Origin of the sequence: Reichenbachiella versicolor (assembly GCF_003171675.1) — a bacterium.
GTDB classification, from domain to species: Bacteria; Bacteroidota; Bacteroidia; order Cytophagales; family Cyclobacteriaceae; genus Reichenbachiella; species Reichenbachiella versicolor.
Window position 1 is genome coordinate 1 of sequence record NZ_QFZQ01000004.1, and the last position, 57,671, is coordinate 57,671.

Consider the following 57,671-nt stretch of genomic DNA (forward strand, 5'->3'; position numbering starts at 1 on the left):
CAATTAGGTTAACAATTAGGTTAACAATTAGGTTAACAATTAGGTTAACAATTAGGTTAACAATTAGGTTAACAATTAGGTTAACAATTAGGTTAACAATTAGGTTAACAATTAGGTTAACAATTAGATGTGGTATAGGTCAATTAGATAGACGAATAAATTGGTCAGGTTAATTAGATATTAGGTAGGTAGATTAGGTCAACTAGATACATGGTTGGTCCTCTTAGATTAATTAGAATTCTCTTAAAGATCTCTGGAACTATGTCCCAGAGCCAGCAGCATTCGAGAATTATTATGATTCAAAGATGAGGAGGGCAGGATTTCGAATCCTGCCAAAATACTTACGAACTCTGCCAACCGCCGAAAAAAGCCAAAAAAGCAGGTTTTTTTGAGAAATTATTTTTCGTTCACACGAAGATTTAATCCAGCTGCAATAAAAAAGACACAGCCGCTTAACATTAGAGCATAGATGGGGTTGCCGTTATAGAGGTGTTTTATCATCGGTCCGCCGATAATGGCATTAATGATTTGAGGGATAACAATGAAAAAGTTAAAGATTCCCATATAGACTCCGGTCTTATTATTGGGAATGGATCCTGCTAACATGGCGTAAGGCATAGCGAGTATGCTTGCCCATGAAATACCTATACAAATCATAGAAAAAACGAGTTGATTCGCAGTTTCTACAAAGTATATGGACAAAAGACCAACACCTCCAATGATTAGAGATATGGAGTGAGTTAGCTTTCTTGTGATCTTTTTGGCTATAGACGGAAGGAAAAATGCATAGACAGCGGAGGTAGCGTTGTAAATACCAAATAAGATACCCACCCAATCCCCGGAGTTTTGATATTGTTGAGAAGATGTATCAGTAAGAGGGAGTTTGAATATGTGATGAGCAACTGCTGGCGTAGTATATACCCACATGCCAAATAGGCCAAACCAACTGAAAAATTGTACCCAACTCAACTGCCTCATTGTCTTAGGCATTCTTTGAAAGTCGGAGATGATATTTAATAGACTATCGTTGTTTTCTGATTCGGTTGATACTCCATGATCCTGTTCATTTAAAAGTTTTAATTCTTCAGGGTTGTATTCTTTTGTAGTGACAATTGTTATTAAAATACTACCTATCAAAATAGCAGCTCCTATTATGAAAGAAAGGGTAAGGTTTAATGGGACAAAACCAGCTTCAGACTGATTGGATATACCTAAGAAATTAGTCAATACATAAGGAAGCCAAGATCCTATGACGGCACCGATTCCTATAAGTACGGTTTGGATACTAAACCCAAGAGTTCTTTGGTCAGCAGGCATCATATCAGCTACTAGGGCTCGAAATGGTTCCATGGCTATGTTAAATGATGCATCCATTATCATGAGCATACCTGCTCCGATCCACAGAGAAGGCAAGATGGCGGTAAATGCACCAGCTTGTGGCATTAAAACTAAACCGACCGCAGCTAAAACTGCACCTACTAAAAAGAAAGGTTTTCTCCTTCCAAGTTTAGTCCATGTCCTGTCGCTGTAGTGTCCTACGATGGGTTGGACAATGAACCCCATGAGAGGAGCTACAACCCAAAACCATGAAAGTTCATGAACATCTGCCCCGAAAATTTGAAGGATTCGACTTGCATTGGCATTTTGCAAGGCGAATCCCATTTGAATACCTAGGAAGCCGAAACTTAGGTTCCAAACTTCCCAGAAACGTAGGTGTCTTTTTTGCATAATCTTATCTTATTGTAAGAGCACTCGGATAGCGAATCCGCCTCCAGGTGCCATCTTTAAAGATAAGGTGCTTTCATTGTTTACATCATAGTCTTTGATGTCATATGCAGTAGGATTGTCAATATAATGAGTATCATCTGCATCAGAGAATACAGTGGCTTTGTAACTTTTACCAGCCTCTAAGAAATCGAATTTTATATCTATAGTTCTAGCTTCCTTATCCGTTACCCCACCGATGAACCAATCCGAACCTTGTCGTTCTTGTCGGGCGATGGTAACGTATTTACCGATTTCACCATTCAGTACCTTTGTTTGTTCCCAATCGGTAGGGACACTTTTGATGTACTCAAAAGCAGGATGCCCTTCATAATTTTCTGGAAGGTCGTTGGCCATCATCATAGGAGCATAGATGACAGTGTAAAGCGCCAGTTCTTTACCAATGGTCGTTTCTACCTGTTCTCCTTCGCGAGTTTTCAGTAATATGTCAAAGACGCCTGGGGTATAGTCAAACGGTCCAGCTAAGTTTCTAGTGAAAGGAATCACGGTTACGTGTTCCGTAGGGTTTCCACCCATAGCGTTGTACTCTTGTCCTTTAGCCCCTTCTCTAGAAACCATGTTGGGGTATGTTCTTCTTTTTCCCGTGTCCTTGATCGGTTCATGAGCGACAATCATAGTCTTGTGTCTGGCTCCGGTTTCGATTACCCTCTGGAAATGTTGTACAAAGTACTGACCATGGTGGTAGTACCCATTTGGAAGAGTGTCCCCATTTTCCACATAGCCTGTTTTTACCGCTTTCATTCCGTGGTCTTCTAAGAACTGAAATGATTGCTCTAGTTGACTCTCATAGTTTTCTATATCAGCTCCAGTTTCATGATGACCTATGATGTAAACATTTCTATCAGCAGCATATTTACTGAGCTCTTTTACATCAAAATCCGGATAAGGCTTAGTGAATTCAAACTTAGTACCGCCGCCCATCCAAGGACCATCCCAGCCATAGTTCCAGCCTTCGACTAATACACCATCAAAGCCATTAGCGGAAGCGAAATCAATATACTTCTTGACATTAGCTGTGTTTGCAGCATGTTTTGAACCTTGGTGCCATGTACCTACGCCGATAAACATTTCCCACCAGACCCCTATATACTTTCCTGGTTTGACAAAAGAAACATCACCAAGCTTGTTAGGCTCATTAAGGTTCAAGATCATGTAATTAGTAATCAAGTCACCGGGTTGTTCACCGATTTGAACGGTTCTCCATGGAGTCTTGAAAGGAGCAGTTAAATAAGATTTTGTAGGGTCTGATTTACTCAAAGGAACCAAATCACATTTCAATACATTGTTACCCGTATTTTTGATCACCATGCTAGAATAATCATATAAAGCAGCTTCATGAATATGAAAGAAAAGGCCATTGGTAGCTTCAACAGTGAATGGTGTATGAACCATGTCCAATTCACTAATAGGTTTATGATCATAAATATATTCGTATCTATTCCCATGGTATGCAGGGATAGACCATGATGGGTGGTCATCGGACATCTTGAACTCAGACACTTCATCGATCACTGAGAAGTTGAGCAGTTTTTCTTGTTTAGGGAATTCATATCTGAAGGCATATCCATCATCAAAAGCTCGGAAAACTACGTTGTATTTTATTCCCTCTCTGTTTTCAAACTGTACGATGAGTTCTTGACAATTATTTCTAATCATTCGCTCTTCACCCCAAGGCTGTTCCCATGTTTCGTCAAAAGTAGAAGTGCTTGACCCAATGATTTTTAGTCCGGACTGTAGATCTCCTTTGTCAAGTAGGAAACCAAGCTTTGAAGTATCAGCTACAGTTTTGCTTCCATACTGAGCTGTATAATATGGATTACCTTTTTCATCGAGACCGACGGATACATTGACAGTATTGGAAGGGGAGTTAAGTTGTAAATAATCCTGCTCTTGCTGAGAAGAGCAGGATATTTCAACTAATAACAATATGACTATAACTATTCTATTCATGTTTTATCTTTTTATTGGGTTTACCAGTTAATTCCGAATTCTTGATTTTTAAGATCTGTAATGATGTAGGGGAGGTCTTTAATCACAAAATCATGTTTGGTCATGGTCTCGATCGGATCAAAATTCGATAGAGGTTCGATGAACCTGTAGTCTTCAGATGGGAATCCATCAGTTTCTGTATCAGAAAAGCCGTGGAAGTAAACCTTTACTTTGCTAAAATGACTTTGGTAATCACCCTCTATATGTCCGAAGGTCAATGCGGAGTCTTTAGGAGAATAAGTGATCTCTCTTTTATAGTATTGGTCAAATTGGTACTCGTATGATTCGCCATCATCTTCATAATAAATAAAGGAGTTCTTTTTATCTCCTTTGTATAGATGAATTTCTAATGTCTCATTTGGTTTTTCTTGGTTGGATTGGACTTTTGATTGGATAGGAATAATGGATGACGCTTTTGCAAATACTGGAAGTTTTTCCGTAGGGCATTCAATTAAGTGTTCACTTTGGCCAGCGTATGACTGATCCGTAAAGAAGTCAAACCATGTTCCTTCAGGTAGATATATTTTTTCGATATCCTTTGTGCTTGGCGTTGGAGCTACTAATAATGATTGACCAAAGAGGAACTCATTTTCATATTGTTCCTGATAAATGACATCATCCTGAGGGTCTACCAATACCAAAGATCTATTGATAGGAGTTCCATCTGTACTAGATTCATAGAAAGTAGAATAGATATAAGGCATCATTCTATATCTCAATGAAATGTAGTTTCTAGAGATCTCCTCAGTATGTTCACCGTATGTCCAAGGTTCACTCGACTTAGTATTGACATTAGAATGTCCTCTGAAGAATGGAGTAAAAGCTGCCATGGAAACCCATCTGGCGAATAGGGCTTCTGAAGCATTGCCAATGAATCCTCCTGCGTCAAACCCAGCGAACGATACCCCTGAAAGCGCCATATTGGTCAGCATTCTCATGCCAAGCATCATGTGCTCATCCGAAGCTATATTGTCACCAGTCCATACAGCGGCATATTTTTGAATTCCAGCGAACCCAGATCTTGTTAGGTTAAAAGGTCTTTTACCATTGAGATTCTCTTGCGCACCCTCCATAGTGCTTTTGGCCATCATCATGCCGTAGACATTTCTGGCTTGGCGAGAAGTAGCCCCCTCTCCATCAAAATCGAAATCAATCATATCTGGAAGCATATTTCCCCAAGTAGCGATTTCGTTCATGTCATTCCAAAATCCTTCTATACCAATAGCCGTGTACTGTTTTAATTGATCAGCCCACCATCTTCTAGCCTCAGGTTTGGTGAAGTCAGGGAAGTGACACCATCCCGGCCAGACCTCGCCTTCGTAGTATTGTCCGTCAGGGTATTTGATGAAAACGTCCTTTTCAACCCCATCCTCATAGGTGTGATATCCAGATTCATTTTTAATGCCTGGGTCACACATCACCACGACCTTGAAGCCCATATTCTTTAAGTTTTTGATCATGACTTCAGGATTTGGAAATCTTTCCTTGTCCCAAGTGAAGATCTTGTACTTATCCATATAATGAATGTCAAGCACGATAGTATCGGCGGGGATTTCTTTATCTCTAAATGTCTGAGCGGTATTCAGAACTTCAGTATCCGGATAGTAACTATATCTGCATTGCTGGTAGCCAAGTGACCATTTTGGCGGCATTGTCATTTTACCAGTGATCCTACTGTAAGCTTGAACTATCTCAGTGACCGATTTTTGGTGAATAAAAAAATAGTCCATGTCACCAGAGTCAGCTGCGAAGCTCGAAAAACGATTGTTGGACGCACCAAAGTTGAAGTGTGTCTTATGAGAATTATTAAAAAAGATACCATATGCCCCCTGATCATGAATACCTATGTAAAATGGAATCGAACTATATATAGGGTCAGACTCCACACCATATCCAAAGTGATCAGTGTTCCAGTTTTGATATCCTCTACCACGTTTGTTGAGAGGTCCTGTCTTTTCACCTAGGCCTACGAATTTTTCATTAGGTTGGAGTTTTTTGTAAGTAGTAACCTGCTCACCTAGCCATGATGTACCGAAGGATGCGTCATCCTCGTTGAGGATTTTACCTTTTTCATCTCTGAATATGATACGGAAAGGATTCTTTAAAAGAGTAATCTCTAACAGGTCAGTAGAGATGACTATGCCGTCCTCTCTCTCAATAAAATCTATAGACTTCGGCTTGAGGGAGTCTTCTAGTGCATAGTGAAATGGGTCGAAAGTATCATTTCTACTTACCCTCACTCGCACGATACCATCTTCGTACAGTTCGATCTTGATGATTTCCTGATTAGTTTCAGCACTAAAAGACTGCGCATCTACTTGATAGGAAACCAGCTGCCCGACCGAATTATTGTTAGTACGAGAGGTTTTGGTTTGTGTCTTCTCTTCTACAATCATAAAGCAGTTTATATACTATATGCTAGCAGCTATGATGAAGCCTTTAAAGAGAATTGGATGTTTCAAAAAGCTATTCAAATGTACGAGACAAGTTGTCTTGAGGGCAAGACTTTTTAAGTGCAAAATATACGTTTATATGACGTCAATGCCGTTTAAAGCCGTTGTAAGGGGATTCAATCGATTGCGGAAGAGTTGCAAAATATTTTCGGATATAGTCCCAGTAGAGAGTTTTTATTCATAAGTAACTTGTTTTTTATATTCGATTACATCTTTGGTATTGTCTGATTGGATATACAATTAGATTATTCATGGCGTATTTTATTGATTTCACCTTTGATGGTCGTCATCCTAGAAATTACTAATGTCGATAGGTTGTGTAATTATCTGGGATCTCACGCTTACCAAATATATGAGCGGTGAGATCTTGGATAGCTTTTCTATGCTGAAGCTAGAAAACCTTCCGAGAAGACGGAGGTGCTACCGATAAATCATACCGCCCTAAAGAGTAATCTAACTTTTAAGAAACGCTAATCTGTTTCAAATAAATAGCGTAGTGACAGTGCGATTCTATATAAGTACTTTTTTAAAATAGATACCCAAGCCATTCTTAGAGAAATCAATAGCTCACTACATTGATTTGGGTATACCCCAAGATATTAATAAATCTCCCCTAGTAGAATTTAGTGTTTCCTACATAAATCTTTGGTCTTCCCACATCGTGGGAAGGATAATTTACCCTGTAGAGAGTGGTAAATAATACCGAGGGGAAGATTAAAAACTCCGAGGGGAATATAAAAATAACCGAGGGAAGTGCCTATTTAGTCGAGGGGATTGTTAAAAATCTCAATTGGATCAGTAAAAACACCGAGGGGGTAGTTACGTATTCCTATTGAGTACTAAAAAATTATCCACTAAACCACAGAATAGCCTTTGAGAAGGGTTATTTCTCCTTTCGGGTAGACTCTCTGATGATCAAATCAGTTTTTAAAACCTGAGTGGTAGGTTTAGGAGTCTCATTTTTAGCTTCTAGTTCCAAGATCAATCTTCTAGCAGCTGCTCGACCCATTTCTACCCCTGGTTGTGCGACGGTGGTAAGCTGAGGGTCTATCAATGAAGAAAACTGCCAATTGCTGAAACCAGTAATTCCAATGTCATTGGGTATGTTTAGACCTTCGTCCTTGATAGCCTTCATAGCACCATATGCAGCCATGTCATTGTTAGCAAAAACAGCGTCAGGTCTATTAGGAAGGTCAATGAGTCGTTTCATGGCATGATATCCTTCGTCCATTGTGCCTTTGAAACACGGGAGAATGTACTCAGGGGTGATACGAAGGTTATTTTTGCTCAGTGTCTCTTCATATCCACGTTTTCTTTCCGCACTTATGATCAAGTTTTCAGGACCAGCAAGGTGAGCGATTTTAGAATATCCCTGATCTATTAAGTGCTGAGTAGCGATAGCAGCACCATAGTAATCATCCACTATTACTTTACTCACATCGAGGTCATCAGTTTCTCTATCGAACAGGACAAGAGGGATTTTGTTAGCGACTTCTTTAAAATGATCAAAATTGGTAGTCTCCTTAGAGAATGAAGCGATCATTCCGTCTATTCTTTGATTGAGCAGAGCTTTAGTGTCTTTGACCTCACGTTCATAAGACTCACTCGTTTGACAAAACATCACCGTATAGCCTGCATTATAAGCGACCTCTTCGATACCAGAGATTACCGTAGAGAAGAAAAAGTGAACAATCTCAGGTATGATTACTCCTATAGTATGTGTTTTTTGACTGCGAAGGTTTTGAGCGACTACATTAGGTTCGTAGTTGAGACGCTTAGCCAAATCATTGACCTCTTTTTTAGTTTCTACACTAATGTCTGGATGATCATTTAGAGCTCTAGATACAGTAGATGGGGAGATGCCAAGCTCCTTGGCGAGATCTTTTATAGTGACCGCTGATTTTTTCATTAATAATTAAACCTACTAAAATTCACATTCATGGAAAATCCTTAATTCCTAAGTAAACAGGACGAAACGCTCGCTAATATAATAATAGGATAGTGTTTAGTTCTTTTTGAAATAAAAATAATGCAATCGTTTACGGAGGTTGTAAGCGTAAAATAGACTTTTATATCGATTTAATAAAGTTTTGAAAATTAATGTAAGTACGAATTGGAATTGCAATCGTTTGCGGGTTCGATTTCGATGACTTTTGCACTAAAAAAAGCTATCAAAGCCCTTGTTTATAAATAATTATCCTTTACCATTGGATTATCAGTCTGATTAATGATTTGTTAATCTTCTTCCAATTGAGGCATTAAGAAATCAAAAAAACAGTCTGAAAAGGTTAAGTGAATGTTAATTAATGGTTGGCATGTTTGAGATGAAGCTTTTTTAAGAGAACTGGATGTTCAAAAAGCAAAACTTAAAAAAGTACAATTTTAAACTTCGAATTAATTAAAACTTAGCGTTATGAAAAAGTATGATAAGATTCTGGCCTATTTCATGTCAGTATTGATGATTGTCTTCACTGTATCATGTGATGACTCAGACGATAGTAGTGATATAGGTGGAGGAGATGAAGGTATCAAAGTAGCTGATGGTTATTACATAGCCAAGGCTGGAGAGGATCCTGTTTCTGCATCTAAACTAGTAGTAGAGCAAGTAGAAGACGATGGGTTTGGAGCTCAAGAAAGAATTGGTTTTGCAGCCAACTATGTATACTTGACAGCTGGAGATTATAACATCGTTCAGATCTTCAATCAAGCTGTAGAACAAACATTTGGAGGTACAGCAGGTACTGGAGACAATGCTTCGGCAGACTGTCCAGATGCTACAGGCGAATACCCAGTGATAGCAGGTGAGTTGGATGGTGCAGCTTTCAACATTGCTTCAGAAGGTCTATACAAAGTGACTTTTGACCAAACTACTAAGGAGATTATTCCTTATAAAATCAATCAAGTAGGTGTAATAGGTAGTGCTACTCCAAATGGATGGGGTGGAAGTACAAACTTCGATGGTTCCGTAAGTGCAGATGGCGGAAAATGGACAGGTACTAATGTATTGATGGTCAAAGGAGAGTGGAAAATCAGATTTAACTGTAACTGGAATATCGATAGACGAATCGATGCAGAAGCTGGTTTCGGTGCTGACAACGGATACATGCTGTTTACCAACTTTGGTGGTGTAGATGGTGATTATACCAACTTAGCGCCAGGTAATGTAGGAGCAAATATGCCGGTAAATGCAGCTGGTGACGGAGGAGTAGAAGAAGCTTACTTTACTGTAGACATCACTTGGTCTGCTGAGGATGGGTTCAAAGTAGAATTGACTAAAACAGCCGATTATACGCCCGCAGCTTGGTCTCCAAATGACTACGCTTGGGCATTGACAGGTAGCGCTACTCCAAACGGATGGCCAACAGCTGACGCATCATTCGAAGATCATGACATGTTCTACGAAGCTGCGATGACAGAGCACACTTGGACGATGTTTGATGGCGTAAGTGCTGGCGGAGGAACTATCGAGTTGACTGCTGGTAATGCTTTCAAATTCAGAGCTAATGACAAATGGGATGATGCGCTAGGATATGACGATGTCACTGTCGCTGGAGATACTGGCAATATATCTAAAGATGGCGATGGCAACTTTGAAGTAGGAGTTACCAAAACATACGAAGTGAAGCTATTCACTGATGACGAAGGAGAAACTTATACTGCTACATTCACAGCAGTAGTTGAATAATCATACAGTTTTTAAGAGATCTGGGTGTATCAGGTCTCTTTTCTTAAACTCAATTAATTATAGGACTATAATCCGTTGGGTTTAATTTCTCAATTTTCGATTAAGAGCGAGCTTAAATAAAATTTTGAAGACATTTTCCCCAGAGTAGGGAGCTTCATTTTAAATTATCAACTTCATATCAAATGAGATCAGGGTTTATATATCTGTTATTTTTTATTTTGACCTTATCAGCAAGTGCTCAAAAGTTAGCGATATCGCCTACTGTAGATCCTGAGTTCTTTGCGGCTAACGATGAGATTACCATTACCTATGATGTCTCTTTCCAGTCACCCAGCAGTTGGTCTGAAGCATGGCTTTGGGCATGGTTGCCTACCAATACATCTATTAACCCACCGTCCAATGTGAATCCAGCTAGTAGTAATGCATCAATTACTAACGCAGCCAAATTCACCAAAAGATCTGAAGGTGGTAGAGTCTACTTTGACATTACTATTACTCCTTCTACATTTTTCAATACCTCAAAAGATAATATCACTTCCATAGGCTTCTTGCTGAAAGGAGATGATTGGGCTGATGGTCAGACAGAAGATTATGTCACAGAAGTGACGGATGGCTTTGTGATCAAGTTTATAGAGCCAGAGGGCAATTTCAAATTCTATACTTCAGGATTTGAAATACCGATCACCGTGAAGACTTCAGAGTCATCTACGATTACCCTATATCATGACGATGTAGCTCAAGGAAGTCCTGCGAACAATGCAACAGAACTAACCAGTTCATATATAGTAGCGGATGATGATGATGTTCATGTATTGAAGGCGGTAGCCAACAATGGCATCGAGTCAGTAGAAACTACTTTCAGCTATGCCGTTTCCCCCACACCACCTTCCAATCCGCTACCAGCAGGAGTTCAAGATGGTATCAACTATATAGATGACAATACAGTAACCCTAGTACTCACGGCCCCCAATAAAGAAAATGTATTTGTTATAGGAGATTTTAATGATTGGACACTGGACAATGACTATTTGATGAATAAAGATGGAGAACAGTTTTGGCTAACAGTTGGTGGGTTGACTAAAGGAGACAATTATAGATTTCAATATTTGATCGACGGTGAGATCAGAATCGCTGACCCATACTCTGAGAAAATAGGATCACCCTTTGACGATCCAGAGATAATCGCTCAAAACCGCTATCCAGATTTAGAAAACTACCCTAATGACAAGACTTCTGATGCCGTGACCTATATTCAGACTGGACAGACAGCCTATTCATGGGAGGTTGTCAATTTCGAAAGACCAGCCAAAGAAGATTTAATGATCTACGAATTATTAGTCAGAGACTTTACAGATCAGAGAGACTATGAATCGGTCATTTCTAGACTAGATTATTTAAAATCTCTTGGAATCAATGCCATTGAGTTACTTCCCATTACCGAGTTCGAGGGGAATAACAGCTGGGGGTACAATCCTTCTTTTATGCTGGCTACAGATAAGTACTACGGTACTGAAGATCAGCTCAAAAAACTGATTGATGAATCTCATAAAAGAGGTATAGCTGTAATTGCAGATATTGTCTTGAACCATGCCTTTGGTAGAAGTCCATTGGTGAGAATGGAAAACTCAGGAGGATATAATGCACCTACTAATGATAATGTTTATCTAAATAAAACAGCTAAACATGATTTTAATGTAGGTTATGACTTCAATCACGAAAGTGAGTACACCAAGACCTATTTAGATAGAGTGAATGAGTTTTGGCTTCAGGAATACAAATTTGATGGATTCAGATTTGACCTAAGTAAAGGTTTTACTCAAAAAAACACTTTGGGAAGTGTAGATGCATGGAGTGCATATGATGCATCGAGAATAGCACTACTGAAAAGAATGGCAGATCATATCTGGTCGATAGATGAAGATGCCTATGTCATCTTAGAGCACCTTGCAGTCAACCAAGAAGAGACAGAATTGTCAAACTATGGTATGATGCTATGGGGCAATCGAAATCCCGAATACAGAAGTTTAGCCAAGGGTAATTCTCGGTCATTGGACAATGTTTTTCATGAAGGTATGGGCTGGGACGACCCGCATCTAGTAGCCTATATGGAAAGCCATGACGAGGAGAGAGTAATGTGGGATCTAATGAAAACTAACACTAGAACACTTAGCGAATCAGTTGCCAGATGTCAATTGAACGCTGCGTTTTTCTTTACCATACCAGGTCCGAAAATGATCTGGCAGTTTGGGGAGATGGGATATGATGAAGAATTAAATGATGATAGATTGGCAATAAAACCGACACACTGGGAATACCTAGAGCAAGAAAAACGAGCAAAATTAGTAGATGTATATACTTCACTGATGAATTTGAAGACGAAAACAGAATATATAGATTCCAGATACTACGATATGAAAAGTTCTGGAGGTGTAAAGTGGATTACGATTGATCATCCAGATGTCACCATCACCGTTGTAGGAAACTTTAACAAAACTTCACAGTCTGTAAAAGTAGGCTTGACGCAAAATGGAACATGGTACAATTACCTCACCGAAGAAGTTATTTCAGTCTCTGACTACCAAAACTACCAAGAGGTATTGAGTGCAGGAGCCTTTAGAATTTATACTACTAAGAAGTTAGAGAATTATATAGATGGGGACCCTACCGTCCTTTTCGTGAATTCAGATGAGTTATCGGAGAATATAGTTCTAGTAGTTCCTAATCCAGCCGATTCATGGATCACCTTATCATCTGATTTGCCGATTAAAGCGTATGAAATATATGACGTGTCAGGTAAGGCAGTGCATAATGAGACTACTCACATGGATGATAATAGAGTCTATGTTGGAGGTTTGAGCGATGGGGTTTACCTTATCAAGGTATGGGTAAATGATGAATACCTAAGCCTAAGATGGGTGAAACGATAGATGAGAAATTGATATTGATAAAGACTAAGTTATAGATAAACTAGATGAATGATATGAAAATCCGATTTAGAACAGAGATAGTGCGGTATTTCTGGATCGTAATGATCGTAGCATTACCGCTCAGTGCAGCATGGGCACAGGATAGAACGGTACGAGGGGTAGTGACAGATGCTACAGATGGCGAGCCGATCCCTGGTGTGAGTATAATTAATAAATCTACTGGTGGCGGCACCGTTACCAATATCAACGGAGAGTATTCTCTGACTGTAGGAGAGGATGCAGTATTGGAGTTTAGCTTCATTGGTTTCAAAAAAGAAGAAATTATAGTAGGAGCTAGATCAGTAATTGATATTCCGCTCAAGCTAGATATTCAGGAGCTCTCGGAGGTAGTCGTAATTGGTTATGGTCAAGTAGAAAAGAAAGATGCGACAGGTGTAGTAGCAGAAGTGAATTCTGATGATTTCAACCAAGGAGTATTAGCTGGACCAGAGAATCTATTAGCTGGAAAAGTAGCAGGTGTTCAGATATCCAGTTCAGGAGGTCAGCCCGGAGCATCAGCCAAAATTAGAATAAGAGGAGGTACTTCTCTTAACTATTCCAATGAGCCTTTGATAGTAGTAGATGGTGTGCCAATTGAATCTGAAGGACACAATCCCGGCGATGCTCAAAGAGGAAGAGGCGCTTTGAATTTCATCAATCCAGCAGATATTGAAAGCATGACTGTATTGAAGGATGCATCAGCCGCAGCGATCTATGGATCTAGAGCAGCCAATGGTGTAATCATCATTACTACTAAGTCAGGTCAAAAAGGTAAGCTCAGAGCAACCTACGACGGAAGTTTTACCATTTCACAATTCGTAGGTGATGTAGAATTCTTCAAACCAGGAGAATACAGAGAGCTAGTAGCCTTTAAAGAACCAGATAAAGTCAATGAGCTAGGCGATGCAAGTACGGATTGGTTGGATGAAATTACACAAACAGCTACAGGTACCAGACACTTAGTTACAATAGGCAAGGCTGATGAGAAGAACAATTACTATGCGTCTGCCAGTTACATGAAGAGCCAAGGAGTATTAAAAACCTCTGAAACTCAAAATATAAACTTGGCAGCCAGATATGAAAGAAAGCTTTTAAGAGATGATTTGAAACTAAAGTTTAATGTAAAGTCAGGCTGGTCTGATGATGTCTACGCAGCAGAAGTTACGAATCAAGCTTTGATTTTTGACCCTACTCGTGCCCCATTCAATGAAGATGGAACCTATTTCGAGTGGAATGAAAAGCTAGCTACCAGAAATCCATTGGCACAAATCAATCAAACATCCGAAAAAGGAACTGTCAATAGATATCTATTCAATGGTCAAGCCAATTATGTTTTGCCATTCTTTAGAGATATTAATGTCAACTTAAATGCCTCATATGACTTTCAAGATGGGGATAGAATCAAATCACTATCCGCCGATAGATTTGATGCTAATGTGGGAGACTACACAGGAGAGTTCTATTTTCAAGAAGACTTCGAGCGAACGAGTAAAATGCTAGAAGCATATGTCAACTACAATAAGGAGTTTACAAGTCTAAAAAGCAAAGTGGACCTTATAGGAGGATATTCTTATCAGGACTTCGATTCTAGATTTGATTTCTTTGAATTGGACTCCGCAGATCTATCTAGGAATGCAGACGGCTCTTGGAATGAGATGATGTTTGACAAGAACGATAGCTCGATTCTTGAAAACAGACTGATCTCATTTTTTGGTAGAGTCAATTACACTTTCAATGACAAGTATCTGTTGACCGCTACTTTGAGGAGAGATGGTTCGACAAGGTTTGGTGAAGAAAACAGATGGGGGCTATTTCCATCTCTTGCTCTCGCATGGAGAGTTATAGACGAAGACTTCATGGCTGGTACAGATAATTGGCTTAGTGATTTGAAACTAAGATGGGGATATGGAGTCACTGGTAATCAGAATATTCCAGATTTCAAATATGTCTCTCTCTATGAATATGGTCAACCAGACGCGTCTTACCAGTTTGGAAATGAATATGTCCCTACTCTTAGACCCACTGGTGCCGATCCAGACATTAAATGGGAGGAAACAGTCAGCTACAACGCCGGAGTAGACTTCGGTTTTATCAATGGCAGGCTGTATGGTTCAGTTGACTTATATAGAAAAAACACGAACGATCTACTGAATACTGTGGCGATTGATGCAGGGTCAAATGTAAGAGACCGACTCATCAGAAATGTAGGTAGCGTAAGAAACGAAGGAATTGAAATTACACTGAATAGCACCGTGATTGACAATGAAGACTTCAGCTGGTCTCTTAGCTTAAACGCTTCCGCCAATAGAAATGAAGTATTGGCTCTAGATGGATCGGGAGGAAATGTAGTGTATGAGATCGGTAATATCGCAGGAGATGTCGGTCAGACTATTCAGGTATTGCAAGTAGGGAAACCAGCATATTCATTTAGAACCTTCAAACATAGGTATGATGAAGATGGTAACCCTCACAGGGACAATAAGAGATATCCTAATCAGGATGGAACTCCTGTTGATCCGAATTCGGCGATTTCTCTGATGGATATGTACGAAGATCTGAATGGTGATGGGAAGATTGATGACAATGATCTGTACGTGGGTAAAAATCCAGCTCCTAAATGGGTAGCAGGTCTTACTTCATCTATGAGATATAAAAAGTTTGACTTGAATTTTACCTTGAGAGGTAATTTTGGAAACTATGTCTACAACAACTTAGCGTCATCCAATAATGGTTACTCGCTTATAACAGACAAGCAGGTCTTAAACAATATTCACAAGGGAACGCTTGATACTGATTTTGGGCAAAAGCAATTGAGATCAGACTATTTCATTGAGAATGCTTCATTTGTGAGATTGGACAATATCTCGCTCGGTTACAGTTTCGACGAATTGAAATACGCTAAGATCAGAGTTTATGGAACCGTTCAAAACGTGTTTACCATCACTAACTATTCAGGAATAGACCCAGAAATATCCTTACTAGGAGATGGTATCAATAACAATGGTATTGACAATAATGTCTACCCGAGAGCTATCACAGCCATTCTAGGAGTAAATGTTACATTCTAAACTAAAGACAACGATGAAACGAGTTTTAATAATATTATTATCGATACTGGCCGTTGGATGTACAGATCTAGATGTCACACCACAAAATGGTTTGACAGAAGCAGTAGCATTTAGCGATCCAGATAGCTACAAGCAGTATCTAGCCAAACTCTATGCTAGTTTTATATTGACAGGACAAGATGGTCCAAACGGAGATGCTGATATCTCAATAGTCAATGACGAAGGGTTTACCAGTTATATTCGATCCTATTGGAAAGCCCAAGAATTAACTACTGATGAAGCTATTATAGCTTGGACAGATGCTGGTATCAGAGATATGCACGAACACAATTGGACGGCTAGTAATCAGTTTGTTAGAGTATTGTATTATAGAATATTCTATACTGTTTCCTTGTGCAATGACTTTATAGAACAATCAAGCGAAGGAAATCTTGATAGCTATGGTATACCTCAGGAAAATAGAGCTGAGATAGCTGCGTATCGCGAAGAAGCAAGGTTCTTAAGAGCATTGGCCTATACTCATGCTTTAGATTTATTTAGGTTCGTACCCATTTTTGAAGGGCTTGGTAGTACGCCATTGCAGTCCGAACCTGAAGAACTATTTGGTTGGTTGGAGACAGAGCTATCGGAGCTAGCCGAATCTCTTCCAGAGCCAAGAACTAATCAATACGGCCGGGCAGATAAAGCAGCAGTTTGGATGATGCAGGCAAGGCTATATTTGAATGCAGAGGTCTATATCGAACAAGCAAAGTATGAGGAAGTGATCACAGCAGTTGAAAAAGTCATAGCAGCAGGATACTCTCTAGAGCCATTTTACGCTGATCTTTTCAAAGCGGATAACCATTTATCTCCTGAGATGATTTTTCCAATCGTGTCTGATGGAACGAGTTCACAAAACTGGGGAGGAACGACATTCTTAGTCAGTGCTGCAATAGGTGAGAGGATGTCTGACAATGTAGTTGATGGTACAGAAGATAGCTCTGAAGATGAATTTGAGAAAGAAGCGTTGACAAATTATGGAGTCAGTGGCGGATGGGCAGGTATTCGTACGACTACAGCTATGCTGGATAAGTTTAACTATGGAGATGCTGACCAAGACCCAAGAGGTATTTTCTATAGTAATGGACAGAGTGAGACTATTCCTAGAAAATCTGATATTGGTGAGTTTACAGCGGGTATAGCAGTTCCAAAGTATATCAATAGAACTAAGGACGATATGGCAGGAAGCAATCAAGACCATGCAGATACTGATGTCCCTTACTTCCGACTAGGTGATGCCTATTTGATGTATGCTGAGGCTACAGCTAGAGGTGCATCTAATGGAAATAGCGCTACAGCGTTGGGATATATCAATGAGCTAAGAGATAGAGCAAGAGCTCCAGAGGATAAAGGTGATATCAACGCTGCTCCTGAGAACTTAACTACTCTTACACTGTCTGATGTGATGGACGAAAGAGTGAGAGAGATGTACTGGGAAGGAACTCGTCGTATGGACTTAATCAGGGATGGTAAATTTATATCTGGATATAACTGGTCTTGGAAAGCCGGAGTCGACCTTGGTCAAGACATAGACCCTTATAGAGTAGTTTTTCCTATTCCACAGTCTCAGATGGAGACTAATGCATCATTCAAACAATATTTCTCTGAATATGAATAAATTAATCAGTATAAAAAAGCTGTCAGTATTTCACTCGCTGCTTTTTTGCGTTTTTATTTACAGTTGTACACCTAAGTCTGAACAAAGACAAGAAACCATGCCAGCTACTGAACTTAAGAAAGACTACAGCGACGCTGTTTTTTACGAGATTTTCGTTCAGTCTTTTGCAGATTCTAATGGCGATGGAATCGGGGATATACCAGGTATGACTTCTAAGCTAGATTACTTAGTTGACTTGGGAATTGATGCGATATGGCTCATGCCAATCAATCCGTCTCCGAGTTATCATAAGTATGATGTGGTTGATTATAGAGGTATACATCCAGACTATGGCACCATAGAAGACTTTAAGAAATTTATCGAAGAAGCTCATCAAAGAGATATACAAGTGGTGATGGATTTTGTGATCAATCACAGTTCATCAGAGCATCCATGGTTTAAAGATGCAAAGTCTAGCAAAGATTCAGAGTATCGTGACTACTATGTGTGGGCCGACATTGATTCGATAGCCAATGAAATCGAAAAAAAGGAAACTGCTTTCGATTCGGATAATATCCGTCAATGGCACCCGATTGAGGAAGGAAATACAAAAGACGAACATTACTATGGGTACTTCTATGGAGGAATGCCCGACTTGAATTATGACAATCCCAAAGTTCGTGAAGAGTTTTACTCAATAGGACGATTTTGGTTAGAGGAAATAGGAGTGGACGGGTTTAGACTGGATGCTGCTAAGCATATTTATCCTGATGATAGAGCTGAAGATAGTCATGCATTTTGGAAAGAGTTTAAGGCGGAGATGCAGAAGGCTAACCCCGATGTCTACTTAATTGGGGAAGTTTGGTCAGACGCTAAGTCAGCTTCTCCTTATGCAGCAGGTTTTACAGCATTGTTCAACTTTGATAGAGCCTTTAGTATTCTAGAATCAGTAAATAATGGAAGAGCTACTGTAGCCAATATAGCGGGGCATGGATATCAAATAGATAGTACTGTTAGCATCGCATCTGTGATTAATGCGTCGTTGCCTTGGTTTAAGTCTTACAATCAAAACTTTTTAGAAGCAAGTTTTTTGAGCAATCATGATCAAAACAGAGTCGCTTCGGTATTTGATGGTGATCAATCAAAAATCAAACAAGCCGCGAACCTATTGTTTACTTTACCTGGAACTCCTTATATCTATTATGGAGAGGAGATAGGTATGTTGGGGATGAAGCCAGATGAATTCATACGTGAGCCGATGCTATGGGATCAGTCAGATTCAATGCAGTCAAAATGGATTGAAGCTCGACATTCTACCTTCGATAGTATAAAGTCAATGGAAGATCAAGCTGCTGACTCTAATTCAGTATTTAATCACTACAAGGACTTAATTCAGCTGCGAAAAGCTAATAAAGCACTTTCACTAGGAGATATTCAGGACTTACCTGTTAATAGTAATAGATTAATAGCCTATAGTCGTACCTATGAAAATCAGACATTAGGAGTACTTCATAATATCTCAGAGAAGAGCATTCCGGTCAGTTTGAATCAACTATCAGGGTATCAATCTATGCTTTGGTATGGAGGAGAGATAAGCATCAAAGACAATGTAATAGTCTTAGGGTCGAAGGCTAGTGTGGTGTATAGGAGATAAAAGAGACAGTAGTAGTTAAAAATGAAAAAGGCCTTTCGGAAGAGAGGCCTTTTTTACTGAATAAAAGTAATACCTTATAGTTTCATTCGTCTAAGTGACGCTACAATTACCTGAATTCGGGAATCAATATCAGCTTTTGCCGTATTAGTACATTGAGCTGCGGCTGCTTCACTCGCATCTTCAAGTGATTCATAGGTTATGTCACCTACTTGATATAATTCTTTTCCTTCACCATCTTCACATGAAGTTAAAAGAACCTCCACTTGACCAGGGTTGCAAACGTTTTGTGGCTCTGTGCAGACAGATTCATCTTCATCATCTGAGCATGAGTACAAGACAAAAAAGCACAAAGCAAAACTCAGTTTTATTAAATAATTCGTTTTCATATGTTGTAATCTAATATTCAAAAATCTAGTAGGATACGTTCGTATTAAAGCTAAATAGATTTGGATGAAATTTAACCTTTAAAAAATTTCTTCTTGCTCTTATCAGCTTTTCTTTTCTTTTAAAATCTTCTGAGGTAATAAAAACATTTTTATACTTACCGTCTTTTCCTTGAGACTTAAGCCATTTTAGTTTGTCCAAGTCTACATCATCAATGTCTATGTCAATTTGCTCTTCTTTAATTTTTTGTTTTTTCTTATTGTTAAAGAGAACCTCTTTGATGTTTATTCCTACTCTATAATCATAATTTTCACCAAAACTTTGTTCTCCCACTAGCTTAGCGTTTAGTTTGTTGGTGACGATTTTAGTTCCAGGAATATTAATTGCATTATTAAAAATAAATATATATGTATCTATAGTATTAAAAAGTAGTGTGTCTGGCTTATCTTTTGTACTGGGCATTTCTTTCAATGCTTCTGTAATTGCAGGATAGTTATAAAAACCTCCATCCTTGAAGAAAATATGTGATTTCATCATCATACTTTCTAAATCAGGGCCATATTCACCATCTATTTCCTTCATTGAAAATTGTAAATAGGACTCTTCGCTCGTGAGAAGGCCACTCATTTGCTCGTGAGATATGTATTCTTCGAAAATAGAAGGAAGTTCCCTAGCCATTCTAGCCATGTCTAAGTTATCAACCTGACCTTTCATATTTAAAAACATTTCTTCATCTTTTAATAAGGTTACTTTTAAGGATGCTATTCCGTCACCTCCAAAGCCATCAAAGTGAAGTTTGTCTATAGTGTAGATGGTGTCTTGTAGGTTGTATAAAGCGGTAATATCTTCCAGTAATGCGTTCTCATACTTCACACTTTCAATAAAAAACTTCCCTTTGGCTTCCATCTTCCATCTCTGTGGTTCAGAAGGTTCACTAGATTCAGGTTCTTTATTATTAGCTTCTCCTTCGGGAGAAGCTATCATAGCCATTAACTTGTCATAGTCCAGATGACCGAGATGAGTTATACTCTCTACTTTAAGAGTGTCTGCTTGGTTCTCGATTACGGTCTCCACCAAATTTCGGACAGTAGTTGTATCGATTTTGAATTTGATTTCACTGTACTCACCTTTGAAATTTTTAATTTGTAGTAGACGATTCGTAAAAACAACCTGACCATTTAGGTCTTTGACATTCATCATTTGATCAGTCATGTCAGTGTTGATGTTCTTCATTCGAATATCAAAAGAGCTTTGATCGAAAAGTATTGGTTGAATCTGTTGTTCTATTGAATCAAGGTGAATCTGTCCACGAGACTTGATGTCAGCCAATAGTTTTCCGTTCATGTCATTGACTAACGTATCAGAAGCGAACTGTTTTAAATATTCAAGATCAAGATTTAGTGCTGTAACGAGATCGAAATCTACTTCTTTCATATCACATACACTCACAGATCCTTTTAGGATGTTTTCAGTAGTAGATAAGTAAAACTTAGGAATTTCAATATCTAAGTATTCTGGTTTTAAGTATTGTCCCTTGAAGAGAACTTGAGCAGAGGTGTTTACTATTCTTTGTTGGTATTCTGGAACATTGACTGTAAAGTTTTTAAGTGATAGTTCATTGTGCTTGAAACGTAGATTGGCGGATAAGTCGCGAATCTCGGGTACCGAGTCCATAGCAACATTAAGCCCATTGAACTTTAGGTCGATCTTTGTTTTTCTAATAGCTGATTCTATGAAAGCATCATTGATTTCAGTAGGAAGAGTTCCGCTAGTGACTACTACTGCATTGACTATGCCACTAAGTTTTTTGAACGGGTCGTCAGGTATAAGCGATTTCGATTTGGCTAGATTCAAATCAATACTTGACTGAACAGAATAAGAGAGCTTGTCTAGATTGCTGAATTTTCCAGCCAACTGGATATGATTTCCACTACAGTCTACTTCAAAAAGTTTCAGGTTTACAGAAGTCGTACTGTTGTTGTTTTTACTTCCATTAGTGGCGTTACCTTTTAGGTTTATATTATATGCGGTAGGGTATTCTGCATACTTGATACTAGCATTAGCTAAGTTGAATGAAGTCTCATAATGAGGGATTGTTTCTTCACTTACATACCCTTTGATTTGTGTGTCAATATTGAAAGATCCAGATACCTGACCTATTCCTAAGGTGTCAAGCATTTCGTCTGAGGAAAATTTCATCAAAGAAGCAAGGTTTGGGATATTGATAGATGTATTGATATCTGTATATATATTCTCTCCAAGAATAATATCTCCACTCATTTCATAAGCTAGTTCGTCAGTTTTGAGTGAAATCGAACGTGCCTTGATCGAGTCTGACTTATAGTCTACATCAAAGGTTAGTTGAGCTTTGTTAAGTCTATTTGCATTGGAGTCATCGTATCGGATGTTTGAGAGAGTTAGTGCTCCAGCAGTTGTCGCCAGTGTTTTAAGACTATCTAGATCAGCGGTAGCGCTTAGCTCTGGAATATTTACATTGACACCTGCCCCCAATTGATCATCCGAATAAATCAGTTCTATTTCTTTAAGAGTCAAGGCATCTATACTAAGGTCCAGTGGAGCAGATGTTTCAACAGTATCTATTTCTGCAGTCGTACTGTCACTCACCAGTAAAAAATCATAACAAGACACTCCAGTTGTGTCTACCAGATACTTAATGTAGCCTTCGGAGACTTCTACTCTGTGAACGGTGAAGATATTGTTCATTAAATCTTCAACATTCAATGTCACGTGTAAATTGTCGATTTTGGCTAAAGTATCGATTTTAGAATCTTCTAATTCTCTGCCAATCCACATATTACCAAAGTCAAGACTGGCTTCAGGGAAGTCTTTTATAAGAGAGAATTTAACTTTTTCGATCTCCATGGGAGCGCCGATTGTCTCACTGGCTTTGTCGATCGCCATCTGGATAATACGATCTTGTAGAGCCCATCCAGCTACTATTAGTGTGATCAATAATCCAATAAATACAAGTGCAGATATCTTTAGAACCTTTAGGAATATCTTCATGGTATGTGTTAATTTCTTTAATCGCAGGGCTTTGGCCCATTGGGTTTAATTCTCTGATTCTTGAGTCGATCTTTAAATAAAATTATGAAGATACGCTACACCACTGAGGTGGATAACTTCATTAAGTATTCAAAGTCGGCTCAATTTAGTTCGATTTAAAGATAAGACGAATTGCACAGCGCGGAAAATGCAATTCTCTTTGAAGAAACAATAAAACTTGAAGAGAAAATATTATTGACTCTCTGTTTTAGCTTTTCTTTTTGCTTTGTAGTGTGTCTTGTCAGCGATGTAGATAACTTTATTAATCTTACAGAATACTTGAGACTTGGACTCGTCAGTTAAAAGAACCGTAATAGGGAAGTTGATTTCATTTTCTAAATCAATTCGTTTCTTAATATTTTCAATGTCCTTGGCCGTAAATTCAAACTGAGCATATAAATCTTGCTTTGCAGGTTTTCTAAATCTTATTTCCGAACTTTTATCCCAAACCACATAGTCTTCTCCTAGGATATAAATCAGCTGTATCATAGCGATCGGATCAGTGGCTGAAAACATGCTACCACCGAATATCGAGTTGACATAATTTCTGTTTTTGTAACTAATCGGAATTTTGATTTTGACTTGTAATAGGCTTTCAGAAACTTCGATGACTCTACCCGTACTTCTTCTATACATGGGAGAGAGGTTGAATGCGTATTTGAAGAAAGTACTCGGCTTTAGAAGTTTAGTGCCTATTCGAGTAAGTGTTTTGTATACGGACATGGAAGGTATTGATTGTTTATCAGTAAGATACCATGATTAAATGCTGGAGTCGCATAGTGATTTTATGTTTTAATAATACTGTGTCTTTAGTTCGATAATACTTACCTTTGCGCTCCCTTCGAGTGAAGGAGCTTTGTTGGAAAGAATTTCAATGAAGTAATTGTAAAACAAAATGGTACAGATTTCCCGCACTGTACTGTATTTCAAAGGGAACTGTTAAAGATGGCAGAAGAAAAAAACGAAGCAGCAGAACAAGCTGCTCAAACTCCTGAAGTAAACGAAACTCCAAAAACAGAAGCTCCTGTAGCTGCTCCAGTAGTCGAAGAAGAATTCGATTGGGATGCAATTGATACCAAAGGATTTGGTGAAGGATACTCTGACGCTCAAAGAGCTGAGATGGAGGCGTTGTACGCTGGTACTTTGAACACTGTAGAAGAAAAGAAAGTGTTGAAAGGTACTGTTGTAAGCATGACGTCTAGAGACGTAATTGTAAACATTGGATTCAAATCTGATGGTCTAGTTTCTGCTTCAGAATTTAGAGATACTCCTGACCTTAAAGCTGGTGATGAAGTAGAAGTATATCTAGAAGAGCAAGAAGACAACAACGGTCAGCTTATTCTTTCAAGAAGAAAAGCTAAGATCGTAAGTGCATGGGAGAATATCCAAAAGTCTTACGAGCAAGATCTAGTAATCGACGGTATGGTGAAGAGAAGAACCAAAGGTGGTTTGATCGTAGATATCTTCGGTGTAGAGGCGTTCTTGCCAGGTTCACAGATCGATGTGAAGCCTATCAGAGACTTCGATATTTTCGTAGATAAGAAGATGGAAGTGAAAGTTGTGAAAATCAACTACACTAACGACAACGTAGTCGTATCTCACAAAGTATTGATTGAGAAAGATCTTGAGAAGCAAAAAGCTCAAATCCTTGAGAACCTTGAGAAAGGTCAAGTACTAGAAGGTGTGATCAAGAACATGACTAACTTCGGTGTATTCATCGATCTAGGTGGTGTTGATGGTCTTCTTCACATTACCGATATCTCATGGGGTAGAGTTAACCACCCAGACGAAGTATTGTCTCTTGACGAGAAAGTTAATGTGGTTGTTCTTGACTTCGACGATGATAAGAAGAGAATTTCTTTGGGTATGAAGCAATTGTCAGAGCACCCATGGGATTCGCTAGCGGCTACTACTGATGTAGGAACTCAGGTGAAAGGTAAGATCGTAAACGTAGCTGATTACGGTGCATTCCTTGAAATCCAGCCAGGTGTAGAAGGATTGATTCACGTATCTGAAATGTCTTGGTCTCAGCACTTGAGAAATCCTCAAGATTTCATCAAGATCGGAGACGAGCTTGAGGCAGTGGTATTGACTATCGATAGAGAAGAGAGAAAAATGTCTCTTGGTATCAAGCAATTGACTGAAGATCCATGGACTAAGCAGGATGTATTGACTAAGTACGCAGTGGGAACTGACCACAAAGGAACAGTTAGAAACTTGACTAACTTCGGATTGTTCATCGAGCTTGAAGAAGGTATCGACGGTCTTGTTCACGTATCTGACTTGTCATGGACTAAGAAAGTGAAACACCCATCTGAATTCGTACAGGTAGGAGAGGAGCTTGAAGTCAAAGTTCTTGAGCTTGATATTGATAATAGAAGATTGGCATTAGGTCACAAACAATTGGAGGAGAATCCATGGGATGCATTCGAGGATACATTCGCTATCGGATCTACTCACAAGTGTACTGTGAACACTATGATCGACAAAGGTGCATTGCTTGAGCTTCCTTATGGATTAGAAGGATTCGCTTCAATGAGAAACTTGAAGAAAGAAGACGGTTCTAAGGCTGCTATCGGTGAAGCTCTCGATTTCGTAGTGATTGACTTCTCTAAAGACGAAAGAAGAATCGCTCTATCTCACGTAGCTACTTACTCTGATGAGATCGAGAAGCCATCTGGTAAAGGTGGTAATAAGAAGAAGGGTGGAAGAAATATCGCTATCGACAAAGTGAACGCAGAGGCTGAAAGGTCTACACTTGGAGATCTTGATGCACTATCTGCTTTGAAAGAGCAAATGGAAGGTGGAAAAAAATAAGTATTAGCTTATTTCCACTGTGGAATTATAAATTGAAAGGCACGTTGACCACGTGCCTTTTTCTTTTGCCTTAAGATCAATGGGTTAGTAATTAATGCTCGAAAAGCTTAATACAATCTTTGGTAGGTACAATAAAAATTCTAGATTTGCACCACCAAAAATTATCCTGCTTCGTAATAGAAGAAGGAAATAATAAATTGGTCCTGTGGCCGAGTGGCTAGGCAGAGGTCTGCAAAACCTCGTACAGCGGTTCGAATCCGCTCGGGACCTCATTAAAACCCTCACAGTGAAAGCTGTGAGGTTTTTTTGTTTTTATACCCTGCAATTACCTCAATAACAACATTGACATCATCTAGAATGCCAAGGGCGGAAAAGATCGATATACAGTATTGAGTGAAACTGTGTTGACAGGCCTACGGTACTATTATAAGGCTCACAGACCTTTAAAATATCTATTTGAAGGTAGAGATGGAAACAAATACAGCGACACGAGCCTTAGCAAAATAGTTGACAGAGCTGCTAGAAAAGCCAAAGTTACTCACAAGGTGACTCCTCATACTCTACGACATTCATTTGCCACGCATTTGTTGGAATCAGGCACAGATATTCGATATATACAGATATTACTAGGACACAACTCCACAAAAACCACCGAAATCTATACACATGTAGCGAACTCCAATTTCATTAATATCAAGAATCCATTAGATTTGACATAATCTGTATAATCACCATTATACACATTAACATTACAACTACGTTAGCAATTAATATTCACTATGAAAAAGTTGACCTTTACCTTTTTATTGTCAATCACTTTCAATTTGGTTTTTTCACAGAGTCTAAAACATCAGCTTTGGGAATTTGCTAGTGATTGTAATGACGCAATAGTTCAGGGGTATGAAGAAGCATTAGACAGAAAACCTGGAAACTTCAAGGATTATTGTAATACATGCATTGACGATACTGCGAATGGTTACTTATTCATTCAAGGCTCATGGCCAACTTGTGGATGTTCGTGCCATATGGCTATTGGTGGATATAAAAATGCAACTGGTGATTACACCTTGGTGAAGTACCAGTTATGGCCCTGTTCAAACTCTTTTGGAATATACTCCAACAAAAATGTCGTCGATTTAATGCCTGAATATTTTAGCCTTAAAGCCTTTGATCCCTCAGCCTCAATTGACACCATCAATTACTTTTATCTGTATTTGGAAGTTCCTAGAAAAGGAACAGAAACTAAAGTAAGTATTCACCCCTTTCCCTTGGGTCAAGTTGGAGTTGGAACCAAGGGCATCTCTTATAATACTGAAAATTCTGAAATTATTTACCCATCATTATATGATGTAGAAATGGATATTGTCGATCATATCCAAAATGAAGAACAACTTGAACTTTTAATGAACAACCGTATAGCGGATTTACCCGAAGAAGTTAAAGGCAAAATCCAAAAGGAAATCGGGGAAAAAAGACGATTCAAAAATGAAGAGGAATTGATTTCAAAACTGAACTATATTAAAGAGGTTTATGACAGATACAGCTCATTGAAATATACAGAAATTACTTTTACGTGGAACAGAGAAAAAGAAAGGTTTGAAGTGAAAGATCGAACAGGAAAACCTAAAAAACAAAGCTTCTTAGAATTTGTAAGAAGTGCCAACTACTTCAGCTATGCTTGTTAAAAAAATTGCTAACAATAGCTGATCTCGCCATGGCGCATTCTGCTAGTTTGGACAGCTCTGCTTTCTACATGCACCGGAAAATCTTCGATTTTCCTCACTGAACCAAAAAACCAAGCGATTAAAATCGAAGATTTTCCTACATTGTATCCGAAACAAACTACACGTCAAGCACCACAGCGGATAGCGGGGCGTTAGATGTAATTATGCCTAGTAAATGGATTTCTCATATCGTTTTTTTGATTCTCTGGCCAGTAAGCATGGTCTCAATTATTGACTTTTTCAAGAACAATACTCCGCTTAGTTTGATGCTTGCATTAATGAGCTACCTACTATTTATTGCATATCACCTAACCCCATATCTTAAACTGAACAACAAACTAAAAGCAAACGACTTAACCTTGATTAAAGCAAGGCATTCTAAAAGCAAGAGGATTAAAAATTATCTTATCATTCCAGCAATTCTGATCATGGTATTTCTAGTTATGCTATTTAGTGAAGAATACGGAATTGTAGGCTTTTTTGCCTTTCCAATGATTTTTTACTTGATATTATGGTTCATTTCTTTAGCTTATTACGACTTGTGGTACGGTATCATAATCACTGACAAACAAATAATTAGTGAAAAAGACGCATTTCAAATCAACTCAATCAATGAGATATTCATTAAAGACCGTTCTGAACTTATAGTCAACCACGCTTATAGGCTTGGTACTATAAAAATCAACATCGAAGATTTCCATAACCCAGATTTAAATTTACTTTCCAGTATTATTAAACAACGAGCTGATATAGATATCAAAAGTGCTTAAGAAAACACATCTAACAGAGCATATAGCGAATGCCCATAGCTGTGTGACTGAATCAATGCCATAACATGCTCCGCCGATTCACTCGGGAAGCGGTAGAATGCCGAGGAATGGTCATTCACATGCCGATAGGCGCCTGATGAGACTGAGCGACCAGACTGGCTTTGGCGGTTTGGAGTGTATCGGCTACCTTGCTGCTTTTAGATACCGCAGGGGCACATCGCCATATGCGGGCGTTAGCGGTAACAATAACTAAATATGGAAATCAGAAAATTTGTTGGCGTAGTTCCTCCTTTAGCTTTTGAGACGCTTTGGTATCCTAAGAGATTGATGCTAATGTTCGATGAGTTAGCACTTGATTTAAATAGGGATTTAACGGGATATGAAAACTATATCCTAAAAAAATCAGATCATGAAATTCAATGGTTAAGTGATGAAGGATTCCTAACAACCCTTTCTGGATTGTTTAAAAAAGAACGAAAAAAGCTCTTTAAAGAAGTAAGCCACGACGGATTATGGTTGCTTCCTAACTCGATTTCCAAAGAATTCGAGAAATACTTGGACTCAGTGGCAGTCCCGGAAATAAGCTCAACTCCATTGAGATTCACGGCTTCAGAATTAAGGAAATTAAAAAATATAGATGCTATAGCCATTTCAACACCTGAAGGCGAACAAGACATTGATGCTCCGATTACAAGATCCTCTACAATAAGAATTACTTTATCCGAATTTCCTATGCCTGCCGACAATGTACCATGGGAAAATATTTTTGACTTTAAGTCAGACAAAGCCAATACTTCAAAGTTTATAAGATTGAAATCATGGATGAACAGAATCAGTAAAACCGGACTCAAAGAATATGAATTACAGGATGAGCTTAGAGAACTTTTATACACCTACGAGGAAGGTCTGAAACTATGCAATATGAAATCTCAAAAGGGTGCATTAGAAGTAATTCTCACAACCTCCGCTGAAGTGGCTGAGAATATATTGAGAATAAAGCCATCTAAAGCCGTATCGTCATTATTTAGTGTTAGGGAACAAAAAATTAAATTGCTAGAAGAGGAAAAAAAACTCCTAGGTAGAGAAGTTGCTTATATCGTTAGTGCTAATAGTAAATTCACTAAAAACCGCTAACATATGCTATGAATGAATGGGGTTTTATCGGTCAGGATATTTTCGCGCGGATTGGAAAGTCCGCCACGAGTTATAAATTTAAATCAAGGCGTGTCTTATGTGCGAGACGAGAGGTTAATCCTTTCTAATCCCCACTCATCATAGCTAAGCGTTATGTACCACGATGACCATTATGAAGAATGAATAGAATGATCAAAATCTACATAGGTATAACATTGCTCCTTTTGATCGATTTAACTCTATATCTCACAATGAGCATTTCCCTTCCAGGAAGACTACTCGATCAAGGAGTATTTTGGGTATGGTTTCTTGGAACGATTTACTTGATTATTTCTCAATTCAAATTCAGATGGGCAAAGCGTTACGCATTCTTTCTATTCGCCCTCACAATCTTAGGTCTATTCCCAATGGGAATTCCAGTTTTATCAACCATCGCTTTTGCACTAACTAATGAACCTTCAATTCAAGTGAATTCTGATTACAGGGTGTTTAAAACTGTAAAAAGCGTTATAGGAATGCCATACATATCAATAACGCAGAATTTCTGGGTATTCGAAAAGGAGGTTGGGTCAACTGAATTCCACTTCGAATTGGCGGATGAATATTTGGAGATAGAAGATGTGACTCAAGTAAACCTTCTAGAATCCACAAACAATCAAATATTAAGGTTTGAGTTTGTATTTGAAGATGGGAAGATCATTAGGAATGTTCAAAAAGGTACATAACATGCTGTGATGAAATCATGCGTAGGTAGTGCCAGACGAAAGTTTTCTGCATTCTAGCAGCCCCGCCAATTCTGCGAATTGGCCTATCAAGAAAAAGAAATGTAATAGCCCACTTCGCAGAACTGGCTATTTAGTAGACGAAACATTATCTTCACCAAAACGCACGAATTCATACAGGATCGCTGTATGGAATGCTAGTTAAAATTACCAATTTTTGGTATGTTTGGATATGAGTAAGAATACATCCATATCATTAGGAAACTATTTTGACGAATTTGTTCAAAATAGCGTCTCAGAAGGTAGGTACAAAAACGCCAGTGAGGTTATACGTGCTGGTCTAAGATTGCTTGAAGAGGAAGAAAAGAAAGTAATTACCTTAAAGGCAGCTATCCAAAAAGGGTTGAACAGTCCGAGAGTCGAAAACTTTGATTTTGATCTACACTTAAAAAGTCTTAAAGCGGAAAGAGGTAAAAATGGCTAAACTCACTTTGAGGCAAGAAGCCATTGACGACCTTTCTGATATTTGGAAGTACACTTATGAAACTTGGTCTGAAAATCAAGCAGACAGGTACTATGAAGCTTTAAAATCAGCGTGCATTGAACTATCGACTAACTCAATTCTTGGAAAAGTGTATCCTGAAATTTCAACTTCCATCTTAGGGTACAATGTCAATAAGCATATCATTTTTTACCATGTCATTTCCGAGGAAGAAATTGAAGTAGTGAGAATACTGCATGAACGAATGGATTTGAAAACACATCTGAAATAAATCCATATAACAAAAGATAAATAAACATTGGACTTATCCGAGATCTGAAAGTTCATTGAATTCTAGAAAGTACACCAAGTAAAAAATAAATTTAAGAAACGGTCTTGGCTCGTAGGTCAGGGAAAGCAAGGTGCTATTCAACCATAGTTTTAAAAGGAAATCCAGTTAGATCGGTTTTTCCGTGTTGTTTTTGTACAACCAAATTTCAATTTGGTTTTTCGGTGTACAACGTTTGTACACTAAAATTTCAAAATGAAATCTCGGTGTACAAGTACATATGACTAACCTGTGTACACCCAATTTTCAATTTGGTTTTTCGGTGTACAATAAATCACTGAAGTCCTGTAGTTTTTAGATATGTGAAATATTGAAATTTAATCTCGAAAAGAAATAAAGTTCAGCCTTAGCAGAGAGCTTTTCTTTGCTATCATGAGTAAGACTTCTTGTATGACTATTGGAATGTGTTTGGGTATCTCAAGAGGTGTACCGTTTATTGCGAATGGAGTATCAAAACCCGAAAATTGAGTTGTAGGTCCAAAATATTCCAAGAAGTATAGAGGTAGCTCCAGCTATACCATTCATCCATTTGAATATTGATAAGTTCTTTTCGATAAATCGGCTTAGGACTGCTAACAAGGAGTAACTGTATACGCCCATCGCTACAATTATTCCAATTGATTCTACAGTCAAGATCAAAATTGAATCTATTAAAGTGTCAGCGCTTAAGATTAAAGCTGAGGTTAGGACACCTCCTGTACCAGATAGACCATATAGCATACCGATCCAAAATGAACGATTCATAGGGTTCATGGCGATTTCTTCACCAGACTTGCCATGTAGGTGAATAGGGTTAAACTCCTCATGATCATGCTCCTCGATTTTTTTATGGTCTTGCATCATGGCATTGATCTTATGGTTTCGTCGTATAGCAGTGACACCTAGCCATATCATGATTGGTCCAACAGCTACTTCTGCATAGAATGAAATATTATCAATCAGTATGCTAGCCATCGACTTGAAGACTAAAGCAAGTCCTCCAAAAAGTAAGAGTGTTACTGAATGTCCGAGAGCCCATTGAGAGGCTTTTAAAACTGTCAAGAAAGAGGTCTTCTCCTTTTTGATAGCATTCTCAGTAGCCAAAACTGAAACGGCCGTCACATGATCAGGTTCGAAAGAATGTAAAATGCCAGCCATTAGTGGCCTTACCAAATTAGTAATCGTCATGCTTTTTTCTCGTATTTAATGAACTTTCCCTCTTTATTGATAAGGTATATGTCAAGTAATATCTTTCGATTGAACACCTTACGAGATGTCTCTATACAATGTTTGAGTAAGGTTTGATAGAATATTTCATTTTGCTGATAGGCAAATACCTCAACTAATCGACCAGCCATGTTCAAAGACTTGATTTGTTCTTGAATGTCCAAGCTATAACCAGCGTCCGCAGCTAATTCGGCTATGAAATTCTTGTTCCAACTAGAGACACAGCTATGTGTGTCTGTGGTACCGAATGCAAGTTTAACAGCTTTGCCAAGCATAATACCTATTGACACTTTTCTGATAGGAGAGATTTGAATTTTTTTGAGTGTCTCACCGATCCAATTTCCATAATGGATGAAAGCTTGCTCAGCTAGATTGGGAAACAAACTGCGTAAATACTTTTCACTGCGAGCACCCGAATTGATAACTAGTTCGTCAATACCATTTGCAACAGCTACATCTATTCCTTGTTCAATACTAGCGATATATGAAGAGGCAGAATAGGGTTTGACTATACCAGTAGTACCTAAAATAGATAGTCCATTCATGATACCTACTCTTTCGTTGAGCGTTTTTTTGGCTATTTTTTCACCGTCGATCACAAAAACTGTAGCCTCAATGCCGCAATCCAAATCATAGTCGTGCAATAATTTTTGAATGGCGTTTGATATCATTTTTCGAGGGACAGGATTAATAGCAGGCTCGCCTACTGCAAGCTCTAGTCCGGGAAGAGTGACAGTTCCAACGCCTTCGCCACCTACCAGTTTGATATCTTTGTCTTGCGTCAAGCGAATTTCACACCCTATTTCAGCACCATTAGTCACGTCAGGATCATCACCAGCATCTTTGATTACCGAGCATTTAGCCCAGCTTTCGGTGAACTCATATTGGTAGATGTTTATATCTAGTGTTTTATCTATAGGAAGGTGAACAGTCACCTTTTCTTGTGCCTTTTGGTGGATAATACTTAATAATGCTGCTTTCGCTGCTGCAGTGGCGGATGTTCCAGTCGTAAACCCATCCTTTAGCGGTCTATTTGGTACTGGTCGCAAACTCATGTTTTTGATAGAGATTGAACTGAAACATGATTTTTAATTAACAGATGTAATTCATTCGTGCTTTTGGCTAAAATGAAACTTGTGGGTAGAAGTGGTTTAGAGATGATGAGAATCGGTACATTACATGCTATAGCTGCTTCTATTTTCGTAGACAAACCGCCACTTTCTCCACTTTCCTTGGTCAGGATAATACCAATGTTATGTTGGCGAATAGTGTTGATCTCATTTACTAATGCCCCGTTTGGAAGCCCCAGAATTAACTGTTCAAAGGGGAAGTCGTTGGAAGCTGCAAGTAGTTTTGATTCTTCTCTATCTAAAATTCTGAAGTAGCATCTAGTCTTCTTCCAATAAGCTTTAAGTTTTGAAATAGACTGTACGCCTGTTAAGGCCAACAAGGTTGGTTGATTGAATTGAGCTAGTTTAGATAGTGCTTTTGTATAGTTATCTATATAGTGTACTAGGGGATGAATAGTGCGTGTAGGGTAGATTCTTTCCATTCTGATGACGTCAATATTTAATCGTGAAGCTACAGCATGAATGGTGTCATGTAATCGTGAAGCAAATGGATGAGCACAATTGACAATCAAACGGATGTTTTGTTCCTGTATAAGGTCAGTCATACTTTGCTGATCCAGTGCTCCATAGCGATAGTTAATATCCTCTGATACTGATACCTTGGTTTTGGTAGAGTATACAAAAGAGCACCGAAGCGCTGTCAGCACTTTGATGGCTTGCTTTCCTTCTGTCGTACCTCCAAAGAGTAGTATCATTTTTGTATTGGGATTTGGATAATATTCTTTCTATTCTTTAACTACGAATTTCTTATTTGTTCTGAAAATGTGCTTCCATTCAGGACTATAGAGTTGAGATCGGTTTTTTCTAGCCCCGATCGCATGTCCCACGATGATAAGAACAGTTCTAGTTTTTTTACTGTCTTTGACGATTTTGGCAAGGTTTTCTAGTTTACCCTGATAGATGGCTTCGTCTTTCCAAGTCAATCTATACATGACTGCTACTGGCGTATCCTTATCGAAATGCTCTAGCAATTGATTTTGAACCTTTTCTGCGATACCAGCACTGAGGTAGATGCACATCGTAGCATTGGTCTTAGCGAAGTTCGAAATGCTTTCGTTATTGGGCATTGGAGTTTTTCCTTCTCCTCTTGTCAGCACAATTGATTGTACTACCTCTGGAATGGTAAATTCAGACCTTAGTGCTGCTGCTCCTGCACTGAATGCGGATAAACCAGGAACAATGAAATAGTCCATTCCTAGCTCGTCGAAAATGGTCATTTGTTCCTGAATGGCACCATAGAGAGAAGGGTCGCCTGAATGCAGTCTTACGATAAAAGCACCTTTTTGATACTGTTCTTGCATCAGATTGACCTGTTCTTCAAGAGTCATCATTGCAGAGTTCCTTACGACCGCACCCTCTTTGCACCAGCTGGTCATTTCTTCAGGAATCAGACTGCCTGCATAGAGTACACAGTCAGCTTCTTCCAAGTACTTTTTCCCTTTTAGAGTGATCAACTCTTCATCGCCAGGACCAGCACCTACGATAGCAATACTGGCCTTGCGTTCCATAGAAGTATCCAGTGCAATGGCGTAAGTATATTTATCATCATTGCTTAGATGGATTTTTTGTTTTTCTACCAATAGGTTTTTGTTTCCAGAAAGCAATAGTGCTGATGACTCAGATACGCCATCAACTCCTATTTTACTTTGTACTACTTCACTTGGGTTTGGAACAGAAACAGTATCGATTTGCTCTGAAGTAAAAGTTTCGAAAGCAATATTCTTAAGCTTACTGAATTCCAAGTAAGCATCTTGTTCTGCTTTTATGTCAATGGAACCAAAGTTTTTGACAGCATCGAAGGATAGACCTTGCGAGATAAGTTCACTTTCCAAAGACTCTATGAAAAGTGAGTAGTTTAGTGTCTTAGAACATCCTGAACCTATTGATAGTACTTTAGGGATGAAATGGATAGTTGGCTTTGAAAAAGTTGGGAGTTTGAAACTAACTGAAATAACCAGCTCGAATAGATCTTCATTTAGACCTTTATCTGAATAAAACACTTCTACAAAACTTGGAATTTCCTTTTCTAGATAAGAAGTTCCTTTGTCCTTGATTTCAAGCACTAGCGCTGTAGGTTTCTTATTGACGAACAAAGCCATGATTTCATTCATAGGTACAGATGTTTTGGTCTTCCATCCGTATTTCTCACCTATGGTATCTAATGCCCAAAGTCTTTGAATATCGCTGGCTGTGGAAATAATAGCTTTACCGCCCAATATTTGTGCAACCTTCAGTGCAAAATCATTGGCACCTCCTTGATGACCACTCAGAACAGATTGTACATGAATGCCTTGATCATCCGTACAGATGACCGCAGGATCATTTTGTTTGTCTCGTAAGTAAGGGGCAATGCTACGAACACAAATGCCGAGTGCACTGACAAAGCAAATCCCATCTAGTTTTGAAAAGTTTTTAGCTAGATACTCGGAGATAGACTCTACAGTGGATACCGTGTCGATGTCGCTTTGTCGAGTAGTAACCACAAGTGATTTGGGAAATTGTTTTTGTATAGTCACCGCTTGATTGATCCCTTGATCAGTGACTGCTATGATTACTATCTTTTTCATGCTGATAAAATTTCAATTTCGTTGTGATCGTCTATTTTGAGTTTAGAAGATCGAATGCTTCGGTTGATACTACTCAAGGTGTCCTTGAATACTTGAGAGGTTGAACTCAGTACTGCGTTAGTGACGAATTTTGTTTCGTTGTTCAGATTATAAATAAGCCTAATCATTTCTGCTAGTCTATTTCCATGTCCACCTATGAACACCACATCAGGTATAGTCAATTGTCTCATGTCTAGATTGAAAAAGTCATCGATCACTATGTCGATTCCCGGAGTGGAAAATCTCTCCATGTTAGATTGAATGATCCCACCACACACTTTACGCTTTTCGATAGCAGTAATTTGGAGGTGAGGGTAGTGTCTTTTTGCTTCTATAGCTACTGACCCCGTACATGATCCAATATCCCAAAACACTTTTGCCTCACTCAGTTCACATGCTTGTAAGGTGTTCAGTCTGACAGCCATTTTAGTGATCATATTGGGACGTCCATCTAAAGGGATAAAATCATGATCATTCAAGCCGAACGATCTAGCCTTAGGTTGCTTTCTTTTTAGTAATACACAGTTTAAGGCTGAAAAATCCAACTTAGATAAGTCCTGCAAAGAGCCCGTTACTATTTTTTCAGTCAAGCCTTCTAAGTTCTCACCAACTAACATTTCATAATGATCAAACCCGTATTGTATCATTTTTTTGGCAATAGTAGCAGGATTTTTATGTTGGTCCGTCAGTACCCCAATAAGAGGCTCATCCTTGATTAAAGCTTGGTATAAAGCTGACCAATCTCTACCATGAACTGAAGTTACTTTTAAGTCATTGTAATTGGTTTGTGTGCGATGACATAGGAGCTGAATGGAATTGAAATAGGGGAATGTTTTGAGGCGGGCATTTGGTAATAGTCGTTTTAAAGTATTACCAAAACCATAGAATAATGGATCTCCCGAAGCAAAAATAAGGATAGACTCTTCAAAGGATTGGTATTTGTCTATTAACTCAGTCATAGAGCCAGAGATCTCTATCCAGTTATGATCTTTAGGCAATAAATCTTTTACCAAATCATAGTGTCTTTTTCCTCCAGAGAAAATATTATGCTTGTCAATAAGATTTTGGATATCAATTGAGACCTTTGGTTTAGGACTATTTCCTATTCCTACTAAGTAAAAATCAATATGGTCAGAAGCTATTGTCATCAGTACCCGTTGAATTTCACGACATCACTTGTGTCCTTTCTTTTCTCCCAGTTGAGTCTTTCCAATTCTGGATTATCGTAAAACTTATCAACGTATCCCAAGCATAAGTATCCTATAAGCTGTCTGTCATCAGGAGCATTTAGAATTTTTTTTACTTTGTTTGGATCAATGATGCTAACCCAACCTAGCCCTACATTGAGTGCCCGTGCCATCAGCCACATATTTTGAATAGCACAGACTACGCTATATACGCCAGCTTCTTCTATAGTAGTCTGACCTAGGGTAGGAGAGTTTGAAGGCTTGTAGAATACAGCCATATTGATAGGCGCTTCGATGATGCCCTCTAGCTTTAGCTGTTTGTATTTATCTGCTTTTTCACCTTCAAACTGATTACCGCCTTTTTTATTTTCTTTATCAAAAGACGCTTTGACTTTCTTCTTGACTTCTTGATCGTCAATGAGTACAAACTCCCAAGGCTGAGAGAAACCCACCGAAGGAGCATTGACTCCAGCATATACTATTTTGTCAAGTACATCCTGTGGAACCTTTTTGTCCAAAAATCGATTCCCTCTCACATCACGGCGGTGAAGGATTATCTCTTCAAGTGTTTTTATTTGTACCTCTGTAAATTCTTTCATCATGAATAATATTTAGAAGCTTCTTCTAGAGTAAAGGCTGCATTGACAATAGCCGCAGCAAGATTACTACCACCTCTATTGCCCTCTATCGTCACCCACTCAGTATTTTTAGATTGAGTCAATTGTTCCTTACTCTCGATCACGTTTACGAAGCCTACTGGAACACCAATAATACCAGCAGGTTTAAATCCTTTATTTTCAATTAATTGATCCGTCAACTCTATCAAAGCAGTAGGCGCATTTCCTACCACAAAAAGAGCGTTTGGATGTTTTTGGACAGCTAGTCTGATACCTGCTTGAGATCTAGTAATATTTTCAGATTTAGCCAATGCTACAGCTTCTTCTTCATTGAGATAGCACTGAACTTTCGTACCGTATTTTGAAGTAAATGCTCTGGTCACTCCTGATGCTACCATCGTCACGTCTGTGACGATTTCTCCTCCGTTCAAAAGGTACTGATGCCAAGATTGGATAGCATGTGGAGTGGCGTTATAATACTCGTGATCTTCGATTACTCCTGTAGTGTGTATCAGTCTAGTGATAGCCCATTTGTCAGATACACTTTTATCAAGACCCTTAATTTTTTCTGATACAATTCGGAAACTCTCTTGCTGGATTTCAGCACCAGTATGAGGTTTTCTATTTAAATACCCTCTAGGCGTGACAAGATGATTTTTGAATTGAAAAGTTTGAGAATTGCCGATCATTACCAAACAGAACATGTCTACATCGTCGGGATTTAATTCTCCCAAAGTCGTAATTTTAATCTCTTCTTCGGGTCTAGTGACTTGTCGAATAATAGCGACTGGAGTCTCAGAGTTTCTTTCTTCTAGAAAGAGCTTTTTGAGTCTTCCTAGTTGCCAGTGTCTCTTTTTGCTTTTTGGGTTGTACAGGCTGGTAACAAAATCCCCCATAGCAGCAGCTCGAATTCTCTTTTCGATCACATTCCAAGGGGTCATCAGATCGGATAATGATATACAGCAAAAATCGTGACCTAGCGGTGCACCTAACTTGCTCCCCGCAGCCAGAAAAGCAGAAACACCCGGAAGAGTGATTAGTTCGATGTCATTTAGATTTTGCTTAGCAGCCATTTCATACACGATCGCTGCCATAGAGTAGATACTAGCGTCTCCTGAGCCGATCACCACTACTTTGTTACCCAATTTGGCTTTTTCGATAGCTATCTCTGCGCGAGCTTCTTCTTTGCCAAGAGGCATAGATATGAGCTCTGCGTCCTCTTTGAGAAATTCTTCAGCAAATTGGAAATAGTAATCATAGCCGATGACCACGTCTGCTTGAGTCAATGCCTCTTGTACAATCGGTAATATGTATCCGTGATTTCCGGGACCTAAACCTGCGACAGTAATATTCATTTTTGAATAGTAATTATTGAGAAATAAGGAATCTCTCTCGATTTAACATCTTTCCAACTAGAGGCTAAGAATTCATTATTGGTACCTAAGTGCTCACCATAGCTGATCTGGTAATTAGCATCAGAAATCACATTGTCAATCACATCTATGACAGATTTGATTTTCATCAAAATAACAGTATCAAAAGACATAATAGCCTCTCGTAGTTCATCTTCTGTTTGGATTCGTGGTAAGATGACTACCTTATCGTTTTGCAAGCAGAGAGGAGTTTGGCATTGTGCTGCAAGTAATGAAAAAGAAGAGATACCAGGTACTAATTTGATATTGAGGCGGTCAGTCTTGATTTTTTCTAATAGATAAGAAAATGAACTAAAAGTACTCAAGTCACCTTCACTCACGATAGCGACCTTGAGACCGCGTTCAAAATCTAATTTGATGTCCTGATAAATACCCTCGTATATTTTTTGGGCTTGTTTACGTTCAAGCGTCATTTCCAAGAAGAAACCTTTTAGCTTCAGAGGGTCCAAATCATAATGCTCTAAAATGGAGAGCGAGTAGCTAGACTTAGTACCTGACCGAAACAGTGAGCCTGGGTAATAGATTACGTCTGCTTCTTGGAGGGTTTTTAACCCTTTTACTGTGATAAGGTCTGGATCTCCTGGACCTAAGGAAACGCCATGAATAGGGTGAAGGGTAATTTGTTTTTTTATGTTTTGTGTATTCTGATTATCGATCATATTCCTAAAATCGATTTTATTTTCTGACCCAATCCTTTCTTTTCGCCTACCTTTTCATCTTCTTCGAACAGAATGCCTTTCACATTCAGGTGATGACCTATTTGCTCTTTGCCTTGCTCTTCTTCAAAGCCAACGATCTGTTTTCGGTATTTACAAAGCTGGCAATTCATGTTGGCAGTTCCATTGATGACTTCATCTAGTCGCTCATCAAAAGCTTTTAATATCAACTCATCGGTACCAAACGAATCAGTATAAACATATTCATTTTCAGACTGCTCATTGTACTCATCGATTTGTTTGAATACCCTTTGAAGGAGTATGCCAGTGAAAAAGAAAAAAGGGACTGCAATAGTACGTTTGAATTCCATCTTACCTATTAGATTCAAACTCTCACTGACAGTCGGGTAAGCTGTGCCACTATAGGCTACTGTAGTGAATCCAAAGCCTAAACCTTCACCCAGCATGCAGGCAAGTTTGTGTACATCAGAATTAGCATCGGGGTCAGTGGTTCCTCGACCTATTACCACTAGACAAGTATCTTTTCTATCAATTTCTGGGAGCTCTTTTTCTCTCTCCAGAATTCGTTTTTTAGCAAGGTCTACTAAGAAGGTGTTGACACCGAGGTGCTTTCCCATTTTTATGGTTAAGTCTTCATAATACCCTTGGATGGTATTCATCTCATAGGGTATATCATTCTTAGCATGTGAACCTGCGAATAGAATTACAGGAAGCGCATATATTTCTCTAATACCGCGTTCATACATTCTTTCTACAGCAGCTTCATAAACAGGATGGTTAAACTCAAGAAAGCCATAATCGACCTCATAGTCTGTATACCGCTCTTTCAGTAGCGCCACTAATCCTTTAAATGCATCGGTGCCAGACTGTGTACGGCTACCATGTCCACAGAGTAAAATACCTTTTTTAGTCATGAGTAATTGCTTTAGCTCCGATTAAAAATACAACAGGCATAGCCAATTCATTTTTTTCAATCTCTTTTTCAATATTGGCTAGGGTGGAGGTTATGATTTTTTGATCAGGTCGAGAGACATTTGAGACTGCGTTTATTGGGATTTGATCATCTTGACAATCGTCAATCAAACTTGAAACGATTTGAGGTAAACTTTTCAGTCCCATGTATACTGCCAATACAGTGCCTTGCTTTAGGGCATTAGCCATTTTCGTTATTTGAGGATCACTATTCGTAGCTAAATGTGCTGTACAAATCAGTACCGAGTTAGATGCTCCTCTAGCAGTGATCGGGATATTGCAGATGCTAGCTGCAGCCAAGGCAGCCGATATTCCTGGTACTACTACAAAAGGAACCTCATGATCTGTAAGGTATTGAGCTTCCTCTGATGCTCGACCAAAAATATAAGGGTCTCCTGATTTCAATCGTACCACTTTTTTGCCCTCTTTGTACATTTGATGAAGCGACTCGTTGATGTTGGTTTGTCGGTTCTTTTGGTCACTTTGGTCACCATACTTTCTACCAACATATATGATCTCCGCTGAAGTATTTAGTCTCATGATCTCATCAGAAACTAAATTATCATGAAGGATTACTTCTGCATTTTTTATTAGCTCTATCGCTTGTACGGTCAGTAGGTCTACAGCTCCGGGGCCAGCTCCGACTATCGCTATAGGAGACATTTGATCCTTATGAAAAATAGCTACTGGATCAGGATATTTGTAAGTCATCCCGAGGACTTTCTTTGACTTTTGATTTGAGACAATCTTAAAGTCAGTCTCTGAGGATGGTAAGAAGGTAGGAGCTTCTAGTCCCAGCTGATGAGCAGCTTCAAGGTAGAAATCTTCACGGACTGGATGCTTATCAGCTGCGCCATTGATGATATCACCAAAATGGCCTTGTTCGATTATTCTTTCAATGAGTTCAATACAATCATCTTGATGAATAAGGTTAACAGGAACATTAGGGTTTTTAAGTTCTCTTTTACCAGCCAGAAATCTACCGGGATGTCTTTCTGGACCTATCAAGCCAGAAAATCTCAATACAGTACAATTACCCTTAAAGTATGCTTGACAAAGTTGCTCGGCTTTTAACACGGCATGGCCAGAAGGTTTATCAGGTTTGCAAATCACATCTTCTCTAGCGTCTAAAACCGCATTGCCATAAGCAGCAGTAGAGCTGACAAATATTACTTTGATATTTGTGGGAGTATGCTCTATGATTTGTTGGATTTGAGCAGGGTAGATCTCTTCTATATTTTCTATACTCCTTTTAGGAGGAATGTTGATTACAAGAATATCGGTGTCTTCAATGATTGTATCCCAGTCTCCAGCAATATGTTCGGTATTAATTTGAACCTTGCCAACATAGAAAGGGTGTTTGGCTAGTTTTAGTAAACCAGTTTGAGAGGTAGTAGTGCCTTTAATAGTATATCCTTTTTTATGAAGTGATAGAGCTAGTGGTTCTCCTAACCAACCTAATCCAACTATGCTGATGGTTTTATTCATTTGGTGTATTTGACTTTAATCGCAGCGCGATAGCCAATTGCGTTTAATTTTTGATTCTTTGGTCGAGCTAAAATAAAATTCTATAGGTAACTCATAGCCTTTTTCGGGTCAGAGAGCTTCATCGAAAGCCAAATATATCTTGATATGCCTTTATATCCGATTTCTAAAAAGTTCAAATTAATATATGCACACCCTAAGGGGTGTGCATATATGCAAGGGTCTTAGGGTGTGCATAATTTAAAAAAGGTAAAAAATAATTTATGCACACTATATAGGGTATGCATATATGCAAGGGGTAGGGAGTGTGCATATATGCAAGGGGTGGAGAGTATGCATAATTTTTTTCGCATGGGTAGTGTACTATTAAAACGATTTACACTTTTTACTTTTTGTCTGGAGATTTTAAGACATATTAGCTTTTTAACTATGTCTTTAGAAGTTTCAATTACTGATTTCTAAAAATGAAATATGCTGTCGAGGGTTTATCGTCTGGTTTAGATGGAAATAGAAGAGATAAATATTTTTTAGATAAGAGTAAGAGACAGAATACATTTAGACTTTTTGTCAATAATGGTAGACAGTTAGACTCTGTTAGGTATAGTTTTTACTTCCTAAAAAACGTAGATTGAATTCATTTATGTTATGCAATTGAATAATTTTCCTGCCTTCCAAATCGTTGGAATTACTACTACTACTACTACTACTACTATAATTGATGATTGATAAAGTTAAATTGGGGATACTTTCTCTATTCCTCTTATTTTTTAATGTTTTTGCAAAAGCAGGAAATGGGGTTGAAAAGCCGACTCGGTATTCTATGTCTGATGGATTGTCTCATTATGGAGTTACATCTATTCTTGAGGATAAAAATGGCTATCTATGGATCGGTACTTATGATGGTATAAATAGGTATGATGGTTATTCTTTTGATGTTTATAGAAACAATGGTCGAGATCAGATTTTAACGAGCAACAGGGTTCGTTCTTTATATCAAGATGATGAGGGAGATATTTGGATTGGAACTGATGAAGGGATAAGTATTTACCGAGACAATATTCAAAAGTTTGAAGTTGTTTACTCGAATATAGACTTTAAGGTTAGTGATTCAGGTCCAAAAGTAAGGCAGATTCGAAAATTTGGTCAATATGTGATTTGCGCCACAGAGTTGGAAGGCATATTGATTTTTAATGAGAAAACTGAGCAGTTAGTAGGAAGGTATATTCCAGCTTTTGAGGGTAAAGTCTTTTGGGTATTCGATGTTTTACCTCTAGATGATAATACAGTTCTGGTTTCTACGACTAATGGGTTATACTCCTTTGACTTTGCCAAACAACAATTTGATAAAATTCTTAAGGAAGATATCAACTCTCATGCTCTAAGTTTATCTCGGTCAACTGATGGTAGAATATACTGTAGTCACCCTAATGGCATGGTTGTTTTTGATGTCATCAAAAGGGATGGAAGGTTCAAGTATGAGAACATTGTAGGTCGGTCATTTGAAGAGCAAATTAGCTTCAGCGCTATTGGTAAGGAAGGTGAAATATGGATAGGTACTAAATATAATGGAGTATTAATGTTTAAGAATGAAAATGAGCTTTTAAACATTGAACCTAAGAGTAGGTGGGGATGCGAGCCTGTACAACAGAGATTGATGAAGGTTAGTTACATACTTCCCACATTGAGTAGTGGATGTTGGATAGGTACGTTTAACGAAGGTATATACAATATTAAATCCAAAACAACACCTTTTGGTTACTCTGGGGTACGGTTAAGTGAAACTGATCGCACTAAACAAATTCTTCATATTACATCAATAGATAGTACAAGCATAGCAATTGGGGTCTATTTTGGAAATTTGAGTGCTTTTGATATTGAAAAGGAAGAATTATCTTTTTTACCAGATAGGGTAAGGGATAATAGATTTCGATTTAAGGGGGAGCTGTTAGTAAAAGATCAGCAGGGTAATTACTGGAAAGGTACTCCTTCAAATGGATTATTTTTATTGAAACCAGACATGGAGATATGGAAGCCTATTCGTCACTCTGACTTTCCAAAGCTTGAATCTATTACAGTTCGTTCTGTAATAATTGATAGGTTCGGTTATACTTGGTTGGCTTCTATTGAGGGCTTGTATCGTTTCAAAACCGATGATCAGGGTAATATCCTTGAAATTGTAAATTTGAATGAAGTCTTGGGGTTACAGTACCCAACAAATAGCGAAATTAAGACAATATTAGAAGACCCCAGACATGACTACGTATGGGTTGGTAGCAGGTTAAACGGGTTGTTTAGGTTGCCTTTAAAGAATGTTCTAGAAGTTTCGTTAGATGAGGTCCTTAATTTAAAACACAATAAAAATGATCCAACCTCTCTGCCTAATAACTTTATTAGTTCAATAGCTCGGCTGCCAAATGATGACTTATGGATAGGGATGGAGCAAGGCGGGGTATGCAAGGTGATCAACTTCGACTCTAGTCAGCCGACCTTAGTTAATATATCCGAAACTGATGGCCTGGATAATAATGTTGTTAAAGCTATTTTGTTTGATTCTAAGAATAATTTATGGATATCTACTAATAAGGGGCTTAATATGTTGAATACTTCTACGATGGCTGTTAGAAGTTTCTCTGTAGAGGATGGTGTCAACGTATCACCTTTTGAATATGCAGCTGTTAAGCTGGATAATGGAGTGATGGTTTTTGGAGGAGGTAATGGAATATGTTATTTTAATCCAGCTGAAATCACGGATGATGTAGCAATACCTAAACTAATATTTGGAGATCTTAAGATTCATAATAAAGTCATAACAGTTAATGATACGATCAATGGTAGGCTGATACTTCAGTCGAAACTTGGAGTACAAAAAAAGCTAGTGTTTAATCATGATGAAAATGTAATCTCCATTGAGTTAATCTCTTTGCACTTTTCAAATTCGCAAGCTCACCATTTAAGATATAAGCTTTTTCCAATTAACAAAGAATGGATAGAAACAAGTTCAGATTTTAGACAGGTAAACTTCAATGGACTTGTACCAGGTAAATACAAGTTAGAAGCTCAAGCTTCTAATTCAGCAGGGAAATGGGGAGAATCTAGAGTGGTGGAAATTATTATCAAGCCACCGTACTGGAAAACTACTATAGCTTATATCTTATATGTTTTGTTAGTACTGATTTCAGCAGGTGTAGTAATTTGGTTTTTACTCAGAATGAAATCCTTAAGCCACAAGCTAGAGATTGAGCATCTTGAAAGAGTAAGAGTAGATGAATTGAATACAGCCAGAATAGAGCTGTTCATGAATATTTCTCATGAATTCAGGACTCCGCTAACTCTAATTTCAGGTCCTCTTCAGGTTTTATTTAAAATGCTCAGTTCTAATAAAGATGTGGGGGAGCACTTGGAACTAATTCAGCGTCAGTCGAAAAAGATGTTTCAGTTAGTAGAACAGGTTCATGAGTATCAGAAGGCGGAAGAAAATCATCTTAAACTACACATGTCCAGTTTTGATTTTACAGAGTTGATGATTGATGTAAAACAAGACTTTGATCACTTGGCGGATAAGTCAGGTAAGAGGTTGAAATTTAATGGAAACCCTAATCAGGTCTTTGTCATGGCTGATAAGCAGAAGGTGGAAATGATATTGAATAACCTGTTGAACAATGCTTTTAAATTCACAGAAAAAGGAGACACAATCACAGTGACTTATGAGTCGAATGAGACAGGAGTGTCATTTAAAGTGCAGGATACAGGGAAGGGAATTGATGACAAGGATTTGCCTCATATTTTTGAGAGATTTTATAGATCATGGAAAGAAAATACTTATGCTGTAGGTTCGGGTATAGGATTGGAGTTTTCAAAGAAGTTGGTTGAATTGCATTACGGTACCATATCAGTAGAGAGCGAGCTAGGGAAAGGCTCTATTTTTAGTGTGATGTTACCACTTCAAGTGACTAAAGAGGACGCTTTCAATGCAAAATATATAGCTGATATATTAGAGAGTGAAAATGATTTTGAACAACAAAAAGTCAATAGTGATGTTCTTAGCCTTTCTGAAAATGTAATTGTCGATGAAGAACTTAATGAACTTAGTATCTTTTACGCAGAAGACAATTCGGATTTAAGGACGTTCGTAAGTGGTGTTTTGGACGATTACTTTAACGTGGTGTCATTCGCGAATGGTAAACAACTAATGGATGCTATGGAAGGTGAATGGCCAGATTTAATTATTAGTGATATCCTGATGCCTGAAATGAATGGTCTTGAAGTCTGTAGAGCTGTAAAAGCAGATGTTCGAACTAGTCATATTCCTGTTTTACTTTTGACCTCTCGTTCATCTATAGATGACCGAGTAGCAGGTTTAGAATTGGGGGCTGATTCCTATATTACTAAACCTTTTGAGATGAAACATCTATTTGCGAGCGCTCAAATGCTGTTAAAGAATCGACAACAGCTTCGTGATCGGTTTAGAATAGATGTTCCCATTGAGCTAGAAAAGAAGACTAACAATCAGAACGACAAAGTTTTCATTAAAAAGCTTTATGATTTGATGGAAGAGCACCTAGATAATGAAGATCTTGATTTGAATATTTTTATTAAAGAGTTACATTTTAATAGAACGCATTTCTATCAAAAGGTGAAAGCGCTTACAAATCATACGCCTTATGAATTGTTGAAACATTACAGGTTAAACAAAGCAGCCGAACTGTTAGTTCAAGAAGGGCTATCAGTGTCAGAAGTCTACATCCGAACAGGGTTTAAGTCTCGAACTCATTTTAGTCGTATGTTCAAATCCCACTATGGAGTCTCCCCGGGTAAGTATGGGAGTGAAGGTGTCAATTAATGGATTCCTGAATACGGTACTTCTACTCACAGATACACCACATCTTTCTAGTCAATGTACTTTTGATTTATTTAGAAATATCACTTTGATTATGATAAATAGATTGAAAAGGGTGTTGGTAATCGTAGCAGTACTCGTTGTGACTCCATATTTACTCTATGCAGGAAAGAAAGTCAACTTCAATAAAGGGTGGAAGTTTATAAAAGAAACGATAGCACATTCTTCAAGTGATGTAACATCAGCATCCTTTAATGATGAAAGTTGGGAGAGTGTAAGTCTTCCTCATACTGCTAATGTAGAGTCCCTTAATGCTGCTGATGCATGGCAAGGGATATGCTGGTATAGAAAATCATTCAAGATTGCTCCAGATCAATTAGGTAAAAGTATTTATCTGGAATTAGAGGCAGCAATGAATTTTTCTCAAATATGGCTCAACGGGAAGTTGGTTAAAGAGCATCAAGGAGGTTATTTGCCAGTAGTAGTGGATATGTCTAAGGATTTACGGGAAGAAAATATACTAGTAGTCAGATTAGATAATAATGACAATGAGATTACCGGACCAAAACCTCTGAAGATTCTTGATTTTAATACTTTCGGAGGTTTGTATCGAAATGCGTGGCTTTATTTTAATAATCCTGTACATGTATCTAATCCCATACTTGCTAATAAAGTGGCTGGAGGAGGTGTTTTCGTTACATATCCAAAAGTGTCGGAAAAAAGAGCAATAGTTAAAGTTCAAACTAACGTTGTCAATAAAGGCATCAAGCCCGTTCATACTTCAGTGACTCAGCAGTTGTTGAAAGACGGGATCGTAGTAGCGGAGCATAAAGTTGAAGCTATTGAAATACCTAAGAACCAAGATCGGGATTTTACTCAGGAATTAAGTGTCGTGAATCCGGCGCTCTGGTCAATGAGCACACCTAATTTGTATCAGTTGATTACTACTTTAAGAGGAAGGGAAGGAGAAGTATTAGATATACAGAATACTCAAATTGGTATTAGAAGTATTGCTTTTAGAGATAATAAGTTTTATCTCAATGGTGAGCAAGTATATATGCGAGGAGTAAATAGACATCAAGAATATCCATATATTGGATATGCATTGTCTGATAATGCTCAAATCAGAGATGCCGTTAAAATAAAGGAGGCAGGTTTTGAATGTGTTAGACTTTCTCATTACCCACATTCTCCTTCGTTTATGAGAGCCTGTGATTCACTAGGTTTGATGGTTTTTGACGCCATTTTAGGATGGCAGTATTATCAAGAAACAGAAGCGTTTAGAAACCAAATTTTCCAAACTTCGAGGGATTTAATTCGTCGGGATAGGAATCATGCGTGTGTATTGGCGTGGGAGTTGTCTCTTAATGAAACCAAAATGCCCTTAGAGTTTAGAGAAAAATTAAACATCATAGCTCATGAAGAGTATCCCAATAATCAGTGTTTTAGTGCTGGATGGATGGAAGAAGGATACGATATTTTCCTACAAGCACGACAGCATAGAATAATGCATCATCAACCAGAGAAGCATACCAAACCATATTTTGTTTCAGAGTACGGTGACTGGGAGTATTATTCAAGTAATGCAGGGTTGAATCAACATTCATATGATAAGAAACTTCGATATGAACTGAGCAGTAGACAAGCTAGAAAGTATGGAGAGTCCAGGCTGTTGCAGCAAGCTACAAATATCCAAGAAGCATATAATGACAACCTAGGAAATACACCAGCATTTGGAGATGGTTATTGGGTGATGTATGATTATACTAGAGGATATTATGATCAATTAGAAGAGTCTGGGGTGATGGATATTTTTAGACTTCCCAAATGGTCATATTATTTTTATAAAAGTCAAAAATCAGCTTTAGCAGGACAGAAAGCTATGGTTAAAATAGCAAGTTATTGGAATGAAAGTTCTCCATTGAATATAAGAGTATTCAGTAATTGTGATGAAGTAGCTCTGTATTTAAATGATAAGTTGATCGCTCGAAACGCTCCTAGCCAAGATAGTATTTCGAGTCACTTACAGCATGCTCCATTCATTTTTAACATCGATAAATTTACTAAAGGTGAAATAAAAGCTGTTGGTTATATTAATAATCATCCAGTGGCCATTGATCACGTAAATACCCCTGAAGAGGTAGATCACTTTGAAATTATTATTGATGAGAGTGGGGTCAAGCCAGCCGCAGGTCAAAATGATGTGATTTTTGCATATATCAGAGCTGTTGATCAATACGGTGTTTTAGTACCAAATTATAATCATCAACTTTCGGTAAGTTCTTCGAGTAATATTAAGATTATTAATGCAGATGATTTAAGAGCCGAAGCTGGAATAGCTACAGCAGTATTAGTGGTAGGTGAAAAGGAAGGAACTGTTAAGTTAAAAGCATACAACGAAGGAATCAAAGGTCAATTGGTCTTTTCGATAAGGTAGTATGTTATTTGTACATTTTTTCTAGAACTATTGTACACTTTTTTCAAGTGGAACTAAGATCACTTTAGTGACGATTGTGTGAAATTTATTGGATTAATAGAAACTGTTTTAAACTCCTTAGAGGTAGTATTTAGACAAGTCATAACATATATGATTCGTTGAATTGAATTTAGGTAAGCTTATTTCATTTCTGAATTTGATACAATTACACTTTAGTAAAGTTTCGAACTTGAAATTGAAGTGCCTCACGCTTTTTTAGAGTGTATCTGTACTTGTTTATATGGTGTTATTTATTTCTTTTAATCAGGTTACTATAAAGTGTTAGGAGGCATAAAAAGAAGGCCCAGTTTCATAAGGTAGGTGATTGTAAATTCATATCTATTTGAGGGTAAATGCCCTTTAAATAGTTTTTTAGTGATTATTTTCTGCTTGTGGCTTAAGGTCATGAGGTGAGATAAGAATTGGTGTTTTGTAAATTTCTTAGATGTTGATTTCTGTATAGGGTAAAATGTTATTTATATAATTTGTTTTCGTATAAACAATGTTGTGTCGTCCAATTACCAATCGATAATATGCTGGAGATTTCTAAAAACATCATTTTATGTATGTGGAAATGAATAATTTGAATTGAGAGATACATTATAAGTATTTACAGGCTCGCAGGAAATTCAGTGTCTGAGCACTTTTACACACTAGTATTGATCATAATCTATCAATCAATACTGACAATAATATACAAAATCAAAAGGCTATTTGAAAATTAGATACAGCTAGCTGGTCAGCAAAGAAATGTGCTATGCTTTTCTATTGTTAATAGTGAGGTGATATAAGAAAGAAGCCGTACCCCAAAGAGTATTGTGAAATAACTATTACTAGAAAACTGATTAAAAATTAAATGAATGAAGAAAAATTATGAAGAGATGAGCTTTGAACTAAATGACAGCTATCGAGCTCTTTTGATTATGTTCATCGCATTATTAATATCTTTTTCGACGTATGCTCAAGATACTGTGAAAGGTATAGTGACAAGTTCGGATGACGGATATGGGCTGCCGGGAGTAAGTGTAAGAATTAAGGGGTCATCAACGGGAGCTATAACAGATATTGATGGAAAATATTCATTAAAAGCCAACAGTGCAGATGTACTGGTTTTTACTTTCATAGGTATGAAATTAGTTGAGAGACCAGTAGATGCTTCTGTCATTGATGTTGTCTTGGATCCTGATACCAAGATGCTAGAAGAGGTGGTTAAGATTGGATATGGTGAACAAAAGAAAAAAGAGGTTACTGGAGCAGTAGCTAGCGTCAAATCTGAAGATATTACGCGTGTAGTGACTTCCGATCTAGGTAGTGCTATTCAAGGTCAAATCGCTGGAGTAAATGTGACAGCTTCTGGGGCACCTGGAGAAAATTCTCAAATTTTGATTAGAGGTATTTCTTCGCTTCAAGGTAATAATACTCCATTATATGTTGTGGATGGAGTACCTCAAAATGGAGACCCTGGTCTTTCTCCCAATGAGATAGAATCAATAGATGTTCTAAAGGATGCAGCTTCGGCAGCAATATATGGTACAAGAGGTTCTGCAGGTGTGATATTAATCACAACTAAGCAAGGAGAAGAAGGTAGCATGAGAATAAGTGTGAATGGTAGCTATGGCGTGCAAAAAATCACTTCAGGTGTGCCACTTCTTAATGCTCAAGAACAATCCTATGTGGATTTAGTATCACAAAGAGAAGAGGCGGGATCTACTGATAATCAAATAACTTTAGATTTAAGAAGATCTCCAAAAGGTTTTACAAACGACACTAAGTTAGAAGATCTGATTATCGTAGATCATGCTTCGGTACAGGATTACAATGCCAATATATCTGGAGGAAAAGGAGATGTTGTATACAATGTTACCTTAGGTTATTTCAATAAGGAAGGTTCAATTATAAATTCTGAATTTGAGAGATTTAACTCAAGGATAAACACGACATATAAGACAAAGAAGTGGAGGGTTAATGCTAATTTGGGTATTACACTAGAAAATCAGTTGAGTGCTCCGGGCGGAGTGATTGGACAGACAATTAGATATAAACCAACTAATGACGCGCCTGACAGTGATAATATTACAGTACCAGGGACAGGGGGGATAACTCGTCAAAACTGGGTGCTAGAAAGTATTAGTAACACTGATGAAAATAAAAGAGTCAAAACCTATATGAATTATAATGTAGATTATAGCATCATAGATAACTTGACACTATCATCAAGGCTGGGTTTAAGCACTACTAATCAATATAGACTTAGGTTTGACCCCTATCAAGAATTTGTGAATGCATTTGATGGAGAAGTGTTAAGTGATAGAAATAGAGATAGCGGAATCACAAATGATGCAATAAACTTTTTCTCCTATACTTGGGATGCTCGTTTGAACTATACTAAAAGAGTAAACCAGCATAAGTTCAATGCCATTGCAGTTTACAGTGTTGAACAATTTGAACAAGATGCTTTTCAGGCTAATAAAACAGGCGTAGCTAACAACAATATAAAAGCCATTAGTCAGGCAGTAGGAAACCCTGAAGTTACACAACCAGTTTTGGCTTATGTTAATAAGCTAACCGGTTTGTTAGGTAGGTTACAATACGATTATGACAGTAAGTATATACTCAGTGCTAGTGTAAGACGAGACGGGTCATCAAGGTTTGCATCGGGCAATAGATTTGGAGTTTTTCCATCATTGTCGGTAGGTTGGAATGTGTCAGAGGAAGGGTTTTGGAATACGCTGAGTAGTACAGTTAATAACTTCAAGCTGCGAGCTTCATATGGAACCACAGGTAATCAGCGTATTCCTGATTATTCATATTCAGCAGGGATAGTTACAGGCTACGATTATCTATTTGGTTCAGCAGGAAGTCAGACAGTTGCTTTAGGTTCCACACAAGCAGAATATGCTAATGGAGAGGTAAAATGGGAGACTACAGTGCAAAAGAACATTGGTGCTGATTTGGGCTTTTTTGCTAATAAGCTGAGTTTGAATGCTGACTTCTATATTTCCGACAAAGAGGATATGTTATTCCCATACACACTACCTGGTACTGTAGGTACTGGTCGCGTAGGTGCAGGAAATGGTTTGAGAAGAACTGTTTGGCTAAACGTAGGGGATATGGAAAATAGAGGGATGGAGTTAGCTCTTAGTTATCGAGATAATTTTGGAGGGGTTAAGTTTAGTACTAATGCCACATTTACTACTAATAGAAACAAAGTAAAAAAAGTCGAACAGCTAGGAAGTAGGGTGCCAATGAATGATGGTGTGCTAATACCAGGTACATTTAGTGCAGTTTCTCAGGTTACCTATTTAGTACCAGGATATGAAGCCGGAGCATTTATGATATTTGAGACTGATGGCATCATCGATACCGATGAGAAATTAGCAGAGTATAAAAAGATCAACGTAAACGCTAAAAAAGGAGATTTGATATACGTGGATCAGAATGGAGATTATGTCATAGATGAAGATGATCGTGTATATAAGGGAAGTGGACTACCAGATTATGAGATAGGCTTCAATTTTAATTTAGAATACAAAGGTTTTGACTTTTTCATGCAATGGTATGCATCTGTTGGACACGAGATAATGAATGGAGCTAAAGCCAACGCATATGGATATGGAAGGCATAAAGATTTAGTGTCAATGTATTCATTAGGCAACCAAACATCTACAGTTCCTACCTATCGTCAACAAGGAGATAAGCATCCAAACTATGCAGGAGACACTGATTTGTGGTTGGAAGATGGATCTTATTTGAGATTGAGAACGGTGACATTAGGATATACGCTTCCTAATCGAATCACAGACAAAGTAGGTGTCAAGAAGACGCGATTATATGTGTCAGCTCAAAATCCAATAACAATTACTAAATATGAGGGGTATGACCCCGAAATAGGCGGGGGAATTAGCACCAGAGGGTTGGATAGAGGTAACTATCCCGTTACAGCACTTTATTTAGTCGGTTTACAACTCAACCTTTAATCATGAGAAAAATGAATATACTTAATAAAATATTGATCTTTTCAATTGCTAGTACACTCATGATGAGTTGTGGAGAAGAGTGGTTGGAAGAAACGGATCCTAATCGAATTTCTACAGATATCTATTGGGCAAATTTAGATGAGACAGAGACTACTTTAGTTTCGACCTATGCAGCTCTGATGGATGAGAGTGTTCTTTCTATAGAAATAGACGCATGGAGATCAGATATGGGATGGCCTGGATTTGGTCGTCCGATTCCTAATAAAAGTGATTTGTCTCTATGGTACTATCATACTTATAATGCTAGTAATATAGCTATAGATGAAAAGTGGAAGTCAACTTATTTGGTCATTTCAAGAGCTAACCAAACAATTGAAGGCTTAGAAGCATTAATGCAGAATGGAGACATAGTGACTGAAGAGGAAATAGATGAATGGAATATTCAAATGGCTCAAGCAAGATTTCTTCGTGGATTGGCTCATTTTTATTTGCACTCAGCATTTAATAAAGGGTCCATAGTCATAAGAGATGAGGTAGCGAAAACAACTGAGGAGTATAGTAAACCACTATCTACTAGTGAAGAAGTGATTTCTTTCTTTAGAACTGATTTGAGGTTCGCAGAAGAAAATCTTCCTGTAGCTTATGATGAGGGGAATCAAGGTAGAGCTACAAGTGGAGCTGCGGCTACAATTCTTGGTACCAGTTATTTATATGAGGCTGATTATGATTCAGCTATTTTCTTCTTAGAGAAGGTGGAAAATGGCGATGCAGCATATGCATTGGTACGTGATACTGACTTACAGTTTACTACTGCGGGAGAAATGAATGAAGAGTCCATATTTGAAATATCCTATGAAAACGGTGTCTACCCAACTAGATCAGTTTGGGATGGTTGGTCATTAACCAATAGACTAGCACAGTCTCATTCTTCAGATGGTTGGGTCGTTCCTGCTTGGCTTGTATGGAAGTACAAAAAAGAGGAAATGGATACTTTTGATATTCGTAATTATTATACAGTCCTTGATAATAATGGAGCCCCTATTCCAGCCAATGAACCAAGTAGACTAGCACATATAGGCTCGCCTTTAGACTCTATGCTTGTAAGAAATGTGCCTCTTCGTTGTTCGAAAATGATTGCAATTGTAGAAGACGAACAGACCGAATACTATCAGCAACCAAGTGCAACTGAGTCATTACGAAATGCACATCAAGGGTGGGGTTTTGCATATTATAAAAAGTACTCTAATTATGATATTCTTTCAGAAATAACAGAGAGTGATCAGCCAAATGGAGGGGTAAGAGCATCAGGGAAAAATGTCACTGTCAATAGGTTGGCTGATGTTTATCTTATGCTAGCAGAAGCATATTTAGAAAAAGAAGGAAGTGCTGGTCTGGATATGGCATTGATGTATATTAATCGTGTTAGAGAGCGCTGGGGGTTGAAGCTTAGAGGGCAGTCATCTTCATCGTTGGCAGAGTTTAGTTCCAAAACTTACGAAGAGGAGTCCTATACCTATGAAATGCTTAGAGACACATTGAGGTTTATTGAAAAACCACTAGAGATGTCAGTGGAAGGGCATCAGGTTAGGTGGATTGATTTGAGAAGATGGGGAGTGCTTAAAGAGAATTTTGAAAAACTGGCTTCAGAGACATACTATCTTCATGATTATACATTTATCGATTCGAAAGGATCCGATCAGACTAGACTGAGGATGTCTGTGCAGATAGACGCTACTGGGAGTAGTGAATCTTTAGATCATGAATATGAGATCAGTGCACTTAACTTCAATGAAGAAGCACATGCTTATTTTCCCATTCCACTCAGTGAATTACAGTCTAACGCTTCAATCAAATGATCACTTTAAAACAAAAAAAGATGAAAAAAATACATGCATATATTGTATTCCTCTTCGCAATAGTGATGTCTGGTTGCCAAGAGGATGAGTATACTCCACCGAATGAAGTGACTGATGTGTCATGGTATATGAGCGAAGAATTGGTTGAAGATACTTTGCGTGTTTCCTTGAATGATTTTATGTCATTTATGGACTTGTCTCAAGGAGAAGAGTCTCATGAGTGGATTATTGATAAAGGGAATCAGTATTTGTCGGGAAATTTTTTCGGTTCTGATTCATTACATCTATTTGTAAATGAGAAGTTGGACACTTTATCCAATGAACAGACGATTCATGTACTATTTAACAATGCAGGACTGAATAATGTTAGATTACATAATACATATAAAGATTCTGTAAGTTATAATGGTGCTACCCCGTTTCCATCAGAAAGTAGTCAGGGGTCAGATCTATGGACTATTGATACTACTTTCTTAGTTAAGGTTTACGATAACATTTATCCGATTATTGAAATTCAACAAGAGGGTAAAACTATCCTTAAAGTAGACGAAAATGAGTTCCCTAGTTCAGATAGTATAGCCAACTGGCCTATAGTGGAAGTTGAGTCAGGAGATGCTTTGACCTATATAGATAGAACAGTAAAGGGAGAACCGTCTAAGAGGATTTGGGTAGCTTCTGCTCAAGGTAATATTGAGTCTATTGATGAACAATCTACACAGATAATATACTCAGGTATAGGTAAAACAGTTGCAGCTGGGAGATTGATTTTATCCAGAGAAGATCCTCTACCCAAAGCCACAGTTGTTAAGCAAATACCTTTAAGAGTATCCATTGTTAAATCTACTAAGCCATTTGAAATATCAGGAGACGTTAGTTTGGTTGACAACTTAACACTAAGTTTTAATGTGACAGGTATAGTAGAAGATATCCCAACTGAAGAAAAAGACAACTTTGTTGTGCATGTAACGAACGCAGAGGCTGGGTTTGATAGTGAAATAGCAGTCAGTGCTGTATCATTTGATAATAGCACTATTTCTTTGACTTTAGAGAGTCAGGTTTACAATACAGATGTAATTACACTATCTTATATAGGAGGTAATGTTCTTGGGGACAGTGAACGAACTCTTGCATCTTTTGCAGCTACAGATGTGAAAATAGAAGAAGGTGTAAATTTAATTGCCAGTACTTGGGCAGGCTTTGAAGATGTGAATACTAATCAGAGAGCAGCTTTCGCGGCAGGTTATTGGGTTGGAGTATCCAACGACTCATATGTTTTCTATCAACGAGATGAATCAATGAAGTTTGAAGGAACCGCTTCAATGAAGTATTCAAGTGGAGCTACAGGGATTACAGATGTTCGAACGCTACAAGGTGTTAAAATGGGAACATTTAATATTCCTGCGGGCACTTATACTTTTAGTACTATGGTATATCTTGAACCAGGCAATACTATGACAACTTTGAGATGGACTCCGGCAAATTACGCAGGCACAGTGTTCAATTTGGATATAGATATCTCAGGAGTTACTAGAGGTCAGTGGGAAGAAGTATCAGGTGAAATAGACTTAGATGCACCATTAGAAGGAAATGACAGATGGGATTTTAAAGTTGTACCCGCTATAAACCCTGCTGATGCAATAGATCAAGTATTTTATATGGACAACTATTCAGTAGTAGTATTAGAGAAACGTCCTTGACACACTTCAAACTAAAATTAAATGAAACATATATATGTATTATTTGCAGTTTCAGTTATTTGTATGGCTAGCTGTGGAGGTGAAAAAGAATGGCCTGAATCAAATGTAGAAAGTGCTCAAGTTTATTCATTGTCAGACTTTACTGGATATTCAGGTTCACAAGCATTTGATATTTATCTTGAAGATCCAATTTTAATAGAGTTTGCGAGTAATCAAGTATTCAAGTATTTGCCATTTAATTTTGAGGATATGTCAGAGGTAAAGTATGAAATATCAGCAGGTGATACTACTGATGTGTATTATGATTATAATATTACTGCTAGCTACGACAGGTCTCAGGACGTTATTGTGAAAGATGCTTTTGGTCAAATATTAGATGTTGATTCAGTGAATTACCGTACTCTTAAATTGATAATTACCAGAAGCGGAGAAGCTGAAGGAGAATCTTTTGAAGAAGTACAAGTAGAACTGGAAGCACAATCATTTGTATATGGAAGAGATACGATTGAGTCCTCATCAGAGATGGTAAGTTTTACGGCTATTGCCGAAAAGACCAACAGGTATAGATAGAGTTTAATAGACATGTTTTAATCAAAAGCCTCGTTTTTGCATAAAGTCGAGGCTTTTTTTATTATTCTCACAAAAGATTCGGATGAGAAGTGAACATAGTTATAACTGGTAGTGCGCTTGTAACTCAAGAAACCATTAGGAGTGAGGGCAATTTGAGGAAACTTAAAGGAGCAGTTTTTCAAATATCTGACAATATTAAAAAATGGAGAATGGTTCAAATTCTATTGTGTTTACAATTTATTCAAGAGTTCTTGTGATTATT

Annotated in this window: 35 protein-coding genes, 1 tRNA gene and 1 pseudogene; 20 read left to right on the forward strand and 17 right to left on the reverse strand. The window is 38.0% G+C overall.

Translation table 11 applies throughout. The annotated features are described in order from the left end of the window. Positions 1-396: 396 nt before the first annotated feature. The 4 genes from DKG80_RS09775 to DKG80_RS09790 form a co-directional block, all read right to left on the reverse strand. Positions 397-1,728 carry an MFS transporter gene (locus DKG80_RS09775; protein WP_109831163.1) on the reverse strand — a complete coding sequence of 444 codons (1,332 nt, stop codon included), beginning with the start codon at positions 1,726-1,728 and terminating at the stop codon, positions 397-399. Between the two features lie 9 nt (positions 1,729-1,737). Beyond that, a complete protein-coding gene (locus tag DKG80_RS09780; RefSeq protein ID WP_109831164.1) occupies positions 1,738-3,735 on the reverse strand; it encodes a glycoside hydrolase family 97 protein in 1,998 nt (665 codons plus the stop codon). 20 nt (positions 3,736-3,755) lie between these two features. Further along, positions 3,756-6,170 carry a glycoside hydrolase family 31 protein gene (locus tag DKG80_RS09785; RefSeq protein ID WP_109831165.1) on the reverse strand — a complete coding sequence of 805 codons (2,415 nt, stop codon included), beginning with the start codon at positions 6,168-6,170 and terminating at the stop codon, positions 3,756-3,758. Positions 6,171-7,110: 940 nt separating this feature from the next. Further along, positions 7,111-8,136 (reverse strand): LacI family DNA-binding transcriptional regulator, encoded by a 1,026-nt coding sequence (locus tag DKG80_RS09790; RefSeq protein ID WP_109831166.1) that lies wholly within the window; start codon positions 8,134-8,136, stop codon positions 7,111-7,113. 504 nt (positions 8,137-8,640) lie between these two features. Here DKG80_RS09790 and DKG80_RS09795 point away from each other — a divergent pair. The 5 genes from DKG80_RS09795 to DKG80_RS09815 all read left to right on the forward strand — a co-directional run bounded on the left by DKG80_RS09795 (position 8,641) and on the right by DKG80_RS09815 (position 19,236). Continuing rightward, positions 8,641-9,912, forward strand: coding sequence for a cadherin repeat domain-containing protein (locus DKG80_RS09795; RefSeq protein WP_109831167.1), 1,272 nt, complete (start codon positions 8,641-8,643; stop codon positions 9,910-9,912). A gap of 182 nt (positions 9,913-10,094) precedes the next feature. After that, on the forward strand, positions 10,095-12,839 hold the full coding sequence (locus DKG80_RS09800; RefSeq protein ID WP_109831168.1) for an alpha-amylase family glycosyl hydrolase: 2,745 nt from the start codon (positions 10,095-10,097) through the stop codon (positions 12,837-12,839). 53 nt (positions 12,840-12,892) lie between these two features. After that, positions 12,893-15,946 (forward strand): SusC/RagA family TonB-linked outer membrane protein, encoded by a 3,054-nt coding sequence (locus DKG80_RS09805; RefSeq protein ID WP_162555794.1) that lies wholly within the window; start codon positions 12,893-12,895, stop codon positions 15,944-15,946. 13 nt (positions 15,947-15,959) lie between these two features. Next, the gene (locus DKG80_RS09810; RefSeq protein ID WP_162555795.1) at positions 15,960-17,603 is read left to right on the forward strand and encodes a RagB/SusD family nutrient uptake outer membrane protein; all 1,644 of its coding nucleotides are present in this window, start codon (positions 15,960-15,962) and stop codon (positions 17,601-17,603) included. Then, a complete protein-coding gene (locus DKG80_RS09815) occupies positions 17,596-19,236 on the forward strand; it encodes an alpha-amylase family glycosyl hydrolase (RefSeq protein ID WP_109831289.1) in 1,641 nt (546 codons plus the stop codon). Before DKG80_RS09810 ends, DKG80_RS09815 begins: the two co-directional genes overlap by 8 nt. Positions 19,237-19,310: 74 nt before the next feature. Here the strand turns inward: DKG80_RS09815 and DKG80_RS09820 are convergent, their stop codons facing one another. The 3 genes from DKG80_RS09820 to DKG80_RS09830 form a co-directional block, all read right to left on the reverse strand. Further along, complete coding sequence (locus DKG80_RS09820) at positions 19,311-19,622, reverse strand: hypothetical protein (protein ID WP_109831171.1); 312 nt, start codon at positions 19,620-19,622, stop codon at positions 19,311-19,313. Positions 19,623-19,647: 25 nt separating this feature from the next. Continuing rightward, positions 19,648-22,647 carry an AsmA family protein gene (locus tag DKG80_RS09825; RefSeq protein ID WP_109831172.1) on the reverse strand — a complete coding sequence of 1,000 codons (3,000 nt, stop codon included), beginning with the start codon at positions 22,645-22,647 and terminating at the stop codon, positions 19,648-19,650. 231 nt (positions 22,648-22,878) lie between these two features. Then, positions 22,879-23,409, reverse strand: coding sequence for a DUF4442 domain-containing protein (locus tag DKG80_RS09830; RefSeq protein WP_109831173.1), 531 nt, complete (start codon positions 23,407-23,409; stop codon positions 22,879-22,881). Between the two features lie 222 nt (positions 23,410-23,631). Between DKG80_RS09830 and rpsA the strand changes: the two genes are divergently transcribed. The 9 genes and pseudogenes from rpsA to DKG80_RS09875 all read left to right on the forward strand — a co-directional run bounded on the left by rpsA (position 23,632) and on the right by DKG80_RS09875 (position 30,626). Then, entirely contained in the window at positions 23,632-25,503 is a 1,872-nt protein-coding gene (gene rpsA / locus DKG80_RS09835) for a 30S ribosomal protein S1 (protein WP_109831174.1), read from the forward strand. Between the two features lie 199 nt (positions 25,504-25,702). Continuing rightward, positions 25,703-25,773, forward strand: a tRNA-Cys gene (locus tag DKG80_RS09840). 101 nt (positions 25,774-25,874) lie between these two features. Then, positions 25,875-26,222 (forward strand): annotated as a pseudogene (locus DKG80_RS09845) (tyrosine-type recombinase/integrase); the annotation flags it as partial. A gap of 60 nt (positions 26,223-26,282) precedes the next feature. Next, positions 26,283-27,188, forward strand: a complete 906-nt coding sequence (locus tag DKG80_RS09850; protein WP_109831176.1) for a hypothetical protein — start codon at positions 26,283-26,285, stop codon at positions 27,186-27,188. A 317-nt stretch (positions 27,189-27,505) separates the two neighbouring features. Then, on the forward strand, positions 27,506-27,997 hold the full coding sequence (locus tag DKG80_RS09855; RefSeq protein WP_162555796.1) for a hypothetical protein: 492 nt from the start codon (positions 27,506-27,508) through the stop codon (positions 27,995-27,997). A gap of 255 nt (positions 27,998-28,252) precedes the next feature. Beyond that, positions 28,253-29,131, forward strand: a complete 879-nt coding sequence (locus tag DKG80_RS09860) for a hypothetical protein (RefSeq protein ID WP_109831178.1) — start codon at positions 28,253-28,255, stop codon at positions 29,129-29,131. A gap of 251 nt (positions 29,132-29,382) precedes the next feature. Further along, entirely contained in the window at positions 29,383-29,856 is a 474-nt protein-coding gene (locus DKG80_RS09865; protein ID WP_109831179.1) for a hypothetical protein, read from the forward strand. Between the two features lie 229 nt (positions 29,857-30,085). Beyond that, on the forward strand, positions 30,086-30,337 hold the full coding sequence (locus DKG80_RS09870) for a type II toxin-antitoxin system ParD family antitoxin (protein WP_109831180.1): 252 nt from the start codon (positions 30,086-30,088) through the stop codon (positions 30,335-30,337). Continuing rightward, positions 30,330-30,626: a type II toxin-antitoxin system RelE/ParE family toxin gene (locus DKG80_RS09875; RefSeq protein WP_109831181.1), complete on the forward strand. Its 297-nt coding sequence runs from the start codon at positions 30,330-30,332 to the stop codon at positions 30,624-30,626. The genes DKG80_RS09870 and DKG80_RS09875 overlap by 8 nt, the downstream gene beginning before the upstream one ends. A 507-nt stretch (positions 30,627-31,133) precedes the next feature. Here the strand turns inward: DKG80_RS09875 and DKG80_RS09880 are convergent. The 10 genes from DKG80_RS09880 to cobA are packed head-to-tail and all read right to left on the reverse strand — an operon-like array spanning position 31,134 to position 41,999. Beyond that, a complete protein-coding gene (locus tag DKG80_RS09880) occupies positions 31,134-31,850 on the reverse strand; it encodes a hypothetical protein (RefSeq protein ID WP_109831182.1) in 717 nt (238 codons plus the stop codon). Next, positions 31,847-32,944 (reverse strand): cobalt-precorrin-5B (C(1))-methyltransferase, encoded by a 1,098-nt coding sequence (locus tag DKG80_RS09885; RefSeq protein ID WP_109831183.1) that lies wholly within the window; start codon positions 32,942-32,944, stop codon positions 31,847-31,849. The genes DKG80_RS09880 and DKG80_RS09885 overlap by 4 nt, the downstream gene beginning before the upstream one ends. After that, the gene (locus tag DKG80_RS09890) at positions 32,941-33,714 is read right to left on the reverse strand and encodes a precorrin-6A/cobalt-precorrin-6A reductase (RefSeq protein ID WP_109831184.1); all 774 of its coding nucleotides are present in this window, start codon (positions 33,712-33,714) and stop codon (positions 32,941-32,943) included. The genes DKG80_RS09885 and DKG80_RS09890 overlap by 4 nt, the downstream gene beginning before the upstream one ends. Positions 33,715-33,744: 30 nt before the next feature. Then, positions 33,745-35,586 (reverse strand): precorrin-4 C(11)-methyltransferase, encoded by a 1,842-nt coding sequence (gene cobM, locus DKG80_RS09895; protein ID WP_109831185.1) that lies wholly within the window; start codon positions 35,584-35,586, stop codon positions 33,745-33,747. Then, on the reverse strand, positions 35,583-36,773 hold the full coding sequence (gene cbiE, locus DKG80_RS09900) for a precorrin-6y C5,15-methyltransferase (decarboxylating) subunit CbiE (RefSeq protein ID WP_109831186.1): 1,191 nt from the start codon (positions 36,771-36,773) through the stop codon (positions 35,583-35,585). The genes cobM and cbiE overlap by 4 nt, the downstream gene beginning before the upstream one ends. Continuing rightward, positions 36,773-37,411, reverse strand: a complete 639-nt coding sequence (bluB, locus tag DKG80_RS09905; protein WP_109831290.1) for a 5,6-dimethylbenzimidazole synthase — start codon at positions 37,409-37,411, stop codon at positions 36,773-36,775. The genes cbiE and bluB overlap by 1 nt, the downstream gene beginning before the upstream one ends. Further along, positions 37,411-38,784 carry a precorrin-3B C(17)-methyltransferase gene (cobJ, locus tag DKG80_RS09910; protein ID WP_109831187.1) on the reverse strand — a complete coding sequence of 458 codons (1,374 nt, stop codon included), beginning with the start codon at positions 38,782-38,784 and terminating at the stop codon, positions 37,411-37,413. The genes bluB and cobJ overlap by 1 nt, the downstream gene beginning before the upstream one ends. Then, a complete protein-coding gene (cobI, locus tag DKG80_RS09915; RefSeq protein ID WP_109831188.1) occupies positions 38,781-39,521 on the reverse strand; it encodes a precorrin-2 C(20)-methyltransferase in 741 nt (246 codons plus the stop codon). Before cobI ends, cobJ begins: the two co-directional genes overlap by 4 nt. After that, entirely contained in the window at positions 39,518-40,453 is a 936-nt protein-coding gene (locus DKG80_RS09920) for a sirohydrochlorin chelatase (RefSeq protein WP_109831189.1), read from the reverse strand. Before DKG80_RS09920 ends, cobI begins: the two co-directional genes overlap by 4 nt. Then, a complete protein-coding gene (gene cobA, locus DKG80_RS09925) occupies positions 40,446-41,999 on the reverse strand; it encodes a uroporphyrinogen-III C-methyltransferase (RefSeq protein WP_109831190.1) in 1,554 nt (517 codons plus the stop codon). Before cobA ends, DKG80_RS09920 begins: the two co-directional genes overlap by 8 nt. A gap of 715 nt (positions 42,000-42,714) precedes the next feature. Here cobA and DKG80_RS09930 point away from each other — a divergent pair. From DKG80_RS09930 to DKG80_RS09955, 6 genes are all read left to right on the forward strand, one after another. Then, positions 42,715-46,836 carry a hybrid sensor histidine kinase/response regulator transcription factor gene (locus DKG80_RS09930; protein WP_109831191.1) on the forward strand — a complete coding sequence of 1,374 codons (4,122 nt, stop codon included), beginning with the start codon at positions 42,715-42,717 and terminating at the stop codon, positions 46,834-46,836. After that, on the forward strand, positions 46,793-49,270 hold the full coding sequence (locus DKG80_RS09935; protein ID WP_109831192.1) for a glycoside hydrolase family 2 TIM barrel-domain containing protein: 2,478 nt from the start codon (positions 46,793-46,795) through the stop codon (positions 49,268-49,270). The genes DKG80_RS09930 and DKG80_RS09935 overlap by 44 nt, the downstream gene beginning before the upstream one ends. Before the next feature lie 899 nt (positions 49,271-50,169). Beyond that, positions 50,170-53,286: a SusC/RagA family TonB-linked outer membrane protein gene (locus tag DKG80_RS09940; RefSeq protein ID WP_221409100.1), complete on the forward strand. Its 3,117-nt coding sequence runs from the start codon at positions 50,170-50,172 to the stop codon at positions 53,284-53,286. 11 nt (positions 53,287-53,297) lie between these two features. Continuing rightward, positions 53,298-55,142: a RagB/SusD family nutrient uptake outer membrane protein gene (locus tag DKG80_RS09945; RefSeq protein WP_162555798.1), complete on the forward strand. Its 1,845-nt coding sequence runs from the start codon at positions 53,298-53,300 to the stop codon at positions 55,140-55,142. A 20-nt stretch (positions 55,143-55,162) separates the two neighbouring features. Next, a complete protein-coding gene (locus DKG80_RS09950) occupies positions 55,163-56,839 on the forward strand; it encodes a SwmB domain-containing protein (protein WP_162555799.1) in 1,677 nt (558 codons plus the stop codon). Positions 56,840-56,860: 21 nt separating this feature from the next. Continuing rightward, complete coding sequence (locus DKG80_RS09955; RefSeq protein ID WP_162555800.1) at positions 56,861-57,409, forward strand: hypothetical protein; 549 nt, start codon at positions 56,861-56,863, stop codon at positions 57,407-57,409. Positions 57,410-57,671 lie beyond the last annotated feature (262 nt).

Coding starts and splice junctions, on each gene's coding strand:
- DKG80_RS09775 (WP_109831163.1), bottom strand. CDS start 1,728: ATGCAAAAAAGACACCTACGTTTCTGGGAAGTTTGGAACCTAAGTTTC.
- DKG80_RS09780 (WP_109831164.1), bottom strand. CDS start 3,735: ATGAATAGAATAGTTATAGTCATATTGTTATTAGTTGAAATATCCTGC.
- DKG80_RS09785 (WP_109831165.1), bottom strand. CDS start 6,170: ATGATTGTAGAAGAGAAGACACAAACCAAAACCTCTCGTACTAACAAT.
- DKG80_RS09790 (WP_109831166.1), bottom strand. CDS start 8,136: ATGAAAAAATCAGCGGTCACTATAAAAGATCTCGCCAAGGAGCTTGGC.
- DKG80_RS09795 (WP_109831167.1), top strand. CDS start 8,641: ATGAAAAAGTATGATAAGATTCTGGCCTATTTCATGTCAGTATTGATG.
- DKG80_RS09800 (WP_109831168.1), top strand. CDS start 10,095: ATGAGATCAGGGTTTATATATCTGTTATTTTTTATTTTGACCTTATCA.
- DKG80_RS09805 (WP_162555794.1), top strand. CDS start 12,893: ATGAAAATCCGATTTAGAACAGAGATAGTGCGGTATTTCTGGATCGTA.
- DKG80_RS09810 (WP_162555795.1), top strand. CDS start 15,960: ATGAAACGAGTTTTAATAATATTATTATCGATACTGGCCGTTGGATGT.
- DKG80_RS09815 (WP_109831289.1), top strand. CDS start 17,596: ATGAATAAATTAATCAGTATAAAAAAGCTGTCAGTATTTCACTCGCTG.
- DKG80_RS09820 (WP_109831171.1), bottom strand. CDS start 19,622: ATGAAAACGAATTATTTAATAAAACTGAGTTTTGCTTTGTGCTTTTTT.
- DKG80_RS09825 (WP_109831172.1), bottom strand. CDS start 22,647: ATGAAGATATTCCTAAAGGTTCTAAAGATATCTGCACTTGTATTTATT.
- DKG80_RS09830 (WP_109831173.1), bottom strand. CDS start 23,409: ATGTCCGTATACAAAACACTTACTCGAATAGGCACTAAACTTCTAAAG.
- rpsA (WP_109831174.1), top strand. CDS start 23,632: ATGGCAGAAGAAAAAAACGAAGCAGCAGAACAAGCTGCTCAAACTCCT.
- DKG80_RS09850 (WP_109831176.1), top strand. CDS start 26,283: ATGAAAAAGTTGACCTTTACCTTTTTATTGTCAATCACTTTCAATTTG.
- DKG80_RS09855 (WP_162555796.1), top strand. CDS start 27,506: ATGAGCTACCTACTATTTATTGCATATCACCTAACCCCATATCTTAAA.
- DKG80_RS09860 (WP_109831178.1), top strand. CDS start 28,253: ATGGAAATCAGAAAATTTGTTGGCGTAGTTCCTCCTTTAGCTTTTGAG.
- DKG80_RS09865 (WP_109831179.1), top strand. CDS start 29,383: ATGAGCATTTCCCTTCCAGGAAGACTACTCGATCAAGGAGTATTTTGG.
- DKG80_RS09870 (WP_109831180.1), top strand. CDS start 30,086: ATGAGTAAGAATACATCCATATCATTAGGAAACTATTTTGACGAATTT.
- DKG80_RS09875 (WP_109831181.1), top strand. CDS start 30,330: ATGGCTAAACTCACTTTGAGGCAAGAAGCCATTGACGACCTTTCTGAT.
- DKG80_RS09880 (WP_109831182.1), bottom strand. CDS start 31,850: ATGACGATTACTAATTTGGTAAGGCCACTAATGGCTGGCATTTTACAT.
- DKG80_RS09885 (WP_109831183.1), bottom strand. CDS start 32,944: ATGAGTTTGCGACCAGTACCAAATAGACCGCTAAAGGATGGGTTTACG.
- DKG80_RS09890 (WP_109831184.1), bottom strand. CDS start 33,714: ATGATACTACTCTTTGGAGGTACGACAGAAGGAAAGCAAGCCATCAAA.
- cobM (WP_109831185.1), bottom strand. CDS start 35,586: ATGAAAAAGATAGTAATCATAGCAGTCACTGATCAAGGGATCAATCAA.
- cbiE (WP_109831186.1), bottom strand. CDS start 36,773: ATGACAATAGCTTCTGACCATATTGATTTTTACTTAGTAGGAATAGGA.
- bluB (WP_109831290.1), bottom strand. CDS start 37,411: ATGAAAGAATTTACAGAGGTACAAATAAAAACACTTGAAGAGATAATC.
- cobJ (WP_109831187.1), bottom strand. CDS start 38,784: ATGAATATTACTGTCGCAGGTTTAGGTCCCGGAAATCACGGATACATA.
- cobI (WP_109831188.1), bottom strand. CDS start 39,521: ATGATCGATAATCAGAATACACAAAACATAAAAAAACAAATTACCCTT.
- DKG80_RS09920 (WP_109831189.1), bottom strand. CDS start 40,453: ATGACTAAAAAAGGTATTTTACTCTGTGGACATGGTAGCCGTACACAG.
- cobA (WP_109831190.1), bottom strand. CDS start 41,999: ATGAATAAAACCATCAGCATAGTTGGATTAGGTTGGTTAGGAGAACCA.
- DKG80_RS09930 (WP_109831191.1), top strand. CDS start 42,715: ATGATTGATAAAGTTAAATTGGGGATACTTTCTCTATTCCTCTTATTT.
- DKG80_RS09935 (WP_109831192.1), top strand. CDS start 46,793: ATGGAGTCTCCCCGGGTAAGTATGGGAGTGAAGGTGTCAATTAATGGA.
- DKG80_RS09940 (WP_221409100.1), top strand. CDS start 50,170: ATGAAGAAAAATTATGAAGAGATGAGCTTTGAACTAAATGACAGCTAT.
- DKG80_RS09945 (WP_162555798.1), top strand. CDS start 53,298: ATGAATATACTTAATAAAATATTGATCTTTTCAATTGCTAGTACACTC.
- DKG80_RS09950 (WP_162555799.1), top strand. CDS start 55,163: ATGAAAAAAATACATGCATATATTGTATTCCTCTTCGCAATAGTGATG.
- DKG80_RS09955 (WP_162555800.1), top strand. CDS start 56,861: ATGAAACATATATATGTATTATTTGCAGTTTCAGTTATTTGTATGGCT.